Here is a 57,671-nt window from a genome sequence, read left to right as displayed (position 1 = left end):
TTTTCTTTTAGCATTTCAGTTGGGAGCTGTGTTTTCACCCTACTAAAAGCAGCTTGTTTTTTCCTAAGTATCTTGTTTTTCCTTCTATTTCTCCCCAACAATAGATAGAGGATTATCCCTCCAACGGGTATTGTAAAGATGGCCAAAAGCCAAGCCAAGGTCTTTGAAGGCCTAGCGCCATTGACCAAAATACCGATAACCATGGTAAGTGCCACCATTATGTATAAAATCACCAAAACAACTGTGAGTGTCATTTTTGAATCGATTTTTCTCAGCCAACCCTCAATATAGGAAGTAAGGTGCTTTTTTATTATGATAAGGGTCATTATTTGACTTCAAAAAAATATGCTGTCCTTGAGATCTGTAGCAGGCTTGGCCCAAGGTTTTATCAGGAAGAATTTCAATAAAAAAAGCCCTCATATATTTGAGAGCTTTTTGTGCGGGCGGAGAGACTCGAACTCTCACACCTCGCGGCACTAGATCCTAAGTTCGCTTTATCTTTGTTCAAAGAAAGCCAAAACCATTGATAATTAATTAGTTACATTTTTATTGATTTCAATCAAAATCAAACAAAACCATCAAAAATCAATAAATGTTGTACCTATGTTGTACCCAAAAATTGTAAATTTTTAGTACTTTTATTACAAGATTCTTCACAGAATGTTGTACCTAATTTGGCTTTCGAAATTTGGACAACGATGGCCGCTACAACACAAATAGTATTACGAAAAAAGCCTAACAAAAAAGGGTTATATCCACTTGCCATAAGGATAACCAAAAATAGAAAATCTACCTATAAGCATTTAGGATATTATATTGATATAGAGGAATGGGATGAGAAAAATAAACACGTTTCAAAATCTCATCCGGATTATGAAATATTAAATGAGCTAATTCATATCAAACTCCAAGAGGCAAGCAAAGGGTTAATGTCTCTTCAAAGAAAGAATAAGGATTCTACAGCCTATTTTATAAAAAAAGAAATATATAAACCTTCCAGGAAGTTAAGTTTTCTTGAACTTGCCCAAGAGCATTTGGATGAGTTAGAGGTGGCGCAAAAATACAATAGATATTCGTCTGATAGAGCTTATATGAACTACGTTATAAAATTCGCTAAATCAAAAGGGTTGACATTTGTAGAAATTGATGAACGCTTTTTAAATAGGCTAAAAGTCTATTTGATCAAGGAGCATGCTCTAAGTCTTACCTCCGTTATGAATATCTTCATTTTTATAAGGCTGCTTTATAATAGAGCTATTAAAGCTAGAATTGTAAAAAAGAAGTTTTATCCATTTGGAGGAGATAGAATTAAAATTAAATATCCTGAAACAGAAAAGATAGGCCTAAATGCTAAAGAGATTTTACGAATTGAAACATTAACAGATTTACCTCCAAATGAGCTACATGCAAGAAATGTTTGGCTCTTTAGTTTTAATTTGGCCGGAATAAGAGTATCCGATGCTCTTAAAACCAAATGGAGTGATATAAAAGATGGAAGGTTATACTATAGGATGAGCAAAAATTCCAAACTATTATCCTTAAAAATACCTGATAAAGTAAAGGAAATCCTCAAATTTTATCTTGTTGAGAAAAACCATAACAATGATTTCATATTCCCAGAACTTAAAAGGGCAAATATAAAAGACTCTAAAGATGTTTACAGTAAGTTAAGAGCAGCGAATAGAAGACTTAATAAAGCTTTAAAAGCTATTGCTGAAAAAGCTGAAATAGACAAAAAGTTAACTATGCATATTGCCAGACATAGTTTCGGAAACATAGCTGGGGATGCCATTCATCCATTAATGCTTCAGAAATTGTACCGCCATAGTGATTTGAAGACCACAATAAATTATCAGGCCAACTTCATTTATAGGGAAGCTGACGAAGCTTTGGACAATGTGATACGAAAGGTTGGTTAGATCAATATCTTTTCGATTCCCATCTAGAATGTCAAAACATTGAGAAAACCTCAAAACCGAGGCAAAGAACTTGTTAAAATTGACCAAAGAACATGATCTCTGGGCTGTTTGCATAGTTTGGCCATTGAAAGTCAAATCAGTGAAAGGCCCCTCGGTGGATTTATATCCAGTCGCGGGGCTTTTTGTTTTTATGGAAAACGTCCTAAATCTTACCTCAGACTTTTGCGCATGGATCCTGTTTCAATTTTATAGCGTTTCGGGTGATACGCGCAAAGTAAAATTGAAATAGGGCGCAACCTACTTTTTGCTCGGCCAAAGGTATACGGAACAGCGACTTTGAAGGAGCTGTTCTGTATAGCGAGAGGGTAGCACGCCAAGGCGATGCTACATTGTCCAATTTCTGGCCAAAATGCCTGTAGAATCAATGCCTTTTATCAATTAATTCTCTTGATGTAATTTCTGTTTTTTTACTGTAAAAACTCTGGGAACCTCTAAAAATACTAGAGAAGTTTACAGTAAAGACCTGAAAATCTTGAGTAAAGCAATGCTTCCTCCTACTCAGCCCTAATTGGAAAGACTTGCTCCTAATTTCTATTGGTCTTTTTTGAGAAATTGGATCAATTTCTCTTGAACGTCCTATAAACAGTATAAAAAGTTGACCCATTTTCGCTTTGAAATGGAACTTTTGCCTCGCTCAGTAAATTAGTTAGTGGTAAGATTTGGGCTTGCAGCGTGAAACTTCGTTTCACTCGCTTTTTCATTTCTCTGCTCTAAGTGATTTCCTAATGTGTAGTTTTCTTTTGCAACCTACGGGAGCAAAACAAGATGTCTTTCTGGTCACAAAGACACATCTTGAATCAACTATCGACATACGTTTAAAATGTTTGCCCATCTAATTCGATTCCAAATCAAACAGGTATCCGGAAAACGGTTTAAGATCAGATTGAAATCGATTTTGTACTTTGTAAAATGATCCTGTCGAATTGTTGAGGTCGTAACAGTTTCCAAGAACGCGATAAACATGCCTACTTATGAAAACAGTATTATTCCTTCCCATGACCCATGAGGGCAAAGAGCAGATTGCCATCAGTTTTGACAAAGATGAAGGCCTTACGGCATATCTGAAAAAATTCCCTGGCATTGGACAATGCGGTTCCAATGGGACATTTTATATCGAACGGACTTCAGCCAACAAAAAAATGCTGTTTGACTATCTACGAAAAGCAAATTGTTTTATTGATTATAGTGGGCTCAACCCCAAAGTTAAAAACACCAAGACAAACAAAGGAAAGATCAAACTACCAGGCCTTACGGTTGAAAATCAACAGGAATTCGAGAAATTTAGAAGATGGCTACAGGAAAAAAGACTTAGCCATAACACAATCAATACCTATATAGAAGTAACAAGGTTTTTTGTAAGATACTCAATATTGAAGGGCGCAAAGGATTATACAAAGCGGCTGATCGAATCGTTCAATTATGATTTTATCGTTAAGGAAGGAAAGTCCATCTCATACCAGAACCAGTGCATAAACGGTATTAAAAAATACCTTGCCTATAAAAACATGGACGTTGGGAAATTGAACTTGACAAGACCCAGGAAAGAGAAAAAACTACCTGTTGTGCTTAGTAAGGATGAGGTAAAGGCCATCATGGAAGTGACCCATAACCTTAAGCACAAATGCCTTTTGTGCCTTATCTACTCAGGAGGTCTAAGGGTGGGTGAGGCGATCAACCTGAAAATAAACGATATTGATAGTTACAGAATGCTTATACACGTAAAGGGCGCCAAGGGAAAAAAAGACAGGTACACGTTACTTTCTACAAGTTTTTTGTACCTGCTCAGGAAATATTATAAAGAGTTCAGGCCCAAGGTCTATCTATTCGAAGGCCAGGGAAACGACCAATATAGCAGCAGCAGTGCACAAAGTGTGCTGAGGAGGTCCGTTAGGATTGCAGGAGTCAAAAAAAAGGTGACGCTTCACACGCTCCGACATAGTTTTGCCACCCATTTATTGGAAAACGGAACCGACATCCGCTATATCCAAGAACTTCTGGGCCATAATAGCCCCAAGACAACAATGATCTATACCCATGTCACAGAAAACAGCCTTAAAAATATCAACAATCCATTTGATGGCCTATAAATCTCTATCTTGTACACTACTAAAAACCATTAAATCCAATGAGAACTAAGCTGAACGAAAATTCCCAGAACTTACGCATAGCCAGCCAAATTAGATGTATATGCCCAAGAAAGTTCAGCATATAAACAAGTTGGAGCACATTCAGCTAAAGCCGACTTTTGTTGCTACGTGCCATGCACTCCCGCCCCAAAAGAAATGTCCTCCAACGACCCGCTAAACCAAATTACAGCCCTTAGCTGCCCATCGAGGGAAAACCAAGCACGGGGCAAACAATCCAAACCCCGTGGTGCACCAACAGGGGCTAAAAGTAATTTGGCCCCGATATTTTTGTTCCCAATACCGCAAAATCGACAAGATACGGCCGACAGGCGGCCTTCTTGGCAGACCGTCGAATGCGAGACCCGGCAACCCAGTCAGGACAGCTTCGCACACGACAGTCGAACGATTTTACTATATTTCCACAAAAATCCCGGAACTACGTTTAGCGGGTCGTTGTAGCGCATTTGAAAAAAGACAGCAGATATTAAAATGAATAGACCGACAAATATCATATTGAGTTCATTGACATTAATCCTTAATGGATTTTTGGCTCTTATGAATTTCTCGGAGTGGTATATCGTGAAAATTCAAGGACGAACAGCAGAATACCCTTTTGGCGGAGAAGGCCCAACACCTTATTATTACAAAACAGCTGAACTTTACTCAACAGTAAACTTGATTTGGGGAATAATATTTCTGACCGTTTTGCTTTTTACCACTTGGACAGTAATAAAAGGACAGAAAAAATTGACAGCCATATCTTTCGGCTCAACTCTTATTCTGCTTCTCGGACTTTTCATTCACGGACAAATCGGAACCTAAAAATCAATGTTTAAAATAGAAGACGAAATACACGCAGAACCACAAGACGGAAAATTTGAGACTTTTGAACAAGCTTTGGAAATCTTGAAAGAAAGAGCAAAAATTCCTTACGCAGAAAAGCCAAATAAATGTCCCTGCACCAATTGGAAAAATTGCGAAAGACAATATCAAATAATTGAATATGACGATAGAAATATTCCTTGGAAAGAAATTAGCAGAAAAGAAGTTCTGGCGATTTCAGCTAAGGGAATAAAATGGAATGAAAAAATAAAAACGCGCTACAACATTGTATAAGAATGCATAGCTTCCTATCGTCTGCTACGACATCTTATACTCACCGTTGGAGCACATTCAGCTAAAGCTGACTTTTGTTGCTACGTGCCATGCACTCCCGCCCCAAAAGAAATGTCCTCCAACGACCCGCTAAACCAAATTACAGCCCTTAGCTGCCCATCGAGGGAAAACCAAGCACGGGGCAAACAATCCAAACCCCGTGGTGCACCAACAGGGGCTAAAAGTAATTTGGCCCCGATATTTTTGTTCCCAATAACGCAAAAACCGACAAGATACGGCCGACAGGCGGCCTCCTTGACAGCCCGTCAAGTGCGATACACCCCACACCAAGGACACCTTCGCACATGACAGTCGAACGTTTTTGCTATATTTCCACAAAAATCCCGGAACTACGTTTAGCGGGTCGTTGTGTACAATAGATAAAAATGAAATTCAGTAAACCAGCATATCCAACAGTTTATTTTAGTGAAGAGATTTGGGTTAAGTGTCCAAAGTGCTCGGAACCTGCTTTGGTTAAGACCGAATTACCGAAATATACAATACCATTTCCAACAGGTCATAAATCTGTATGTAACTGCAAATCTTGTGGATTTCAAGAAGCGGACGAGAAAAGTTGGTCAGGCTATGTTCAGGGGTTTATTAACAGAGCATGCGGAAATTGCGGAAGTGCAATATCTCACTCAACACAGCCGACACAAGAACCATATGAAACTTCAGAAATTACATGTGACGCTTGTAAAGCTACGCGAGAATATGAGATTCAATGGTATCGCTATAGAAATGACAAACCAACTGACCCTTATTTTGGATTCGACCTTTGGCTTCAAACAACCATAAAAGACAATATACTTTGGCTGTATAATATCGACCACCTAGATTATTTAAATAAATATGTTGAAGCCAAACTTAGAGAAGATGATGGCAGGCATAAATATTCGATGATAACAAATTTACCTCAGTGGGTTAAGTCAAGTAAAAATCGTGATGTAATAGTTAAGAAATTAAAGAAACTGAAAAGCGAATTCGAAAAGAAAACTGTACACAACACTGTATATAGCAAATAGGGCGTTCAGTGGTTTAAGAAAGTTCAGTACTATTTACCAACACCGCCAAATCGTTGATTTGGCTTTTAAAATGAATAAATTAAAAACAAAATACAACGATTTGGCTCAGAGCAAACCTGAAAGTTTATCGCTTTCTATTGCCCTACTTGCCATATACTAAACGTTGGAGCACATTCAGCTAAAGCCGACTTTTGTTGCTACGTGCCATGCACTCCCGCCCCAAAAGAAATGTCCTCCAACGACCCGCTAAACCAAATTACAGCCCTTAGCTGCCCATCGAGGGAAAACCAAGCACGGGGCAAACAATCCAAACCCCGTGGTGCACCAACAGGGGCTAAAAGTAATTTGGCCCCGATATTTTTGTTCCCAATACCGCAAAATCGACAAGATACGGCCGACAGGCGGCCTTCTTGGCAGACCGTCGAATGCGAGACCCGGCAACCCAGTCAGGACAGCTTCGCACACGACAGTCGAACGATTTTACTATATTTCCACAAAAATCCCGGAACTACGTTTAGCGGGTCGTTGGAGGACATTAAAGAACCGAGATAATTAATGGGAATATTTAACAGAAAAAAGAAATGGGGAAATTTTAGTGGAAACATAAATATCCATTCTGACCTCAAAAAATCTGATATCCCGAAAATCATAGCGGAAAAGAATATTCACTCATTACAACTATTTCAATTTCCAAATCCGCAAAAGCAAACATGGGAAACACTTAATGAATTCTTCAGTAAGTATCCAGATATTGGATTAAGAGTTCTTTGGTATAAATGTCAAGATTTATCCTTTTATAAGCTTATTCCGAATATTAGAAAATTTACAATCGCCACTTACAATATAAAAGACTATTCTATACTGAAAACGAATCCAAAGCTTAAACACTTTGGAATAGAGGAAACTAAATCCAAAGCTGTTGATATATCATTCATAAAAGAGTTTACGGATTTAGAATCATTGTATGTTGACGGAATGAAAAAAGGATTGGAGAACGTTAAACATTTATCGAATCTACAAACATTATCGTTTCGTGGTGTGAAATTGGATAACCTTGACTTTTTGACAAAATTGACAAAACTTCAAGAATTAAACCTGCTTTATGGCAGTTACAAAGACCTAAATGCAGTTTCAAAACTAAATGGTTTAAAAGAATTAGAAATAAGCCGAGTAAGACAAATTCCTAACTACCAATTTTTGAGAAACCTTGTGAATCTTGAGAAACTTTGCTTTGAGGGTATGTCCGAAATGTCCATTTTACCGGATTTAAGTGGACTAAAATCATTAAAAAGAATCCAAGTTGATAACAACAGTAGGCTTAACGGTATTTCTTCAATTTCGCAAATTCCCAATCTTGAAGAATTTTTATTGTTTTTCCCCGAAAACTTTAAGGCTTCAGTAAGAAAAAAATTAACTGAACAAGCATATCAAATTGTAATGGAATCCAAAACGATTAAGTCTACAAGTATATGGCTTCGAGTTAATAACGAGCAGAGAGAAAATTTAAGAAAAAAAGGTGTCGAATTTTGGAACTATAGCAAAGAAGCTGAAGATTTGGTATCAAAGAAATAACGTGGTACAACAACGTGTATAGCTCATTGCGGCTGAATTCCTATTCGGAATTCAACGCTTATTCGCTATCTTTGGGTTATGGCGGAAAATCATAGCTGATTTTCCGCAACGAGCCATACACAAGACCGTTATGTGCAAGCTGAGGAATGAACTACGCAAAGAACAAAATAGAACTTAACGAAAATGGATATTCCGTTTTATCTGATTTGTATTCTGAACAGGAAATAAACAAAATTTTAGACTGCATCGAAAATGCTGAACAGGATGGAAATTCGTTTATGAAAACGAAAGACTTGTTTGCAATTAGACAGCTTATCAAAAATGTTCCAGAATTAAGCGATTTGTTGTTCAACAAAAAGCTGACTGAGCTACTCTCTGAGCTTTCCGAATCCGATTATTTCCTGACAAAAGCAATCTATTTTGATAAACCGAGTGGATCAAATTGGTTTGTTGCTTATCACCAAGATTTAAGCATTTCAGTTGACAATAAAGCAGATTTGGAAAACTACTCGAATTGGACTTTTAAAAAAGGGCAATACGGAGTTCAACCACCAATTGAAATTTTACAAGACACAATAACAGTGCGAATTCATTTGGATAAAACAAACAAAAATAACGGAGCTTTAAAAGTAATACCAAAATCTCACTCGAATGGAATAATTCGATACGATTCTAAAGATTGGAATACGGAAAACGAATTTATTTGTGAAGTAGAAAAAGGTGGAGCAATGTTAATGAAACCTCTGACTTTACACGCTTCGAGCAGAACAACAAATGGCAAGAAAAGAAGAGTAATACACTTAGAATTTAATAAACATTCTCTGACTGAACCGTTAAATTGGTTAGAATATTACGGAATTAAGGCCAGCACATAACAACGTGTATAATTAATTGCTAGAGTTTCTACTTGCCAATCGGAAAATTCTCCGAATTTCCCTCAGACTCGTCCCCTTTTGCTATCTTAGTTGCTAAACGCAACTAACCATACACAAACACGTTGGAGCACATTCAGCTAAAGCTGACTTTTGTTGCTACGTGCCATGCACTCCCGCCCCAAAAGAAATGTCCTCCAACGACCCGCTAAACCAAATTACAGCCCTTAGCTGCCCATCGAGGGAAAACCAAGCACGGGGCAAACAATCCAAACCCCGTGGTGCACCAACAGGGGCTAAAAGTAATTTGGCCCCGATATTTTTGTTCCCAATAACGCAAAATCGACAAGATACGGCCGACAAACGGCCTCCTTGACAGCCCGTCAAGTGCGATACACCCCACACCAAGGACACCTTCGCACATGACAGTCGAACGTTTTTGCTATATTTCCACAAAAATCCCGGAACTACGTTTAGCGGGTCGTTGTGCAACATTTGACCAAAAAATGAGAAATCGAATTTTAACAATATTATTTTTAACTATAAATCTGACTTTATTCGGACAAGAATCTAAAGACTGTTACGAAATAAAGTATCTCGACTTTTTTGGGTTAGACAAAATGGAAATTATAAAATGGCCTGAATCTGAGCTTGATGGACTATCGAAAATGGATTTTGCTAAAGACAGAGGTCAATCTGAAATTAAAACCAATTTCATTATTCCAATGATTGTCTATCAATTAAAAGAATATCATCCAAATTGTAATAAAAATATTGATACAAGTTATTTTAATAAAATTTCAAAAATCTATTTGAAAATTAGAGAAATTGACTCGACCGAATTTCTACAAAAATCAATCACTGAAAAAATTGACTTCTTACGTACTGACTTCTATTCTCAAGTCGAAAATGTGGAATATCTGCCTAAAATGACAACAACTTTTGATGACGGACCTTTTTACGGAGTTGACTATACAGAAAAATCGGAATTAAAACCAATCAAAACGCAGGAAACTGAATTTGGAACTTTAGTTGTTTCAAAAGCTAATGGCAAAACAATACTTGCAAGTAAAGATAAAAACGGAAACACAATCTGGCAGAAGTCAATTACTGGATTGTCGGACAGAAATTTAACCGAATTACATTTTACCGAAAACCCAATGGAATACAATTCTATTGCGACTGTTGCTCATATGTATTCGGAAGGAGAAAGATTTACACTATATTTAAAAAGCGATGGGAGTTTTATGTATTATTTTCATTCGTGGTAAATAAAATAATAAAAAACGTTGCACAACAATGTATAACCGCAATTACGGCGGATTCGACTACGTCCGAATCCACTCGGAATTGCGAGCGTCTGTGCTTAATCGAAAAATAGTAATTTAAAACCCGTAACTGACGGTTATACGAAACCGTTGGAGCACATTCAGCTAAAGCTGACTTTTGTTGCTACGTGCCATGCACTCCCGCCCCAAAAGAAATGTCCTCCAACGACCCGCTAAACCAAATTACAGCCCTTAGCTGCCCATCGAGGGAAAACCAAGCACGGGGCAAACAATCCAAACCCCGTGGTGCACCAACAGGGGCTAAAAGTAATTTGGCCCCGATATTTTTGTTCCCAATAACGCAAAAACCGACAAGATACGGCCGACAGGCGGCCTCCTTGACAGCCCGTCAAGTGCGATACACCCCACACCAAGGACACCTTCGCACATGACAGTCGAACGTTTTTGCTATATTTCCACAAAAATCCCGGAACTACGTTTAGCGGGTCGTTGTGCACTATTTAAAAAATGAGCGAACTAACTGAAAAAATATATTATGCCGACAAGAATATTCTCAAAAGAATTGAATCGGAATTTGAGTTAATTGACCGAAAAAGTTGGTTCATTTTGTATCAAAACAAATCCGACAATTCATTTTGGAGACTCGATGAATGGGATAAATACCAAGAACAGTTCTTTGTAAAACTTGAATCGACTGAAAATTGGACTGAATTTGAAGACCGAGAATTAAGAATAGAATTACTGAAAAAGCATCGTGGAATCAGTGATAAAAAATGTACTTGGGTTGGTTGCGATAAAAATGCCTTAAAGGAAATGGCAATTTGCGAGTTTCACGCATATGCAGAAATGGGATTAAGAAAATGACATTTGAGAATTTTAGAAACGATATAGAAACGAAACTCAATTCGATTGCGGAATTTCAATTACAGGAATATCATTTTGAACCTTACAGTTTTGGAAATGGAGTCCTTGCATATCGAATTAAAGGACAAAATCACAAGTTCATTTTCGATGGACGAGAAAACGAACTTTCTTGGCTTTCAAGTAAACCCCATCAAAAATATTTTGGAGCGGACTTTAAAACGTTAATGAAAATTGATGGACTTGAATTAACCTCGGATGAATTAAAAAATGGAATAAAAAACAGTGCACAACAATGGCTATAAAGCATAGGCCTAACCAATCAAACCGTTCCTACGCTTCATAGCCCGAACGTTGGAGCACATTCAGCTAAAGCCGACTTTTGTTGCTACGTGCCATGCACTCCCGCCCCAAAAGAAATGTCCTCCAACGACCCGCTAAACCAAATTACAGCCCTTAGCTGCCCATCGAGGGAAAACCAAGCACGGGGCAAACAATCCAAACCCCGTGGTGCACCAACAGTGGCTAAAAGTAATTTGGCCCCGAAATTTTTGTTCCCAATACCGCAAAATCGACAAGATACGGCCGACAGGCGGCCTTCTTGGCAGACTGTCGAATGCGAGACCCGGCAACCCAGTCAGGACAGCTTCGCACACGACAGTCGAACGATTTTACTATATTTCCACAAAAATCCCGGAACTACGTTTAGCGGGTCGTTGTACACAATTTGAGAAAAATCCTGAGAAAAACAAAAAATGGAATTATATAAAAGGATTATTGAAATAGTTGACGCGAATCTGATTAACTGTCTGGTTCCAATAATTCTGATTTTAATACTTGTAGAACTATTTTTTAAAAACCGATTTGAAACAAAAAAAGTGCTGAATTTAGTTCGCTGGACAATTATTTTCTATACAATAATCACTTGGACTTTCTATCTAATAGGAATAGCAACGACTGATAATCCAGATGAATATGCTTTTATTAATCGAGCAACTAGACCTTATGCTTGGGCATATTGGATAATGTTTTTATCTGCTTTAATTTTACCTCTGACTTTGTTCATTAAAAAACTAGCATCAAAATTTTGGTATGTGCTTTTAGTCGTATTTGGAATGAAAAGTGGAATGTATTTTGAGCGTTTTGTAATAATTGTGACTAGTTTTCATCGAGATTATTTACCTGGAAATGGAAATGCTGAATTAATAGATTTATTCGCATTCGGAATTGGAATGATATTTCTTCAAGGATTAATAATTACAATTTTGACTTTAGGAATATTTGAAATAATAAAACGAAAAAAAACTGTGTACAACAATGGCTATAATTAATACGGGTTTTGGTGCTTAACCCAAAGGTGTAGTGCTTTTTAACTAAGTCCGCCAAATCTTTTGATTTGGCTTTATGAAGAAAAAAATAAAACAAAATAAAAAGTTTTGGCTAAGTGCTTAATCGGAAATTAATTACTTTTAATTCCCGTACTAATCATAGCCGAGACGTTGGAGCACATTCAGCTAAAGCTGACTTTTGTTGCTACGTGCCATGCACTCCCGCCCCAAAAGAAATGTCCTCCAACGACCCGCTAAACCAAATTACAGCCCTTAGCTGCCCATCGAGGGAAAACCAAGCACGGGGCAAACAATCCAAACCCCGTGGTGCACCAACAGGGGCTAAAAGTAATTTGGCCCCGATATTTTTGTGCTTAATACCGAAAATGAATCGTCTTAAACCATTCTTATTACTTTTAATTATCATTTCAAGTTGTCAATCAAGAAATGAATTTGCTGACATTAGCAATCAAATTGACTTTGCTTATAAACAACTTAAATATTCCGATAAGGTTTCAGAAGAAAATTTAGAAGGAATTAAATATTATTCAAAAGACAGTTTATTAATTGAAACAGTTGGATTCGAATATCGAACAAAATTAATTTATGATGACAATAATAATCTAATTGAAACTAATGGTTTTAGAAGTCAGAGAAAACTTCTTTTTTATGACAAAAACAACAACTTTATTGGAACATATTACACTTCTGACTCAATAGTTGATAGAGATACAATCAAATTCAAACAAACAAGATTTTACAATTCAAAAAATCAACTCACAAGAGAACATATTCATAGTGGAAACAATCTTGTTAATGGAGAATACTTTGAAATTTGGAAAAAATATGAATATTTAGAAAATCAAATTATCAAAGAAATAGAAACCTATAACACTGATACTATTTGGATTGGAAAATACACTTATGATAAAAACAATAACCTTTTGGAAATATCAAGAAGGCTTGCAGATAAATATGAAATAGAGATTTTTTCATTTAACGAATTAAATAAAATAAAAACACGTACAATAGTAAGTAATGAGCATAAAATAGATAAACACACTTCATATAGCGTGAATAATAATCGGACTGAATACCTCTATTATGAAAATGGGCTTATTAAAGAAGAAACTCGCTTTAATCATTTAGGAGAAGAAGTTTGGAAAAACATCTATGAATATGAACCGAAAAAGTACTAAGCACAACAACGTGTATAGTCCATTGCTGCGCAAGTGTATAAGTGGACGAGTTGAACTCATTTTTGTATATTTAGTTTTCGGAAAAGTTACAAGTCAAGCCTTGCTCCTTTTCCAGCGCGTTTGCCTACCTTTCAGGCTGTCTCGGCAAGCCTAACGAGTCGCTAGGCTCAAACGCAACAAACCATACACGAACACGTTGGAGCACATTCAGCTAAAGCCGACTTTTGTTGCTACGTGCCATGCACTCCCGCCCCAAAAGAAATGTCCTCCAACGACCCGCTAAACCAAATTACAGCCCTTAGCTGCCCATCGAGGGAAAACCAAGCACGGGGCAAACAATCCAAACCCCGTGGTGCACCAACAGTGGCTAAAAGTAATTTGGCCCCGAAATTTTTGTTCCCAATACCGCAAAATCGACAAGATACGGCCGACAGGCGGCCTTCTTGGCAGACCGTCGAATGCGAGACCCGGCAACCCAGTCAGGACAGCTTCGCACACGACAGTCGAACGATTTTACTATATTTCCACAAAAATCCCGGAACTACGTTTAGCGGGTCGTTGTATGCAATTTGACAAAATGAAAAAATCGATTTTATTTCTGACTATTCTGTTTATTGGAAACTTTGTTTTTTCCCAAACGATTTTTGACACAGAAAAGAGAGATTCTACGAATATTTACTATCACTCATTGAAAAAAATGGCGGAATTAGTTGGTAGTTCTGTTGCAGATAATGGAATATTGTATGTAGAAAAAAACCTGTTTACTGATAGATTACCCGACACAGTTCTGAACTATAAAATTGAATTTCTCGGTCCGACTGAACAAGTTGAGACAATCAAAAAGAAAAGTGGAAAAATGTATTTGATTCGGATTGTTCCCCTAAGAATAGGAAAAGGAACTTTTTTTGTCAATGTTATACCCTTCAATGCCTATTATCATAAAAAGAACTTGGAATTAGCGAACTCAGGTGGACTTAAAGCTCATTATAAATTCGATAAGGAATTGAATGGTCTCGTTTTCGAAAAAGCTGATTTTGGCGGAATATAAAAACTGCATACAACAAAGCCTAAAATTCATTGCTTGCGGATTTCCTAAACGGAAATCACGCGCAAAAAGCTATCTTTAGGTTCGGCTGGATTGTCCTTCGGACGAATCACAGCAACGAACCTTAGCCCAACCGTTGGAGCACATTCAGCTAAAGCTGACTTTTGTTGCTACGTGCCATGCACTCCCGCCCCAAAAGAAATGTCCTCCAACGACCCGCTAAACCAAATTGCAGCCCTTAGCTGCCCATCGAGGGAAAACCAAGCACGGGGCAAACAATCCAAACCCCGTGGTGCACCAACAGTGGCTAAAAGTAATTTGGCCACGAAATTTTTGTTCCCAATAACGCAAAAACCGACAAGATACGGCCGACAAACGGCCTCCTTGACAGCCCGTCAAGTGCGATACACCCCACACCAAGGACACCTTCGCACATGACAGTCGAACGTTTTTGCTATATTTCCACAAAAATCCCGGAACTACGTTTAGCGGGTCCTTGTGCAACATATCCAAAAAACGAAAAATTAATGACGAATCGAATTTTAACAGCTCTAACTTTAAGAATAGCTGGAATATTTTTATTCATTAAAATATTTGACCATTTTGGTTCATATTTCCTTTCGGTTTATAGTACTGCAGCAATGTCTCATTTTGCCGAATTATTGAAAGAACCTATTGACAAGTTCTATTTCACTGGAACATTTCTGACTTTAGCGAATATTGTTGTTTCTCTATTTCTGTTCTTGAAAGCGGAATGGATTTCTAAGAAACTAATCAAAACAGATAAAGAAATAATTGCGGAATTAAGCCCTAAATCGTTAAGTAAAGTCATTTTAATGGCAGTTGGAATTGTTTGGTTAGCTACTTCAATTTATCTCGCACCTGACTTTATAGAATATTGTGTTGGACTAGCCTCAAAACTGAATGGAAATGAAAACGCTGATATTCCTGATATCAGTGCTCCTAAATATATTTTAAGGACTATAATAGCGTTGATTTTAATCTTTCGAATTGGAAAAATAACGGATTGGATTATAAAAAAAATATAAATACGTTGCACAACAATGGCTATAATTAATACGGGTTTTGGGGCTTTAAGCTAAGGTCTGTGTATATTTAGAGTGTCCGCCAAATCTTTTGGATTTGGCTTTTAAATAGAAAGAATAAAAACAAACAAAAAGATTCGGCTAATTGCTTAAACGGAAACAAAAGCCCACTTTTATTCCCGCACTAATCATAGCCGAGACCGTTGGAGCACATTCAGCTAAAGCTGACTTTTGTTGCTACGTGCCATGCACTCCCGCCCCAAAAGAAATGTCCTCCAACGACCCGCTAAACCAAATTACAGCCCTTAGCTGCCCATCGAGGGAAAACCAAGCACGGGGCAAACAATCCAAACCCCGTGGTGCACCAACAGGGGCTAAAAGTAATTTGGCCCCGATATTTTTGTTCCCAATAACGCAAAAACCGACAAGATACGGCCGACAGGCGGCCTCCTTGACAGCCCGTCAAGTGCGATACACCCCACACCAAGGACACCTTCGCACATGACAGTCGAACGTTTTTGCTATATTTCCACAAAAATCCCGGAACTACGTTTAGCGGGTGGTTAGGTTTAATTTCCATTACAATGAGAATTATAATACTCTTTTTAATAGTTTCAGTAGCTTCTTGTTCAAGCAAATGGGAAGTTGCTTCTTCGATTGGTCCAGAGCCAAGGTACATTTCTCAATTAATTTCTATTGATAATAATTTGATACTATTTGGAGGCAAAAATGATACTAAAGATTTCAATGATCTTTGGAGTTGGAATGGCAGTAAATGGAATCTAATTGGAAATGGCGCTACAAAAAGATGGGATCATAGTTATGTTTATATGAAAAATTTTAACCAAATATTTTTATTTGGAGGTAGAGCATTTGAGGAAACTGAAGGCAAAGAAGAAAGAATTGAATTAAACGACAATTGGGTATATATAAACAACACATGGAAACAATTAAAAATTGAAAGCCCAGAGAAGAGAAGCGCCCATACACTGGTATTCAATGAAAAAATTGGAAGCGTAATTTTATTTGGCGGGAGAAATAATGAAATGGTTTTTAATGATACTTGGTCCTTCAATGGAAAGGAATGGAAAAAACTGAATTCTTTAGGTCCTAAAGGTCGATTTGGTCATACGCTAAAATATGATAAAATATCAGAAAATATTTATCTTTTTGGAGGACATGATGGTAAAAACTTATTAAATGATTTGTGGGTATTTGATGGTGTTCAATGGATTGAAATAAATTCTGGAGTTAAGCCTAGTCCGAGAATGGCACATGCTATGGAGTTTGACAATAATGGTAATGCCATTTTGTTTGGTGGATGGGACAATAAGAATTCCGTTTCTAATGAGTTATGGTTATTAAAAAAGAAAATCTGGACACAAATTAATACTGAAACTAAACCTCAAGCAAGGTTAGCGCATGCAATTGGTTTTGATCAATCAAATAATGAATTCATTATGTTCGGAGGAAGTTCTGGATTTAATGGAAAATTCTTAAGTGAAACTTGGAAATTCATTCTTAAAAACTAAACCTAACAACATGTATAATTAATTACTTCTGAATTTCCTAAACAGAAATTCCACGGAATTAATTAACTTGGTCCTTCATCGGAAAATCGACAAGATACGGCCGACAGGCGGCCTTCTTGGCAGACTGTCGAATGCGAGACCCGGCAACCCAGTCAGGACACCTTCGCACATGACAGTCGAACGTTTTTGCTATATTTCCACAAAAATCCCGGAACTACGTTTAGCGGGTCGTTAGCACCAATACGAAAAAAGAATGGGGATATTTGACTTTATTTTTAGTAAGACTATAAAAATTGATGACCAATTATTCGGAGAAATGATATTTTCTGAATTCAAGAAAAACCCTGAAAAGAACTATTTTGAATGCAGAAGACATTTTAAACCGACAGATAATATTATAGAAATCGGAATTGCGGGTAATCAAACTGGACCGACTCAATTACAAAAGGACTTTTTTTCGATTAATCGAATTGGATTACGAAAAGATTACTTCTTCAGTAAAACCTCTGATTGAAAGTGAATTCCAAAATTGGAAAGAAGATTTTAATATTACTGATTTTCGTAAAGAATTTAAAGCTGTGTATTTGTATTTGCCACGTTGTGAAAAAGAGCCCAAAATTTGGGAAATTGCATTTGAAACAGAGCACGATTTAAATCACACAATAACAGTTACAATGAATGATTTAAAAGCAACTGAAATATTAATTGATGGTTAATTTATCTAAAATATCACTTGCTCTGACTTTGCTAATTCACATTTCTATAATTGCAATTTTTAAATTATTAGATGACTTTAGTTTAATAATTACAGTTTATATTATAAGCTTGGTTTGTGGACTTTTACTAAAGTTCTATTCTAAGAATAGTTTAAAAAAAATAGGCTGGGGTTTGTTCTATGGCTCCATTACATCACTTATACTAGTTGGTGGTTTTATGATTTGGTTGGAATCAAATTATCCAAAGTAAAAAGTAACGGTGCTAACAATGGCTATAAGTAATTTGGCCCCGAAATTTTCATTCCCAATAACGCAAAAACCGACAAGATACGGCCGACAAACGGCCTCCTTGACAGCCCGTCAAGTGCGATACACCCCACACCAAGGACACCTTCGCACATGACAGTCGAACGTTTTTGCTATATTTCCACAAAAATCCCGGAACTACGTTTAGCGGGTCGTTAGGCACAATTATGAAAAGCTATGAGTGACAAAGAACAAGAGGAGAAAATTAGCTCTGAAGATATAGACGCCTTAAGATTTGCTCTAAATAATCAAATCGGATGGCAAAAATATGCCGAGGGAAAACTGTTATTGCTAACTACTATTTCTGCAGGGTCTCTTGCTTTATTGTTCGAATTCATTGTCAACTTAAACGATATTGATGATTGGATTTTTAAAATCGTTTTAATCATTTTTGGACTGACTTCCTTTATTTCATTTGCAGTTGGAATAGTTACTATGTAGCCTTCCCTAAAAATAGGACAGTTTAAAATTTAGAGTGGCAAATTATTAAATAACATCAAATAATGGTAATCCATGTCGCTAGCCGAAAAAGTCCTGATGTTGTACCTATGTTGTACCCAGGAATTTTATAGGATGGCTTTTAAACAAAAAAAGCCCTCAAAAATTTGAGAGCTTTTAGTGCGGATGAAGGGAGTCGAACCCCCACGCCTCGCGGCACCAGATCCTAAGTCTGGCGTGTCTACCAATTCCACCACATCCGCATTTAAATATTTTTATGAACTTTTTCTTGCCTAGATCCTAAGTCTAGCGTGTCTACCAATTCCACCACGCCCGCAAAAGGAGTGCAAATATAAATCAATTTTCCGATTCACAAATACACGCTTTCTTAAAAACTTGTTTTTTGTATTTTTAGCATCCATTTAAACTAATCCATGGAACAAATAAAAGATTATATTACTACTCACAAAGACCGATTTATTTCTGAGTTGGTCGAACTTCTAAAAATACCTTCAATCAGTGCTGATACTGCTTTTTCCCAAGATGTTTTGGAAACTGCACGTCTTGTTAAAAAATCGCTTATAGAAGCTGGTTGTGAAAACACCGAAATTTGCGACACCAAAGGATACCCTGTGGTTTACGGTGAAAAAATAATCGACCCAAAACTACCCACCATTTTGGTATATGGCCATTACGATGTGCAGCCACCCGATCCTATGAATCTTTGGGATTCGCCTCCTTTTGAGCCTGTGATCAAAAAAACTGAACTTCATCCCAATGGCGCCTTTTTCGCCCGTGGATCTTGTGATGATAAAGGCCAGATGTTTATGCATGTGAAAGCGGTGGAATTTATGATCAAAAACAACCAATTGCCCTGCAATGTCAAATTCATGATCGAAGGTGAAGAAGAGGTGGGCAGTGATAGCTTGGCAGATTTTCTGGAAGATCACAAAGAAAAGTTGTCCAACGATATTATTTTGATTTCAGATACTGGCATGATGGCCAACGATGTACCATCGATAACTACTGGTTTAAGAGGGTTAAGCTATGTTGAAGTCGAGGTAACCGGTCCGAACCGTGACCTACATTCAGGAATCTACGGAGGTGCAGTACCCAATCCAATCAATGTTTTAAACAAAATGATTGCCTCCTTGCACGATGAAAATAATCATATCACCATTCCTGGTTTTTATGATAAGGTTGAAGAAGTATCCACTGAAGAAAGGGCCGAAATGGCCAAAGCCCCCTTCAGCATCGAAGCTTATAAAAATGCCCTGGACATTGCTGATGTTTATGGAGAGAAAGGTTTTACTACTTCCGAGAGATATTCCATTCGTCCAACGTTGGATGTGAACGGAATCTGGGGTGGATATACCGGCGAAGGAGCTAAAACGGTAATTGCTAGCAAGGCCTATGCAAAAATATCCATGCGTTTGGTGCCCGATCAAGATCCAGATGAAATCACTGAACTCTTTATGAAACACTTTGAATCCATAGCGCCTAAAAGCGTAAAGGTCAAAGTCACTCCACATCATGGTGGACTCCCATACGTAACTAAAACAGACAGTATTGGCTACAAAGCTGCCGCTAGGGCATATGAAACCACCTTCGGAAAAACTCCTATTCCTGAGCGAACAGGAGGAAGTATTCCCATTGTTGCTCTTTTTGAGCAAGTGTTGAAAAGTAAAACTATTTTAATGGGTTTTGGATTGGATAGTGATGCCATTCATTCGCCAAATGAACACTTTGGTGTATGGAACTACTTAAAAGGCATTGAAACCATCCCTTATTTTTATAAGTATTTTACTGAAATGACCAAATAGATTAAAAAGCCCTGAAATCGGAGCTTTTTTGTAACAAAACCACCAAAATTGCGTTCTAATAGTCTATCAATCAAATTAGAACACTATCATGTTACAACGTTTTTTTATCTTCTGCTCGGGAGCGGACACCCAAATTTTAGCTACTTGTTCCAACGGAGAACGCAATAAATATGCAGGCATTGGTGCCACTGTTTTCTTTACTGCCGTAATGGCATTTATAGCCAGCGGTTATGCACTTTACACCGTTTTTGATAACATTTATGCCTCCATTTTCTTTGGTTTAATCTGGGGGTTGTTGATTTTTAATCTGGACCGATATATCGTTTCCACCATTAAAAAGCGAGACAATTTTAAAAGCGAATTGCTCCAGGCTGCTCCGAGAATCATTTTGGCAATTATCATTGCGGTTGTAATTTCCAAACCGCTGGAAATGAAAATTTTCGAGAAGGAAATCAACCAGGTTTTGTTGGAAGAAAAAAATGCAATGACTCTGGCCAACAAAGAGCAATTGGCATTGCAGTACACTCCTAAAGTTGAAAGTCTGAATCAGGACATTGCCAATTTAAAAAATGAAATTGCCCAAAAAGAAACAGAGACCAACGCCCTTTATGACACGTATATTTCGGAAGCTGAAGGAACCGCTGGAACTGGACTGCTAGGCAAAGGTCCTGTTTATAAAGAAAAGCGTGAAAAACATGATGTTTACCTGGCTGAACTACAACAATTGAAAGAGACAAATTCAGCAAAGATTAGCGATATAGAAACTCAAATTGCAGGTTTAAATACGGAATATGAAAAAGTGGTTGCCGGTTCGCAACCCATTATAGATGGTTTTGATGGACTAATGGCGCGTATTAATGCTTTGGGTAAACTGCCATGGTTTCCGTCCTTTTTTATTTTTCTCTTGTTTTTGGCCATAGAAACTTCGCCAATAATTGCCAAACTTTTGGCTCCGAAAGGGGAATATGATTACAAGTTTGAGGAACAAGAAAGTGTAGTTGCCACTTGGGTGACCCAAAAAGTAGCTCAGCGCAAATTGCTATTCTCGACAGATGGTGAACTCAACCAAAAAATCTACGAGGATATCAAAAATGAGGAAGAGCTATACCGATACAAAAAGGAAAAAGCAGAAGAATTGCTCAAACTACAAGCAGATTCATTTCATAAGGTTCAGATAAAGGGACTTTAGTTAGCAATAACATAGTGTTCCTTTCCCTAAAAGGGAAAGGTGTCCGAAGGACGGAAAGGGTGGAAACCATACAATCCCTTCCATCTTCCAACCTTTGGCTGGAATCCACCTTCCTTGTCATCCTAAGCCTGTCCAACAAAGGAAAGGGAAGGAACGTTGCTATCGTAATCATATGTGAAATTTGTGTCAACCTTTTTAATATCCTTCGACAAGTTCAGGATGACAAATAAAGTTAAATATTAATCTTGGAATACGCCTTTAAGGCAACGGCAAGACTATCTTTCCAGTGCAGAATTTGAAGATTGAAGGTGTTTTTAATCTTGGATTTGTCCAACACACTAAATTTTGGACGCTCGGCCGGGGTAGGATATTCTTCGGAACGAATAGGTTTTAGGCTGACATCAATTTTATATTGGTCAAAAATTTCCTTGGCAAAATCGTACCAGCTACCTACACCTTCGTTACTATAGTTATACACCCCATAATCTATGCTATGTGCTTTGATAATATGTAAAACCACATTGGCCAAATCCAGTGCGTAAGTTGGTGTTCCCACCTGATCATATACTACCGAAAGTTCATCTCTTTCTACGCCAAGTTTTAGCATGGTTTTCATAAAGTTGTGTCCGTACTCGGAATACAACCATGATGTTCGCAGTATAAAATACTCTTCCAAATTATTAATAATAGCACGCTCTCCTTTGAATTTGGTATCGCCATAAAACCCGATTGGCCTGGCGATATCTTCTTCCAAATATGGCGTGTTTAAAAAGCCATCAAAAACAAAATCGGTGGAAATGTGAATCAGTACCGTACTGCTCTCATTACAGCTCATTGCCAAATTTCGTGCTCCGGTAACGTTGATTCGATAAGCCAAATCGTTCTCTGCTTCTGCTTTATCAACATTGGTAAAAGCCGCACAATTAATACAATAGGCATAATCGGAAGAAACAAGTTCTTTATTGACTGCATCAAAATCAGTAACATCCAATTCTGTTGAGGATTTGAAAACAAAATCCAAATCTTTTGCTTGTTCTTGCGAGGCAATGGATTTAAATGTGCTTCCCAATTGTCCGGATGCTCCGGTAACCAATATTTTCATGCTTCGAATATAATGTTAATGCGGAACCGCTTCTTTAAAAATGGGTAAAAACTTGTCTTTTTCTGAAATGATCAAATCCTCTTCGCCCAAAATCCAATCGATATTAAAGGTAGGGTCATTGTAAATGATTCCACCTTCGGAGGAAGCGTTATAGAAATTATCGCATTTATAAGAAAACTTTGCCTTTTTGCTTAAAGTTACAAAACCATGGGCGCATCCTCTGGGAACAAACATTTGCTTTTTATTATCGGAGGAAAGTAAGGTCGAAACTACATTTCCAAAAGTTTTAGAGTTTGGCCTTATATCTACAGCAACATCCAAGACCTCACCATCCAAAACACGAACCAATTTAGCCTGGGCATTGTCTCCTTTTTGAAAATGCAACCCTCTCAACACGCCTTTTGTGGACATGGACTCATTATCTTGCACAAAATATGGCTTTGCGCCGGTCATTAATTCAAATTTTTCTTGATTATAACTCTCAAAGAAATACCCTCTATTATCTTCAAAGATTTTGGGTTCTATGATAAAGCAGCCATCAATTTCAGTCTTGTGTACTTCCATGGTCTATGTTAAAACTTCCAATAATCGCTTACTATAACCACTTTTTAAAAAGGGTTCTGTCAGCTTTTTAAATTGGTTTTTGGTAATGAATCCCATTTTATATGCTGAAGACTCAATAGCTCCTATTTTAAGTCCTTGTCTTTCTTCAATAACCTGAACAAATTGTGAGGCCTGCATCAAAGATTGAAAGGTTCCTGTATCTAACCAGGCCGTACCTCTATCCATAATGCTTACCTTCAACTTACCTCTTCTTAAATATTCTTGGTTGATGTCGGTTATCTCCAATTCTCCCCTTACACTCGGCTGAATGTTTTTTGCGATTTCAACGACATCATTGTCATAAAAGTAAATTCCGGGAACCGCATAATTGGATTTTGGATTTTCGGGTTTTTCTTCGATAGAAATCACCTTTCCATCTTCATCAAATTCAACAACGCCATATCGCTCAGGGTCGGTTACGTGGTAGGCATAAATAATACCCCCATCTGGATTGTTATTGGATTGCAATAATTCTTCCAAACCGGTTCCATAAAAGATATTGTCGCCCAAAATCAAGGCCACTTTATCATCGCCAATAAATTTTTCGCCAATGATAAAGGCTTCTGCCAAACCATTGGGCTCATCTTGTACAGCATATTCAAACCTGCAGCCATATTTTCTACCATCGCCCAGCAGACGTTGGAACATAGGTAAATCATGCGGTGTTGAAATGATTAATATTTCCCAAATTCCCGATTCAATCAAGGTTGATAGTGGGTAATAAATCATGGGTTTATCGTATACAGGCATCAGTTGCTTGCTCACCGCTAATGTAATGGGATGCAAACGTGTTCCTGATCCTCCTGCTAAAATTATTCCTTTCATTGCTTTGGGGTTTTAAACCAAACTTTTTGTCTTGTTATGGATGAACTTGTTTAAATACCAATCGATGGTCTTATCAATTCCGCTCTCAAAATTCTCATCGGCCTCCCATCCCAAATCATTTTCAATTTTTGAGGCATCAATAGCATATCTAAAATCATGCCCTGCCCTATCTTTCACATAGGTGATCAAATCTTTATATGATCCTTCAGATTTTGGATGTTTTTTATCCAGTATCTCGCATACGGTTTGGGCGATGTACAAATTATTTCTTTCGTTCCGTCCTCCAATGTTATACGTCTCTCCAGAAACTCCATTGTCATAAGCCAGCGCAATGCCTTTACAATGGTCTAAAACGTACAGCCAGTCCCGAATATTGGACCCATCTCCATAAATTGGGATTGACTCTCCAGCCAATGCTTTTCTGATGATGGTAGGAATCAACTTTTCATCATGTTGTTTTGGCCCATAATTGTTGGAACAATTGGTGGTCACCACATTCATACCATAGGTATGATGGTAGCTTCGGACGATAAAATCGGATGATGCTTTTGAAGCGCTATACGGACTATTTGGTGCGTAGGGCGTAGTCTCCATAAACAAGCCTTCTTTGCCCAAAGTTCCATAGACCTCATCCGTGGAAACATGATGGAATCTTGAATTTTTATAGGCTTCTTTATATAATCCAGGGCTTACCATCCAATATCTTTTGGCTACATCAATCAAATTGAAGGTGCCCAAAATATTGGTCTGCATAAATGCATCTGGATTGGTAATGGAATTATCTACATGCGACTCAGCCGCAAAATGGATAACCCCTTGAATATCATATTTTTCAAAAATCTTTTCAATAAGTTTTCTGTCGCAGATATCTCCTTTGATAAAGGTGTATCGCTCATGCTTCTCCACCTCTTTTAAATTCTCCAAATCACCAGCATAGGTAAGCGCGTCGATGTTGATTAAATGGACATCCGTATTCGCTTCTAAAAAATAGGGCACGAAGTTGGATCCAATGAATCCTGCTCCTCCTGTAACTAAAATATTTGTCATGCAGATTGTAATTTCGTATTACTTATTTTGTAAATATAATCCTACTTTTTGTGCGCGTTCAATTATTGTTGTGAATGGCTGGTTTTTGTTGGTGGAACACTTTAATATAAGTTTTAAAGCTACATAAACCTATTTATATAACCGTAATATTCGCTTTCTGACAGGTTATCCTGAAAAACCTAAAATCTTTTTCCTACTTTAGTAATAGACTCTTTTATACCTTAAATGGAAAACCAAGTTACGGAAAAACCTTATATCCTGGCTGTGGATGATGAACAGCTAAACCTTGAACTTTTACGATTTATCTTAGAACGGAATGACTTTCAATTTGAGGGCACCAGCGATGATGATTACTTTTTCGAGCTTTTAAAACAGAGAAAACCCGATCTTATTCTTTTGGATGTCATCATGCCCCGCATTGAAGGTTTTGAGCTGTGCGAACAAATCAAGGCAATTAATGCATACAAAGACATTCCTATCATTTTTCTTACAGGGAAGGTCAATGTAAAGGACAAGGTTAAGGGTTTTGAAGTTGGCGGGGTTGATTATGTGACCAAACCCTTTAACGAGCAAGAACTAATTGCACGTATCCAGACCCATGTTGAATTGATTCGTGCCAAAAACCAGATTGAGGAACAAGCCCAAAACCTAAAACAATCCAATGATCTTAAGGATCGCATGTTTTCCATAATTGGTCATGACCTTCGTTCCCCACTGAGTGCTGCCAAACTCAAGATGGACTTTATCATGAGAGGAATCATAGATCCAAAAGATGATAAATTCTTAGATGAAACTGTTTATGATTTGTTGAAAACTATGGATGAGGCCCTAAACCTACTCCAAAACCTTTTGGGCTGGGCAAAATCTGAAAGTGATCAAATCCAGATGATTCCAGAAAAATTGAACTTGAACGATTTGGTTGAACAGACCTTCCGACTTTTAAAACTGGGTAGTGATCATAAAAAAATTGAGATGCAGAATAATGTCCCAGAGGAGGTTTTTGCCTTTGCGGACAATAATATGATCAAAACCGTACTACGGAATATTCTTTCCAATGCCATAAAGTTTACACCTCTGGATGGCGTTATAAAAATCAACTCAAAACAAACTAAAGAGCATGTGGTCATTGAGATTGAAGACAATGGCAACGGAATACCGAAGGCAGATATCAAAAAAATATTGAATCCTAACGAACATTTTAGCAAATTGGGTACGGAAAAAGAACCCGGTACTGGATTGGGGTTAATTCTTTGTCAGAATTTTGTTCAAAAAAATGGAGGTAATCTAAAGATTAGAAGTAAAGTTGGAGAGGGAAGTACATTTTACTTTGACCTTCCCATCTATTCGGATCAGGATTAAGCCACAGCTTCAGTTCCCACATCTCTTTTTGCGCGTTCCCATTTTACAGATTGATTTCCCTTTATGTATCGGGAAAAACCAAGGTAAACCGATAGATTCATGATAAAGAAGTAATAGGGAATAAAAAGTATTTTCAAGCGAATCTGCCTATTTTCCAAAAACCATCCTGTCAACGCTGCAACATAAAACAAAACTTGCCCCCAAAACAAAATACTGAACAACCCGAAGTAGAACAAGCCCTCATTTTGTGCGAGGATATAATTCATTGGAATAATCAAAAGTAACAAGAGCGGTGTCAAGGTCCAACGCAATACGCGATGGGAAATATACTGAAATGACAATGTTCCATATTTGAAAAAATTCAGCAAAGCTCTCAATCGAACTACAGATTGAATGCCACCTGCAGAAATCCGTACTTTGCGTTTGAGCTCTTCCTTTACATTGGCGGATGCAGTTTCAATCGCATAGGCTTCAGGATTATATTGAATGGTATACCCAGACATGGCCACTCGTAATGAAATGATAAAATCATCCAACAAAGTATCCTTTTCTACCTCTTGCCATAATTCTGTTCGAATAGCAAAAAGTTCTCCCGCGGCCCCAACTACCGAATAGAGCTCCGCATCCCATTTTTTTAGTTGTGATTCGTATTTCCAGTACATCCCTTCACCAGCACCGGCAGCGCTATCCATTTCTTTGGAATAGATGCGTTTTTCCCCAGAAACACATCCCACTTTTGGATTTCTGAACAATCGGACAATCTCTTTAATGGAGTTCTTGCCCAAATCGGTATTGGCATCTGAAAAAATAACAATTGGGGTTTGTACAAATTCAACTCCACGATTCATGGCCACTATTTTGCCGGCCCTTTCATCTTTATGATAGACTTTTACACCATCGTATTTTTTGAGTAAATCGGGAGTGCCATCATCTGATCCATCAGTCACCCAAATCTGGGTTACTTTTTCTTGAGGATAATCCAAACTTTGAGAGTTTTTTACTTTTTGATCTAGAAAGTCCTTTTCGTTAAAGGCAGTGACAAAAAGTGTCACTTCCGGTTCATAATCTTCATTTCCATGGAAAGGTTTAGCCAACCCAAATATCCTTCTCAACTTTATGATCAAGAATAACAGTATTCCATATCCCAAATAGGAATAAAAAATAATGAACAACGAAATCCAAAAAACTACTTCTAGAAAATTCATACTGAATCTGTTTTAAACTGCTACCATTTTCTTGGGAACACGTTCCCATTCCCCTGTACTGTGATTGAACGTTTTCATAACTCTAGCTGGATTTCCAACTGCCACGGAATAATCTGGAATATCTTTGGTGACCACACTGCCACCGGCAATAATGCAATGCTTTCCAATGGTGATTCCGGCTAGTATGGTACTATTGGCTCCTATCCAGGTTTCTTCTCCAACAACAATTTCTGCTGTTGAGACTCCCTGTGCATGGATGGGTTGTGAAATATCTTCATAATTATGGTTGAGTCCGGAAAGCACAACATTTTGTGCCAAACGCACATCATCTTTTAAGGTTACCGGTCCAATTAGCGTGTTGCCAAGACCTACTCTGGCCCTTGCTCCAATTTTTACGGCTCCAACTCCGTTGTTCACTGTGGAAAAATCCTCAATGGTAGAATTTTCACCCAACTCAAAAGTATTCCAGGGTAAAACATCCATCCGGGTTCTTCTGCAGATGGTTGCTCCCTTTCCTTTTTTGTGATAAAAGGGATTCACAAACCATTTGACCCACAATCTTGGTCTTGCCTGATTTCTGGGCACCAACAGCCAATGCACAAATTTTTTAATGGCATCGTTATTCTTGATTTTATCCTTTAACCCCATAATCTTGAATTATTTATGCCGATTTTTTAATCGCATCATAAATCGCACGCACGTTGTTCTCCCAAGTATGGCTTTTCGCAAATGCGATACGTTTCTTTTGCAACTCTGGGGAATCCTCCTCCAAAGCTTTTTCTGCGAGTTCGATGTATTCTTCTTTATTTGTCCCGAGATACACATGTTCTTTGAACATTTCCATGGCCTTGGTCTTGGTTGCCAAAGTAGGTTTTCCCATGGCGAGGTACTCATCAATTTTTCGTGGATAATTTCCAATAGTCCAATCGTTGATTACTTGAGGGTTCATTGCTACGTCAAATCCCTTTACATAATTGGGAAGTTGGGACGAATCCTTACTTCCCAAAAAGAAAACATTATCCATCTGATGCAAATCGGATTGTCCAAAATCGTCATCCTCCGGACCAACTAAAACTATGCTCCAATCTTCTTTCATATTGGCCATGTGCTCCAAAAGCTCGATATCCAAACGCATGCTGGTCAAATAACCAACATAACCAATAATGGGTTTTGGAATGGAATCAAATTCTTTCGGAATTTGGATATTACCATTTTCGTCGTTAAAAAGGGAAACATCGCATCCTTGACCAACCATAAAACTGTTGGTATTATATTTTAATCCATATTCCGCATAAAGCGTAGAGTTGTTCACTACCACATCGGCTTGCTGAATAACATGGGGTTCGATACGTGCTCCGTGCTTTCTCCAATAAGGGACTTTGATCAAGTAGTCGCGCATGTAATAGGTGTAACTTTTGGGCTTTAAAAAATCCCTCAAATACAATCCCAAAAACATGGAACTGTCGTTAAAGAGCAATATATCTTCAAAGCCTAATTGATTCATTGCTTCCAAAATATCATTGGAGAAAACCTTAGAATTTCTTCTGTTGAAAATTTTAAATATGGGATGAATGGGAATCCAATTGATAGATTCTGTCATCGATTTTGGATAAAGATTCCAGAGATTTTCTTGTATTTGAACCAGCCCATCTTCCTCTCCATTTTTTATTCTGATTCGTTTTTGAACCTTTTCAGTGTTTTTTTCTCTTTTTAAGGTCGCCCTATCCAACGGTGGATTCACATAAAGCACTCTGTTATGTTTGGCAAATTCCATGGCAATGTTCTTGCAATTGCTTCCAATTTCAATGTCCCAAGCTTGTATGCCCACAACAACAATGTCTTGATCTTTTATCATATCAACTGTTTTTTAGTTCACGATGGACATCTTCATATAGTTCCAACACATTTTTTGCCATGGTTTCCCATGAAAAGTGCTTGGCTCTTTCAATTCCCTTTTCTGAAAGTACATTGGCCAACATTTTATCCTCAATTAAGTTTCTCATGGCCTCGGTTATTTCAATTGGTTTTGAAGGATCCACCATGAGCGCAGTGCCTTCACCTGCCACTTCTGGCATGGACGACGTATTTGAGGTAATCACCGGAACCCCGCAAGCCATCCCTTCCAGAATTGGAATACCAAAACTTTCGCGAAGTGAAGGATATAGAAATATAGTGCTCTGGCTTATAATGGCGGGCAAATCGGTATTGGGCACATATCCCGTTAAATGAATCAACTCTCTTATTTCTTGTCCCCCAACGGAATCTAAAAGTTTCAGAAGTTCTCCCTCATCATAGTCAAGCATTACAAGCTTGTATTTTTTAGGATAAATTTTGTTGAAATCTGTAAAGGCCTTTAACACACCTTTGGTGTTTTTCTTGGGATCGGTATTTCCTAAAAAGAAAAAGAAGTTGTCGGGCAAATTGTATTGCTCCCGAATGGTTTTTAACCGAGTTGTATCGGTAACCTTTTTAAAATGAGATCCCACACCGTTGTAAATGGCAGTCAGTCGGTTATCCTTGAATCCAAAATGATTGTTTATCCGTTCCTTTTCATAATTGGAAACCGTAATCACTTTTTTGCTTTTTCGAATGACCGGGGGCACAAAGTACCTTCGGTACATATTGCCCAATTTTTGATACCAAGTGCCTTCCTTTTTGAACAAGCTGATACTTTCCAGATAAATAATATCATGTAAAGTGGTGACAATGGGAACCTTTGAAAACAAAGGCCCTGTATTGCTTGTACAATGTAGCACATCACAGCCTTCTTTGTAGGCCGCTCGCGGTAGTGCAATCTGTTCCCATCCAGGGTATCCCCATTTGGAGTCTAACTCCACTATTTTAAAGTTGGGTACATCAGGAATGCAGGTATCGTCGAAATCTGGTTTTACAAAAACTACATATTCGTTTTTTTGGTCTATTCTTTGGAGGTTTTTGATCAACTCCAAAGCGACCATATCCATACCGTGCTTCTTTTTTCTGAAAAGACGTTGTCCTTCTATTCCAATTTTCATGTGTTCTTATTGACTGTTAATGGTCCCGTGTTGGGTATGAATAAACTTTTTATTTGCTCCTTTCAATTTGAACAGAGACAGAAACATTACCATAAATGCTTTGGGAAGTGTCAGTAAGGCATTGAATGTAGCCTTGCTGTAAAATTTCTTTGGAACAGCAAATGCAAAGGCAAGTATGACCAAACCAAAACTAGCATACCAGAATATTTCAGGTATTGCCATTAGGTTGGATGGCCAAATCAAATTCAGAATAAAGTATGTGAAAGTGATTAGCGAAACCAGTCCCAGCAAAAGCACTCTTGGCGGGGAAACCATTTGGTAGACTTTATCGAAAAAATCAACATTGCCTTTAGTAATCAGCTCTCTTAATCCAGGGACAAAATAGCGTCCGAAATAGACAAATTGCGCCGAAAGCCAACGTTTACGCTGATTGGCAAAAACTTCAGATTTTTGAACTTTTTCATCCAAAACCAATGCATCGTTAAGGTATTCAATCTTGGTCCTGTTCTTAAGTAGTTTTAATTCCAGTTCTTTATCAAAACCACCTACGGCATTCACATTTGCCATAGTGCTTTTGAAAAAATAATAGTCAAAGGCCATGCCGGATCCGATCAAGGCGGATGAAAGTCCAACAACCCTGTGCCCCTTTCGAAAAATGTGGTTGTTAATCTCCTCGCTGATTGCATCAAGAATGGCGAAAGAAGTATTTGTGTTTTTGGCAATACGATGTCCTTGCACCACTTTATATCCTTGATTAAAAGACTTATTGATTTTTTCAACAAAACCTTCTTCCATAATATTGTCCGCATCTAAAATCAAGGCTACGTCATAATCATCGCCGATGACTTTCATTGCTTGATTGAGCGCCTTGGACTTGGTACTTTTTTCAAAGGAAACCTCTACTACCCTTAAGGGTAATTTTTCAAGATTATACAAAGTCTCTTGCTGAAAAGAATCTGCTATTATAACTACCTCAAAAAGGTCGGCCGGATAGGTTTGTTGAAGTGCTTGTTTGGCCACATCAATAATGACATTGTCTTCTTTATATCCTGGTATAAGCACTGCAAACTTCCGCTGCTTGTGTAGAATTTCTTTCCTTTTTCGCGCAGAGAAAAGGCCAGCAAAGGAAAAAATGAAAACATAAATGGATGCAAATCCAAAATACCCTATTAAAAGGATCTCCAAACTATTGACCAAAATTTTGACTACATCCATATTATGTATTCGTATTTACTACCCTTCTACTAATTCTTTGATGGATTTTTCCTTAAGCAGGTTATCAAAGTACTCAATGGTCTTTCCAAGACCAGCCCTAAGATCCACGCTAGGCTCCCATCCCTCGAGCTTTTCCTGTGCCAGTGAAATGTCCGGCTTACGCTGCATAGGATCATCCGCAGGTAAAGGCAGATGAATAATCCTTGATTTTGATCCAGTTAGATCAATAATATTTTCTGCGAGCTCCAACATGGTAAACTCTCCTGGATTTCCAATATTGATCGGTCCGATAAAGTCATCTTCGGTATCCATCATCTTGATCATTCCATCAACCAAATCACTTACATATTGGAAACTTCGGGTTTGCATTCCATCGCCAAAAATGGTGATGTCTTTTCCTTGAAGTGCTTGCATTATGAAGTTGGAAACCACTCGACCATCATCTGGCTCCATTCTTGGGCCATAGGTGTTAAAGATTCGAATGATCTTCACCAAAACGTCGTTGGAATTGTGATAGTTCACAAATAGGGATTCTGCACAGCGTTTCCCTTCATCGTAACAGGATCTGACCCCGATGGGATTCACATGCCCCCAATAATCTTCAGGTTGCGGATGCAATTCTGGATCTCCGTACACCTCACTTGTAGATGCTTGTAGGATCTTTGCTTTGATACGCTTGGCCAGTCCCAACATATTTATAGCGCCCAAAACAGATGTTTTTATCGTCTTGATCGGATTATGCTGATAATGTACCGGTGAAGCCGGACATGCCAGGTTATAGATTTCATCTACTTCCAAGAAATAAGGCAAGGTTACATCATGCCGAATTATTTCAAAATAGGGGTTATCCATTAAATGGACTATCTTACTTTTTCTTCCGGTGAAGTAGTTGTCCATACTCACTACTTCATTGCCTTCTCTTAGGAGTCTTTCACATAAATGAGAGCCAACAAAACCTGCCCCTCCAGTTACCAATATTCGTTTCATTGCTCTATTAAATGTTTATGGTTTCTTTTTCTGTACTGTTCACTACACTTCTACCAATGCTGTAGTATGCAAATCCGAGTTCTCCCATTTCTTCTGGGTCGTAAATGTTTCGGCCATCAAAAATTAGTTTCTCGTTCATCAGTTTCTCAAGAATTCGAAAATTCGGCATTCTGAATTCAGACCATTCGGTGACCACGATCAAGGCATCAGCTTCAATAATGGCATCGTACTCGTCTTTGCCATATTCTATTTTATCACCTAACATGCGCTGGGTCTCTTCCATGGCAACAGGATCGTAGGCTCTTATATTTGCACCCAAAGCCTTCAATTGTTCTATGATCACAAGCGATGGTGCTTCACGCATATCGTCGGTTTTTGGTTTAAAGGACAATCCCCAGAGGCCAAATTGTTTGCCCTTTAGATTTTCACCGAAATGCGCCTTTATTTTTTCGACCAAAACAGATTTCTGTCTGTAATTGACGCTCTCAACGGCTTTCAATACTTCTAAAGAATGCCCATATTCATCCGCTGTACGAACCAAAGCTTGCACATCTTTTGGGAAGCAACTTCCACCATATCCTGTTCCAGGATAGATGAATTTATTTCCAATTCTTGAGTCTGAACCGATTCCTTTTCGAACCAAATCCACATTAGCGCCCACCAGTTCACACAGATTGGCGATGTCGTTCATAAAACTGATTTTGGTCGCTAGCATAGAATTGGCTGCATATTTGGTCATCTCTGAAGAGAAAATATCCATAAACAAAAGTGGGTGACCATTCATTAGGAATGGTTTGTACAGTTTACGCATGACCTTTTCGGCGCGCTTGCTCTCAATTCCCACTACAATACGGTCTGGTTTTAGAAAATCGTCTACCGCACTTCCTTCTTTAAGGAATTCCGGGTTTGATGCTACATCAAATGGAATACGAACGTTCCTATTTGCCAATTCTTCTTCCACAGCAGCTTTTACCTTATAAGATGTTCCAACGGGTACGGTACTTTTGGTGATGATTACTTTGTAATCTTCCATATGTTGACCAATTTCTCGAGCAACTCGCAATACATATTTTAAGTCTGCACTTCCATCTTCATCTGGCGGGGTTCCAACGGCAATAAAAACTGCGTCGCTGTCCTTGATCCCTTTTTTGAGGTTTGTGGTGAAGGAGATTCTGCCTTTGTCAATGTTGCGCTCTAAAATCAAGTCGAGCCCCGGTTCGTATATGGGAACTTCTCCGTTTCGGAGTTTTTCTATTTTTTTCTCGTCAATATCTACACAAACGACATTGATTCCGGTCTCTGCGAAACAAGTTCCTGTGACCAAACCCACATATCCCGTTCCAATTACTGTTATATTCATAATTTGATATTTCTTTTAAGGTTGATTTTGTTATTTACTTTTTATCACTATTATTTTACATACCAATCTAGGTTTTGTGTACCTCCAGAATTTGCCCAATTCACAAAATCGGGATATTCCTCACTTATGGATACCGTTTCACGGGGAGGCACAAAGCCTTCATAAATATTCAAGGCCCATGGAAGGTTCATATTAGTTTTATAGTACCTATCGTTGGATGGATTGCTGAAATCGTCTGCGCTACCCAAAAACATGGCCTTACTTGTAGGTGGTAAATCCGGCAAGTGTATTTCTTTGCCCCTAATTCCATCAGCTATTAGAAATGCATTAAATGGAACTTCTCCAAGGGCATCAACCGAAACGGGATTAGCGAAGGTAATTTCCATGTTTATTGTCTCTCCTTGTCTACCAATTACGTTACCAATTACAAAAACAACAGTTTCATTTGTAGCCGTTCCAGTTTCTGTTCCATTTGCATCAACACTGATATAATCAGCGTTCAAAACCTGCCCTGTAATGCTTGAAATGCTTGAAGGTGCCATCGGAAATGTAAAAGCAAATCCATTTTCAAGATGTCCACCAATAGATTCAATGGTAAAAGTTGCTTGTATTTTGGTAACCATATTATCAGCATTGGCCATAAGGTTGAAATTGTAATCCATAGCCAAGTCGTTAAAATCATAATCCCCAATGTGTGGCCATAAGTCTTCAAAGACCATTTTTCCGGAAGAATTGATTGAAGGAGCAAAATTGTTAAAGGCGAGATTAAAATCGAATGGGAAATCGTCTAGCGTATTATCAACCCCATCTACATCTGCATCGTTGGCTACATCAAGCGTTGCAAAATCCAAAACTTGGACAGCACCAACAGGGTTTGAGGTAATATAAAAAAGTGAATCGTTAAAATCTCCATCGTCCCCATTTCTAGGACCATCTTCAATACCCAAAACAGCAAGATTACGGCTTGGGTCGTTCAACAATACCATTTGTGATTTGTTGTTGTTATCGGTATTGAAAGTTTCTTCGGAATAATAGGTATGTTGTCCCTTTCCCACCTTGTTTCCTTTCCATCCATTGGAAACCACAAACCAAGAAACCACCGTATTTGCCGGAAATCTTCCTAGATGAACCTTATCTCCTGGAAACAATCCGCCTCCGTCACCATTCATCGAGGCATTTGGAAAAATAACTGTATGTGCCGTAATATCGTCTGGTGAAGCTGGTGCTAGTCCTACAGGAAATGTATAAAATCCCAATGTGTTCTTCCAAACAGCGCTTTCGGCTACAAAAGTTACCCAAACATCGGCTTCTTCCGTAATAACCAAATTAGTTTCTTTATTGTCCAAATACTCTGGATGAAGGTCTTTTACATTTTGATTTTCGGGGAGTGATGCGTTTATATCATCCAACAATTCTTGAGTAATCACATCAGGTGTTTCCATAATATCCGGAACACCATTGGAGCTATGACCGCTTAAAAATTCGAAATCGATATCACCAGGCGGTTTGTTGTTTTTTGCCTTTAAAGCAATGCTTCTTAACTTGCTTGAAACCGGGTTGTTACGATCATATAAAGTATTGTAGTCAAAGCTTATACTATTGTTTATAATGGGAAGTCTGATCAATGGGGTCAAACCTAAATAATTTGTTGAAATGAGTACAGAATCAGTTTCTACACCTAGCTGAAATTGTTTCTCAAAATGGCCATTATCATCAAAATTTGCTTTGGCGAAGGCAAGGCTATCCTGATTCCCCTTTTTTCCGTACAAAGTAAAAACTGCGTTATCCAGAAATTCGGGGACGTCCAAAGAAACTGTAACACTTCTACTTGTTGAAAAGTCAAAATCTGAAGGTATATCAAATGCAGATAATGGACCTTCTACTTCAGCAGGTGGGTCCAAATCATTTTCATTCACACATCCATATAAAATGGACAGTAACAGGGATAAGATTGTAATTTTTACACTTTTGGGCATAAAAGTAGGTTTAATAAATATTTGTAAATATTATCCTACATTTTAAGAGAGAAAAGTATTTGTTGTAAAGTATTGAATTCGTGTTGTCAACGCACAACAAAGGGGGTTTTTAAACAGCTTTTTATCCATTTCTTGTTAAAACCCAAACATTTACGTCAATGTTCTTAATCCAATAAAAACGTACAGTGTTTTAACCTATTCCTTATGCTCAATGTATAAAAGCTGCTCTTCTTTGTTTAAAGACAGTGCAACGTTGTTTCCATAAAAATCTACCACCTCTTGCAAGTTAACCATGATGAAATCCTCTGCTGAAAATACATATTCACCAGGTTGCGTTGAGGTTCTAACCGTGAACGATTTTTTATGGCAATTTTCCGAAACCCTGGATTTATTGGTTTTCATATTGGTTTCCCACCTAATATTGAAAGCCTCTTTTAAGCTAGAATTTGTCAATCGTACCATGTTCACGTGAATCTGTTCTCCAATCTTGCCTGTACTTTGATTTTTAAATGATTTTTCAAAACATGGCGAACTGCCAGAGGTCACATAACCATCGGAACTCTTCGCTGGGACATCATGTACTTGAAAATTACCACAAAGCAAATCGACTATATCCTTGAGTTTATCTGGAGCAACATAAAGTTCACCATTATCTTCGAAAACTTGTATAAATGGAAAAACCGTAGGATTTTCTTCTCTCTGAATATTAATATTCATGAGATAAGAGCCTCTTTTTGAATAGACATATATTTTACTGTCTTTTTCTAAAATCAGGTTCACAAAACTGTTGTTGGTCTCACTGGCCGACATCAAATACATTAAAAATGTACAAAACAGCACTCCTCCAATAAAAATAAATGAAGAAAACGATTTCTTTTTCCCAGTCATATTGCATGCATTTAGCATGCTAAATGTAAAAAACAGACAATCTTATAGGGTTTGGAATTGACGAAAGGCAAATTTGCCTTGACGTATTAAAGAAAACACTAAGGGATGGGCCTATCCTATTTCCGTCCTATGGGTCAGATTCCATGAAATCGCTTTCCAAAATGCCTTAAAGTGTGGAAATTCATTTTTAATCAGAAATTGTAAGCTGTTTTTGGGGATGGAAACAAAGCATTGAAATAATAAACTTATACCAAGCTGCAACGGTTTAAAATTCCGTCTTGCGAACAATATTCTATTTCTGGAAATATAGTAGGTCTTCAACGGACTGAATTTGCCTGTCGAGACCGATTCTTTGTGCAGAATGTAAGATGCTGGCTGATAGAATATTTTGTATCCCGCTCTCTTGATCATTTCGGCCCAATCATGCTCTTCGTAATATAAAAAGTAGATTTCTGTCATCATGCCTACTTTGTCCACCACAGTTCTGGGCACCATCATGGCAGCACCGTGAATGGATTCTGTTTCTCCTTCCGTGTCAAAACGGCCATCATCCTTTTGATGGTATCCAATACTGTTATTGCGAATGGTCCAGTGATTCATAGGCGTATAACCGGCATATTGTATCAACTCCGGGTTCCAATGGAACTTTATCTTGGGACTCACCATCCCAATGGTTTCATCTTCTTGTAAGGTTTGAACCAATGGTTCAATAAACCTTTCCGGAACAATGGTATCATTATTAATAAACAGTAAAAATGCTCCATTGGATTGTTTCACACCCAGATTATTCCCTCCTGCAAATCCAAGATTCTCCTTGCTTTTTATCAAGCAAACCTCAGGAAATTGTTCCTTGATGGTATCAGGGTTATCATTTGGGGAAGCATTATCCACCACTATCACTTCAACATTGGGATAGGTCAATCCCTTTAGGGATTGCAGCATTTCCAGAGTGACTTGCGATTCGTTATAATTTATGGTGATAATGGACACCAATGGAAATTCTTTTGTCATAAGTTCTAAATTTAGGCCGCTATAGCCAGCTCTTCTTGTTCAAGTATTTCTTTTTCTTGCTGAATTTTTTTGTCCCACTTTGGTGAAAGGAAAATGAAAACCATGCCCACATACATTAAGATTCCTGTGGGAAACTGCCCAAATACCCCATTTCCATATGAGGCCAACATTATTCCTGCCATACCGCAGACCAAAGCTGTTACCTGTCCTTTTAGCCAATCGTCACGTATTTTAAACATACAATTGTAAGCTCCTGTAATCAAAACAAAGAAGAGAATGAACAAATGCAGCCACAGTCCAACAATTCCCATATCGGCCCAAATGGCAACAAACCAACTATCCGTTGCGGTATTTGCCAAAAAGGTATGTGGTGTAAATCGTTGCCCCCAGTTTCCGGTGGACCCTATACCTCCCCCAAAAGGTCTTGAAGCGAGATACCCTGATAGTTTACGTTGGTTGTCCAACCGTACCTGTAAAGAAGCATCATTCGGGTCAAATGCGGTACGCATTCTTCGAATCTGGTCGTTGTTATTTCCTATGGTTGTGTATTTGAAAAAGACAAATATTGCAATCCCGGCCATGGCGCCCAATACAATGCTGGGAATGTGTTTTCTCACAATAATGAACATCACCCCGCCCATTGCAGGAACAGCGATAGCTCCTCTAGTTCCTGAAATAAGCATTCCATAAAGTCCCATAATAGCCACAAGCCCAAAAAAGGCCCTAAGCTTAAAATTATTTTTTACGAACAGCGTCAAAATCCCAAAAACTACTCCAGTATGTCCCTGTGATGCACCAAATTGACCTGCATCTGAATAAAAGGAGAAGATTCGCAATTTTCCAAAAAGAATATGAGTAACTGCCCCGCCTCCATCCAACCAAGCTTGTTCAAAAGAGTCAACACCAAGGGTCATCTGCAGGATTCCCTTCAAAGTTCCCAATAGACTGATTACTCCCCAAATCATAAATACGGTCATCATGTCTTTTGGTCGATTGAATAGGATAAAGCACAAAGGAATAATCAACCATTGGTACAGTGCTATTCCCCTCATGGCATAAAACCAAGCTTCGATGCTGACTGCTTCGGGATTTACCGCTTGCATCATGGCATATCCAAACCAAATACTGACCAAAATGGTCAATTGCGAACGGGCATTGTTCCATGGAATACGGATTCGAAACTCTTTGAAAAAAAGCGCCATATACATCATAAACAACAATCCGTCTATCATCAATCCCCAAGTACCAGGCAAGTATCTTGAGATTCCCGTTACAAAAAAGCTGAAAGCTATTATAGTTATGATTCCAATTCTTGGACTAAGAAATAAATTGATCACATATAGCATTCCCAAAGGGAAAGCAATAATTCCAACTCCTGCAATAATACCTTTGGAGGCAATGAGCAAAGCAGATGCAATTGCCAATGAAAACAGGGTTAGAATCGGTAAGGGTTTCTTCAGTAAATCTTGGCCATATGTTCGTTCAAACGGATTCATGGTACCAAATAAGTATTTAGGCTTTTAAAAAAAAGTATCCCTTCGGGAAAAATGCGTTTGGATTGAATTTGAATCTCTTTACGCAAATAATAAAAGCCGAGAAAGATTCCTATCAAGGTAAAAATCACCGTTCCCACCGCAACCAAAGCCAATGATTCGAACACGAAAACCGCAACAAAATCAACCACAATATTTGCCAAAGTCATAATTATGACCTTATTCAAGTTTAATCTGGGCCTGTTGATGCTATCTAAAAGCACTCCGGTAAACCTATCAATCGGAAGCAAAAGTGTGTAAAGGGTAAAAATTCTAAAAATCAATGTCAGCTGAGGCAATACTTCGAGATATTCATTTCCTCCCAAAATGAGCACAAGCTCTTCGGCCAAAATGAAACATGCGATAGAGATTGGTACAAACAATAGGGTAATTGCGCCGGAATAGGCATAAAACGTTTTCCGAACTCCCTGCATATCGCCATCAATACACTTTTTGGACATTCTTGGATAGGCCGTCATGGTAAAACTGCGCAATGGAATTCCCAAAAGGTCCGTAAGTTTTAAGGGGATGGCATACATTGCTATTCCTGCCGAACCCAAAATTGGACTCAATCCGATAATGAAGGTATCCGCACTTTTTAATAAACTGGACCCTATAAGGGTTCCCATGGAGTATTTTCCAAAGTTGATAAGCTCTTTTGTGGTCTCCTTTTCAGCATGTTTTAGATATAGACATCCATCCCATTTCTTGACAACACACCAAATACTTGACATCATATTTACGGCTAAATGCACCCAGAGAATTTCAAGGATTCCCAGATGCAACCACCATTGGTTCAATATCAAAAAAACCACAAACAACCCAATATTGGAAAGACGTACAAACATCATTCCGGTAAAATCTTGTTTGGCTTGAAACAAGGCCATGGAATTGTTCCAACTTAAATTGGCCAATGCTAAAATGGGGTACCAGGTTAAAAAGAGGAGGTAACCATAATTTATTTCGGCCCCAATCTGTGATACAACTGCATATAATGCCCAGCAAAAAGCTGTAATGATTCCCAAAAGCTTAAGATTGATCTTAAAGCTGGAACCCATCAATTTCTTATAATCTTCTTTTTTTGCTCCAGATAATAGCCTTACGGATGAAGTTTGGGTCAACCCAAATCGTAAAAGATCTACAAAGGTGGCCAGGGTAACATATAAGACCCAGTCACCGAACAATTCCCTGCTCAGTTGTCTGGTCAACAACATAAAGCTCATTAATCCCAAAGCAGCGATCAACACATTGGTCATTAGAGAGCTCATGTTTTTTTCCCGTGCTATGTTCCCCAATCTTTTCAACATTACGCTATTGATTTTTTAGTAAAGAATCGGAGTTGCACCAAATTTTTCATCCATTTTCTAAATCGTGATCGTTTTTTGGGCAGGTCTCCAACAACGGTTTCCATTTCAAGCACTTTTACCCCATTTAGGATAATTGTGGGTTCAGGTCCTGTTGTTGCTTCGGTGAACACTTTCAATGCATTGGCATCGGCCCTGCTCCATGATCGGTTTGCGCGAGCTACCAAAAAGGAAAAATCAATGGTTGCAGCCAATTTTACCGGAAATGGATTCTTGATGATGCTGGGTAACTCAAGTATCACAAAATCGAAAAAGTTGAAGTCTAAAATTCGTCGAGAACTATCAAACTCTTCTATGGTAGAAATTTTATATAGTTTATCGGTAACCTCATAAACGATCTGCGCATAATTGTCATCTATTGGTTGTACTTCGCATTGAATGTCAAATTCATTCATTGCTTGCTGATATCGTTCATCGATAACCTCAATTTCATATTGATCATTGACCACATAAGAAATAGCAGTATCGCGTCGATGTGCCATTTCAACCTCATATGGATCATAGGTAATGTGTAGGATTTTGTATCCGAGCTCGCACAGTTTGGTCACCAAATGTTCACATATAAAGGATTTGCCTTCATTTTCCTGTGTAGAAAAAACCATATTGATCACAGGGCCTTCGGGTTTTTTCTTGAATTGGTTCAGAATCATGTTTTTTGATATGGCATTTACTGCCTTATTGGTCAAGTATTCAAAATCAATTTTCTTGTTTTTCTTTGAAATAACAGGGAAAATTGAGGAGACTGCAAGTCCAATTTTTTCCTCGGCCCGTTGTGCTGTGTTCAAATTGCCATCCAAGAACTCAAGGACCAACACTGTTATTGCTACCAAAATAAATCCGAATACGGCTCCCACTATTACCAATATCATCCGTTTGCTTGGATTTGGTTTTATTGGAAAAAATGGGGTTTCAGTAATCTTTAGATTGGATTGCAATTCAACGTTTTGCTGTCTTAGTTTGGCCAATCCCAAACTGTGCAAAAGGCTTAAATATTCTTGTTCTTCAATGTTGATTTTTCGCTCTAATTTTTTCATTGTCGCACCTAAAGGTGCATACCAGGTGTATAGTTCGTCAAACTCAATACGTTTTTGATCTAATATTTTGAGTTCGGCCTTGGCTCCTTCGTAGGTAATGGTATTTTCCAACCAATCGCCAAGAATGCTTGATGTTGCCACTCCGTTTTTATCATGATCCACAACAAAGACTGTATCAACCGCTTGCTTAAGTTGAGCCTTGACTGCCTTCAATTTTTTTGTTGCTTCCACGATTTTTATAGCATTTGTAGCCTGCACGGTAGAGTCTCGTGAGAGATCGAGGCTTTTCATGGAAATGGTGTAGTTGAGTTGGGCCAATTCGTCCCGTAACTCTAGAATTCGTTTGCTTTGAAGTCGTTTTTTCTCGTGTGTGCCCAGTTTTTTCTCCAATTGAGGAAGCACTGCTTTTGCAGCATGATAGCGTTGCTGAACCTCTTGGTATCGTAATTCAAAATTCTCTCTACGCGAAGCCAATTGTTTCGTCTGCTCGTAGTAGTTCATTATTTTGTTGCCCTTATTGAAATCCAACAGCTCTTTTTCGGCTGCGTTAAGCTGATTGGTAGTTCTATCCAGTTGATTTTCAAAATAGCTGACAACGGCATCTGATTGGTTGGCCTTGATATCTGCATTGGCCTTTATAAAGGTTTCGGTTAAAATCAACAATGTGTTCTGGCATATTCCTGGGTCTTCGGATTGATAGGAGATATCCACAAAATCACTAATGGAAATACGCCTTACCCCAATCTTTTCCAATATTTTACCAACACTGTAATCTGGATGTTCAAGATTCAATAGTTCATTGATGAAGTTGTCGTGACCTTCTTCTTGATAGGTCAAGAAATTTTCATAGGTTTTTTGCAAATCGCCTTTAACCACAAGAGCTTTCACATCATCGGGGACAATTTCCATCAATTCCCCGTATTTTTTCTTTGAAATTATCCTTACATCGGCACTATCCAAAAGCATATGTTGAGCAAACAGCTTAAGTGCAACGGTTTCAATGGTCGTTCTCGATTTTATAAGGTTCAAAAGGTTGTCATAGGCGATATTAGTCTTGCTGTAGTCAAATTTTGTATTGTCCAGTTCAATCGTAGACCCAGTAGCGAATGCAGTATAGATTCTAGCTTTGGAATCATAGACTTTAGGCTGGTTCTTGGTTAGAATAAATACCAGACTTCCCAGCAAAATGGGAACTGATATCAGCAACCATATATGCCGAAGTAGGATTCTAACAAAAAACAGCAGATTAAATTTCATTCTTTATATGTTCAGTTTTATTCCCACTAATTCTTCCAACAGAAGAATAGCAAGGCTTAATTCTGATTTTTGTGCTTCGTGGGCAACTATTGCCTCGTTGAGCATTTGACTAAGACGTGTATATTCGGGCACAGAAATAATCCCATTTTTATATTCGGTTTCCGCTCTTAATGCTTGAATTTTATAGGTGTCGACTATAGATCCGTACACAAAGAGCAATCGATGCGCTTTAACCAATTCGTTGTAACGTACTATTACTACCTCACGAAGTTTGGCTTTGTCCACCTCTTTTTCATACACTGACCTTTCTGCTTCGGCCTTTGCGGATCTTATGGTGTTTTTCCGATTGAGGATTGCCGAAATGGGTATTTTTAAGGAAGGCCCGAAGGTATATCTGTCCTGTTCAGTGGAAAATAAGGTTTGACTAGCCTGTGGAGCTCCTGATAGCTGGGATGCGGTAAGGTTGTCATATACTCCGTAACTGTACACAGCCTCCAAATAAAAATAATCAAGCCATCTGGTCTGTGCCAAACGTTGTCTGGCCTTCCAGTATTTTTGGTCAGCATCGCGATATTTGAGATCGGGAGATTTTTCGTGTGCCAGGGTAATTAGGCTATCCAGCGATGGTAGCACCTTGGTAATATCATTTTTTTCAAGGTTTTTGGCTATGAACTCGTCTATTTCTTGGCCTAAGGCCACATTGCACAGCAGCAACAAAAGCGCTATTGCAATATATTTCATTCTCATTTTATACATTTTCTTTTTGGAAAACTGCCTTAAAGGTTCGAAGTACAATCCACATATCAATCAAGAAGGCATACTTACTATTTGCATACTTCACGTACTTGATATCCAATTGCTTTCGTTCTTCAGGTGACATTTTTGATGATCTTCCCCTGGCTTCAACTTGCCAGAGACCTGTAATTCCTGATGGGCCATTGAATCTTTCGGTCCACTCATCCGTTGTCAGCATTTCAGCCTCATACAAAGGCAAGGGGCGATTGCCGACAATGGACATGTCTCCTTTTAAGACATTGATCAGTTGCGGTAATTCATCAATGCTCAGTTTCCTAATTATCTTTCCAACTTTGGTTATTCTAGGATCGTTATCAAATTTGACAAAGGCACTTTCTGCACTTTGTTTTCTTTTTTGATTGTGCATGGTTTCATCCACTTCGCTATCATCACCAATAAGTGTGGTTCCTTTTTCAGGGTTTTGTTCTGAAGTATTGGTTTTTGCTTGTTCAACATCATTATGCACATATTGATTTAAATGTTGAAATTCCTTTAAACGTTTATCGGCATCTGGATACATAGATCTTAATTTTAAAAAATTGAAAATCTTGTACCCGGTACCTACCCGTTTTGAGATGTAATACACTTTTCCTTTGGACTCTAACCGAATGGCCAAGATCACAAGTAATAAAAATGGTGAGGCCAACAAAAGAACCGTAGCGGCTACGGCAATGTCAAAGCTTCTTTTCCAAAACCCTATTTTGTATTCTTTAATTCCTTCTTGACCTGAAGATATTTTTTGTTCCCTGAGGTTTGATTTAAGTTCCTTCAAAAAATTAATTCTTTCCAGAACCTGTTCAAAACTTATCGGGTGAATAAAAATATCATCGAACCCCCTTTCAAGGGCCTCTAACTTGTCTTCCTTGCTTACCTTGTCGCTCAATAGGACAAAAGGTATTTTCTTGGCTGGATCAAACACTTCCTCAACGTATTCTTCGAACTCATTTAGTGTTTTCAGAGGAATGTTTCGCTCACAAAGAATTGCATCCACGGTCAGGTTTGCGTTTATCCATTTTTTGGCCTTGAAATCGCAATTTTGATGTAGCCAACGTATGGCACCGACACCTGTTTGCGAAGCATTGACCTCAACACCTTCGGAAAAGCGATGGAACTCATCTGCGAACCTTTTGTTGGATCCCAAATAGAGTATCCTTGTTTTATTCTTTGTAAGTATTTCCATGCTATTGTCTAATTAACAGCTTGTCCACCCTGATCATTAATTCTTCGGGATTGAATGGCTTCACTATATAATCATCCGCACCCAAACGTAAGCACTCCACACGATCAGAACTACTGTCCCTACAGCTTAGCACAATAATTGGGATATCGGAAAAGACACCTGATTCCTTGATTCTTCGAATCAACTCAAATCCGTCCATCTCGGGCATTTCGAGGTCAGTGATTACCAAATCGGGTAAATTACCGGCCTGTAGCCATGAAATAGCGGCCAAACCATTTTCCATTGTTGTTACCGAATGGGATTGTCCCAAAAATTGGGCAACGAGTTCACTCAGTGATTGTTTGTCATCTACTACCAGTATTTTCATGATATCTTAATTTTGTAGTATTTATTATGGTTTAAAAGTAGGATTTGTATTACTTTATATAAATTGAATGTTGTAAAAGCGGGCCTTTATGTGGTGAGAGGTTTTAATTGTGATATTGGGTTAGGGCAGCAATGAAATATGGCACAAGTCCATCAAAGTTCTTACCCGTTCATTTTTCTAGAAAATAGTGTGTAATCTATTGGTCAAATTCCAATCCCGTCAAAGAATTTTGGGATTCAAAAAGTGTTTTGCTCACGTATTGTTTAAGTTCAAAAGTGAACTTTTCTCTTCCTTTTTTATTGAGATGTGAGGCATCTCCAAAGTAGGTGTCATCATAATATACCAATGCGGGATTTATAAATTCGACCTCGGGATGTTTTCTTTTTAATGCCCTATCCATTTGTTTTACTCCTTCGCGATATTCATCACTCAGCGCTCGATACGAAGTCCTGTTCATGGGTAAGGAGACATACATAACAGTTACACTGTTTTTCTCGGCTAGTGCAAACATCTTTTCCAACGATGAAATCAACACTTTTTTTGGTGAAAAATCTATCCGTTTCGCCTCGACATTTAAATCGTTGGAAAAATCAGCTCGACCAAAGTCAAAACATCCTCTTCTATTTTTTATTTCTTGGTACACATTGTAGTTGGTATAACCTCGTAATAAGAAAGATTTACTCAGTTCAGTTCTTAGCTCCGTGGGAAATTTAAAATAGGTTTTGTACGCCCGCCGTATCAAGGTGTTTTTTTCTGATTCCTCAAAGTTTTTATCACCTTCATATGTCCAAAAAATCTCATTTTCGGTATTCAATTCGCTAAAAATTTCATCAATCTCATCAAGGTTATAGAAATTATATTTTACCTGTCTATCCCAAAACATTTCTGATTGTTCAAAGTGTATTGGGGCATAGGACACAACAATGGTATCCACTTTTTTTCCCGCTTCAAGCATGCGTTTTAAGGAGTAATACCCTTCCATTGGTGTGCCACCTCCCAAGGCCAAATTGTAGTAATTGGATCCAAGAGCATCTGGATTGATTCCGGCAATAACCCTACTATCTCCAATTATAAGGTTACTGAAGGTATTATTTGATTCCATGACCTCCATTTTACTTTTCCACATGGGATATTCCGCATTGAAATAATGGAATGGCAGAAATAGACATATGAGGTACATAAGTACAAACCAAATTGCGGCAAAAGCCAATACTTGTTTGATCAAATTACGTATCATGGTGTATTTTTTTAGAATTGGAAATAGATAAATTCTTGTTCGTTTCCTGAAAAAATGAAAATGAAACTCCATATGATCAAGTAGAAAGACCAACGGTAAACTCTCTTGTTCATTCTCACCCTCAACCCTTCAATGGCATATTCATTTTCACGACCCATCCATTCAATAATCAAAAAGAAAATCAACAGCGTAAAAATCAGAACCACCTTAAAGCCCAGGTATCTATCAAATTCAGGTATTGTAAAAAGGGTACTTGAAAATATATCGGAGATATAGGTAAGTGCATGGCCCAAGTTTTCGGCCCTAAAGAAAATCCAGGCCAGAACCGTTAATGTAAAGGTTGTTGACATGGCCCACACCTCCTTGATTGAGGGCAGTAATTTTCCTTTTGCAACAACTTCTAGATTATTTCTATTCTTATTCGTCAACAATAAAGGTAAAAAATAGATGGCGTTTAATGCTCCCCAAACAATGAAGGTCCAGTTGGCCCCATGCCAAAATCCGCTGACAATGAAAATGATGAATGTATTCCTGATTTTCATAGAAGTTCCTCCCCTGCTCCCTCCTAATGGGATATATAAATAATCTCGAAACCAGGTGGAAAGTGAAATATGCCACCGTCGCCAAAACTCGGCAATATCCCTGGAAAAATAGGGGTATGCAAAATTGCGTTTTAGATTGAAACCAAAAAGTCTTGAAGTACCGATTGCTATATCTGAATATCCAGAGAAATCGCCATAAATTTGGAACGTGAAGAACAAAGCGCCCAACACCAACATACTTCCGGAGTAGTTCTCAGATCCATTAAAAATCATATTGGCAAACTCGGCGCAATTGTCAGCAATCACCACTTTTTTGAAAAGACCCCAAAGTATCTGACGCATGCCATCCGCAGCCTTGCTATAGCTAAACTTTCGTTTGACCGGAAATTGAGGTAAAAGGTTTGTGGCCCTCTCGATAGGTCCCGCCACCAGTTGCGGAAAAAAGCTTACAAATGCCGCGAAGGCAACAAAATCTTGCTCCGGTTCCAACTTTCTTTTATACACATCGATGGTATAGCTAAGGGTTTGGAACGTATAAAAACTGATTCCCACAGGTAAAATGATATTCAAAGAGTTGGCATTCAATTCACTTCCGAAAAAAGTGAATGCCGATACAAAATTGTCCAGGAAGAAATTATAATATTTGAAGAAGCCCAAAAAACCAAGATTCACAAATATACTGGTCCATAAAAGTACCTTTCTTGCATTTTGTTTTTCTTGTTTGACCAAAGCTGTACCAATCAAATAATCAGCCATGGTGCTGAAAATTATCAACGAAAGAAACCTCCAGTCCCACCATCCATAGAACAAATAACTGGAAGCTAAAATCAATAGGTTTTGGTGTTTTAAGTTCTTGTTAAAAACATACCAATAAAGAATAAATACCACTGGTAGGAAAATGGCAAATTCAAGGGAATTAAAAATCATTTCTGCTTATTTACATCTGTATTATTGAAATACAAAACGTAATTTCAATTTTTTATGTAAGTTTTTTCCTATTTATGTTGTGTATGACCCATTAATGTATATGAAATTCCCAACGACATAAATCAATACCGTATTTCCTTCTTACCGTTATGAAATATGGCAGTATCCAATAATTTGTTATTCGTCCATACTACTAGTTAATAAAATTAAAATGTGTAGGATTTTTATTACATTGTAGTTATCTTTAACATTCCCCTCCAGCTTCCCCCAAAACCTATCCGTGCTTTTTTGGCATTTGAATAGATACATGGCATAGAACAACCAAAACTATATATTATGAAAAATGGATTTTTACTCTTGGCTTCATTGCTATGGGCCACCCTCACTTTTGCGCAGAACTGTAACTGCGATGTTACGCTTACCGGACTTTCAGCGACTTCTCTTAACCTTATTTGGGCATCACAGGTTACTTATTCTCCCGGGGACACCATCTGTATTCAAGCCGGGAATTATGCTGGTATTCGGTTTTATGATTTTGAAGGCACAGCCGCTCAACCGCTGATTATTAAAAACTGCGGCGGGAAAGTAGTATTAACGGAAAGCGTCTATACTGGAATCTCTTTTAAAAAAAGTAAGTACATCCGATTGACAGGAACAGGTGATTCTTCCCATACCTATGGCATTGAAATAGCGGGAACAGGTGGCGGAGCGGTTGGTATTTACGTAGAGAATTTCAGCACGGATATCGAAATAGACCACATTGAAATTTCTTCTGCGGGTTTTGCAGGTATCATGGCAAAAACAGATCCCTATTGTAATGATCCAGATACATGGCGAGTGAATGGATTTGTATTGGAAAATCTGGATATTCATCACAACTACATTCACGATACTGGTGGCGAGGGCATCTATGTTGGCTTTACCGGTGGATATAAAATCAACTCTAACCGAAGTTGTAACGGCACTAAAATTTTTGGGCATTGGTTGAAGAATGTCGATATCCACAATAACATCATTGAGGATGTAGACTGGGATGGAATTCAATTAAACTTGGTTAGCGAGAATGGAAAAATTCGAGACAATTACATAAGTAATTATGGCCGTGACAATGTGTATTATCAAGATTTTGCTATGAGCATCGGGGGTGGAATCTATGAGGTTTACAACAACACCATGATCAACGGCTCTAGCGGAAATGGCCAAGGCATTCAATTTATAAGCGCGGAAAGCGGAACCAAAATCTACAACAACGTGATTGTGCGTCCGGATTTTCATGGCATATTTATGCACAACAGGCATGAATTTGATGATATAAATGAAGGCTATTATATTTTGAACAACACCATAATAGAACCGGGAGATTCCGGTATGTTGTACAATACGAAAATTACCGAGACCAACGATCCAGCCAAACTCTATGCTTCGCAAGATGAAGTTCCCTCCTATTTTGTGAATAATCTGATCGTAGATCCGGGCAATGATTATGAGGGGAGCAATACATGGAAACAAAATCAGGAAAGTTATTTTGATTTTAATGACCGATCTGCTCGGGATAGTTTGCTATCAAATATTTACAATAACATTATGACACGGCAAATGGATACTTTGGGCTTAACGGATATTTTAAATGACGATTACAGCCCCAGTTCAGAAACTTCAGATGTTGTGGATGCCGGCTCCAATGTCTCATCTTGGGGTGTAACTTTTGATTTGGAGAACGAATCCAGACCTTCAGGGTCTGCATTTGATATTGGTGCGTACGAATATCAGGTCTCTGGAGGTACTCCGTTAAGAGCAAGGATTCCTGATGAACCGGAATTGATCGATGATCTTCCAAAAAATTATAGATCTACGGTTTTTTATCCCAATCCCACAAGGTCAGCCTTTTACCTCAACAATAAGGAGATGAAGAACCCAACAATTCAAATTATCAACCTTGATGGCAAGTTAATGTACGAGGGCAAATACACGATGGGAACACCTTTTAATGTGGAAAGTTATCGTTCTGGGCTTTATTTTATAAAGATAATAGCTGAAGAAAAGTCGGAAACCCATCGACTTATAATTAGGTAGTAAGAACTCGGGCATCACCAAAAAGTGATGCCCAAGCTATGCTTTTATATTCTATCTGGACTAAGAATATAATTGGTTTTTGTAGCATTCAAAATCTCTGTCACACATGAATTTTGTCGACCAATCAAAGAAACCACTTTGTTTTGTCGGGCTGATTTTTGGTAGAGTTTTTCAAAAAAATGCGCGGATGCTGAGTCCAACTCTGTAACCCTTTCCAGGCTAACCACAATGTTATCGTGTTGTTCCATAATGTGATTAAAATAGGAGTTCAGCGCTCCAACATGTTGTGTGGTTACCTTACCAAAGATTTCAAAAATTCCTCTGTGTTCTTTTATTTCCAATGACATATGTTAAAAGATTTAATTGGTTATCTACTATCATTTAACATTTTCACAAAGTGCTCGTATCTATAACGTAAAATAATAGTTAAATTGTAGTATTTTTCCTTCTTTTTTATAATAGATTTAGCCGTTGCATTAATTCAGGTCTATTTGACCGACTTATTGGAATGACACTCCGTTGAATCAACACACTATTATCCTGAATATCAATAATTTGAGTGAAGTTTATTATAAACGATCTATGAATTTGCAAAAATCGGGATTGTGGTAATTTTTCCTTGATTTTTTTCAGGGTGGAATGTACACGATACTGTTTATGCTGTGTTTTAATTTCTATATAATCACCCTGCGCCTCAATCAACAATATATCGTGAAATTTTAATTTGATGAGTCTACGATCAATATTGATGTACAGATCTTCATCTTCCGCTTGCATCAATTGGTTTTCTGTCTGCTCAGTGGCCAATTGCCTGAAAGCATTGTTCAACTTTATAATACACTTTTGAAAGCGTTCGTAGGTAATTGGCTTTACCAAATAATCTACAATAAATTCATATCCATAGGCTTCAATAGCAAATTCTTTATCAGAGGTGGTCAAGACAATTTTTGGGGGATCATTCGCCATTTCAATGAAGTCCACTCCAGTAAGTTTGGGCATATGGATGTCCAAAAAGATTAAATCCACAGTTTCGTGCTTTAAAAATTTTAGCGCCTCCAGCGCATTGGGAAATTCAGCTACCACCTCCATTTCAGGAATAGCCTTGCATAGTTCTGAAACTATCGCCCTTGCACTCGCTTCGTCATCTACTATTATACATCTCACCTTAAGCTATTTTTAAAATGAACTCTTCTACTGATTTCAATATTTGCTTAAACTCTTCTTTGAGCTTTGTATCTCCGTACTTAAGATCTTCTTCGTACTTAATGGCCAATTTGTACCCCCCCGTCAATCCAAGAATACCTAATTTGTGTTTTATTTTATGGACAATTTTTGCGGACTCTTCCAAATTGTCGCTTTCCAGATTTTCTAGATAGTCATTCTTTTCCTTTGGAAATTCTGTTTGGATGATGGTCAAGAATTTCTTTTCAAAATCCTCGTTTCCACCAGAAATCTCTTTTATATAATCCAAGTTGGGTTGCTCAGCCATTGGGGTCATTTTTAATTGTAAAAAAGAAGGTGGTACCCATGCCCTCTTCCGAGGATAACCAGATGTCACCTTTATAAAAATTTATAATTTTCTTTACCAGGGCCAGTCCAATTCCCGTTGCCCCGGAGTTGTTCTCAAGTTTTTTGAACATTCCAAAAATTCCAGTCTGTAAATGCTTGGGTATTCCTTTTCCATTATCGGTAACACTAAAAAGCCATCCATCGTACTCTTCCTTAACATCAATCATAATAGATCCGTCCTCTTTATCCTCGGCGGCAGCAATGGCATTGGTGATCAAGTTTTTAAACAACTGCTCTATTCTGTATTTACCCGTTAACAATTTTGGCAAATGCCTGCTTTTTTTGATGGTTACGTTTTCAGGCACATAAATGGTTCGTTCTATTTCAGCAATGAGCTCATTTAAATCAACGGTAGATGCATTTTCTTGGATGGAATCTATGGTTGAATGCCTTAAGATTCCATCAATCAAGCTGTCCATCTTCGCCAAGTTTTGAAAAATCAATTGCACATTTTCCTTGCTCTGTTCTTTAAAAACTTTCTGCCCATCTTCAAATACCCAACTCACCAATGAGTGTACATTTCTAATTGGGGATTTAAGATCATGGGAAACCATGTGTGCATAATTGTTCAAGGATTCGTTCTGTTGCTCCAAATTCTTGAGCAGCATGTCCTTTTCGGCCGTTATTTCAACAAGTTTATGCGCCTGTTTCTCAATATCCTCGACCAATTTCTGTGGATTAACATCCAGCTTTCCATTGATTCTGTCCGAGGTTTTGTCCTGCATGGAAGCGACTGCCCGACTTAAGGATTCAAGTACCTTACGCTGGTTCTCCGCTTCTTTGTTCAATCGTAAATTGGCATTGTACAATTCCTCTGAACTTAAAGACGTGGCCCGTTGAATCATTTTCAGTTTTTCATCAAAATCTGAATATGATTTACTCACGGAATCAAAGAACACCTCCAATTCTGGATGTTCGGCCAATTCCGTAGGCAAAAATTTCTTTATTTGTCTTTTAAGTAGAGAATGCATTTATTCACTCATTAATGTTAGGGTCATGGTTTGGTTATGCAATTGGCATTCGTTTTTTCCTGCAAACGGTGCCATTTCGCCATAAGAGTAAAACCCTGTGATTTTAGCCTGGTCGCCAATAATATCGGCCACCTCTTCTATTTCATCTTCAGTTCGCTGATCCAACACCAATTTTCTTCCTACACAACTCACCAATATGGCCAGCTCAGGTTTGCTTTTCCTATCTCGCATAGCTAACTCGGCTGCATTGGAAGCTCCCTCCGCAATATCATCCATCGTGGACATCATTAATTGTACTTTGGAGTTTAGGGGTACATCACCGGCCAGTATCATGGAGTTGGCATCTTCGTCAATGTTTAAAATAGTTCTTACCAATGGTTCTGATTGATCATTTTGTTGCACCGTCAATGGATATAAAAGTGCCGCTTGCGGAAGTTCAGCTGCTTTTTCACCTAGGTATTTTTTGTAGAGATCAAGGGCCGGTTTACCATCAATTTCATATAAAACGTTGCCTTCAGATTTGGTGATGGTTCTTTCCGGTCCAAATGGGGTCCAGCCACCAAAATTGGCATAGGAAACTTCTAAATCTTCGCCATAGAATCCAACAGCAACCACTTCACCTTGTTTTGGATTTTCGTTATAGGATGTCAATGTTTTTTCGAATCGGGCTCCATCTCCGCACAGACCGCCAGTAATTGAAGCTTGGAATCCTTCTACAGATTCAAGGCCATCTATCAATCCACTTCCATTTACAAAACTGCCATCGGAGACAATGAACATATGGTTTAGTTTTTTGGCGTTGAATTGATTTGAAATAGCCAATCCCATTTTTTCGATATCAACAAAGTCCGAAACATTTTCGCTTACAATTTCAAACTTGGTTCGCTCAAATTCTATAGCGGTTAAAGTGATACTTTCTTCGAACACATTGGTTTCAATTATTTCTCCTGAGGTGGAACCAAAAACCAAGTGTCCATCTGGATACAACTTTCTTATCTCTTTATATAATTCTTCGGACTCTAATAAAAACCTATCTCCAAAAACCAAAACCAATGGTTCTTTTAGGGGTTGATCCTGTATAAAATCCCATTCGCCTCCTTTGAAGCGTTTTGCTTGATTTACTTTCATTTTTTCTTGATTTTAGATTCTTTTTGCAACGTAAAATAGAAGGTTGTGCCTTCTCCAATTTCGCTTTCCAGCCAGACTTTCCCGCGGTACCGGTCAATAATCTTTTTAACTATGGAAAGTCCTATTCCAGTGGAGCGTTCATTGTTTCCAATGGACTGGAATATTTGAAAAATCTTTTCATGGTATTCCTTCGGAATGCCAACACCGTTATCTTTTATACTGAACTCCCAATGGGTTTGGTCTTCTTTATAGTCTATTTCAACAAGTCCATCTTTTTTGTCGATGTTCACCACTGCATTGCTCAAAAAGTTTTGGAATAGTTGGTGGATTTTGGTTTTATCTGCCTTAATGGAAGGCAAATTCTTTTTGGTTTTTATTTTTACGTTTTCAGGGATATAAATGATTTCCTCGATTTCACGAATTACTTCATTAACATCTACATTGGTATTGTCAAGGGTATCGCTGTTTACCGTAGAGTATTTTAGAATTCCGCTGATCAATTTATCCATCCCCTCGATTTTCTCTTGCATCATTTTTAGGTTGTACCTGCCATTTTCATCCAAGGCATCCTTGTAGTCATCATACATCCATGTGGCCAGTGCACTAACACTTCTTAAAGGGGATTTGAGGTCATGGGAAACTATATGGGCATACTCTTGCAAGCCTTTATTACTTGCCTCAAGTTCTTTTAATAGATTCTCTTTTTGAAGTTCAAGATTCTTTTGGTCCGTAATGTCCAGATGGATTCCAATGGACCCAATGACCTTTCCTGCATCATCATATCGGGGAGCGCCACTGATCAACCAAAACCGTTTTTCACCGCCTGCAACTTTTACTTCTACTTCATAGGAATCTGAAACACCCTCTTGTCTTTTTTTGTTATGCAACTCCAGTTTTTCTCGATCTTCTTCAATAATGGTTATGGCATCTTTCGCGTTCTTTCCAATTAGGTCATCCGCGGATTTGCCGATCATCTCACTAAAACTTTGGTTGACCATAAGAATGTTTTCATCACCGTCAACCTCAACAAGGCCTAGATGCATATTTGCTATTATGCTACTGTATTTTTCCTTTTGTATTTCGAGATTCTTTCTATAGTTCTTTCTTAGGGTAACATCGTTGTAACTCCATAAATGCCCCTGGTATTCGCCATTGTTAAACAGAGGTATATAATCCCTCTCAAATGTTCGTCCATCCAATAGTTCCATTTCATCGGCGGTGACTACTTCTTTTTTATCGATTACCTTATCAATTCTCTTCATTGCCTCTTCAGGCTCCTGGAACATATGTTTGTATTTATGAATGGATTTTTTGCTATTAACGCCCTTAAGTACATCTGGCGAAACAGGGATGCCGAATAGATCACAGAATTTTTGGTTGGCCAAAACAATTTTTCTGTCTTGATCTTCAAGTAAAATACCTGTTTGCAAATTTTTGATGAGGGTGGCCATTCGTTCTTCAGAGGCCCTTAGTTTTTCTTCTGAAATCTTTTCATGAGTAATATCCTCGATCATGGCCACACTGTACTCTATATCTCCACTGGAATCCATCAACGAACTCATGGAGGTTTTTCCATACAAGGTATCGCCGCCTTTTTTATAAAACTTTCGAACTATAGAGAATTTCTTTGTGTCATCTTCCAAACTTTTCTGTAACAAGTCCTCATATAGATTGCTATCCTCCAATGACGATATATCATTGATTGATAGTTTTTTGAGTTCTAATTCGGAATATCCCAAAAGGTCTACAAAGGATTTGTTTGCCTTTATTATTTTGTCTTTTACAATCAATAAAATTCCCAAAGAGGAATTTTCTACAATAATGTCCTGCTGCTTTTTCTGATTTTCCAAGAGTTTTCGAATCTCAACTTCTTGGGTGATGTCACGTATTACACCTTGCGCAGCAATAGGGCTTCCACTTTCATTGTAAATGAGGCTGGCATTAATGTTTACATATTTCTCTCCCTTAATTTTTGTAATTATTTTGGCGGTATAATTATTAAGTATTCCAACCTGCATCAAGGTCTTAAAGGATTCTGCAGTGTATTCTAAATAATCTGGGTGGACCAAGTTGGATAAGTTTACTTCCTCCTTGGTATGATCATATCCCAAAAACTCCTTGGCAGAAGCATTCATATTGATCACATTGGTCATCATATCCATAACCACATAGGGATCAATTATATTGATGAAAGCACTATCAATTCGGTTTCCCTTATTATTGAGCAAGGATTCTAAACGACCGTTGGCTTCTTTAAGGTGAAGTGAGGCATCGTACAACTCCTTCGCCTTACTTTCAAGAAGGCCTTCGGCAGTTTTACGTGCTTTTTTTTCGCGTTCCAGTGCACGCTTTAATATGGAAACTTGGTTATTATCCATTTTGGACGATCGCAAACCTGACTTCTGTACCGTTTTCATTCAATAGTTTATATTCCACCTTTACCAATTTTTCGAAATGCTCAAATGTTTTTACAATTAGCCCATGAGCCAAGGCATACAATCCTCTCGATGATGTATAGATCATTTCCAATGAGTTGTCTGTTTTGGAAAGGATTTTAAATTGGGGGAGTTCAGCGTCGGGGTATAGTTTTTTTACGTGTACGTGTATATGATCTTCTATACAATTTAAAAGCCCAATCGGGCTTTTATAGCTATCAACCACATCGGGGTGTGCGGCCACAAGTCCTTCGAACAAATAATACCCAAATGAGTACAATAGATTTTGTTGGGATATGCCTGTAGTGTTGCTCAATTCCGATAGTAAGCTGACCATTTCATTAAAATCATACGTGCCTACAGAGGTATATGCCCCACCGGATGGAAGATCACAGTTTTCGATTATGACATCGACAACCTCCAAACCGTAGGTAGCCTCTACCATTTCCAAAAACTCGGTAAAAACAATTCCTTTCATAATAAGAGTATTATGATTTAAAAGTAGGAATTGTACTACCTTATATTAAAAATTATGTTGTGAAATACGGATTTTTGTTAGCCTTTGATCAATTCGCTGATTTCCCAGTAATCAAAAACCTTTTTAAGTTTGGATTCGTAATCCTCATATTTTAAAGGTTTTATAATGTAGCCAGCGATTCCAATTTCGAAGCATTTTAATAAATCTACCCGATTTTCAGATGTGGTCAGAATAATTGTTGGAAGATATTTAAGTCTGTCATCTGCCTTTATAATGGAAAGAAATTCAATACCGCTCATCCGGGGCATATTTAAGTCCAAAAGAATGATATCGGGCAATACGCCATCCTCTAAGATTCCCAAGGCTTCTTCTCCGTTTTTCGCCTCGACAATCTTGTGCTTGGACTCAAACTTTGAAATTGCACGTTGCAACTTCATCGTTTCAATCATATCGTCTTCTATGAATAGCACATTCATGGCACAATTAATTTAGGATACAAAATTTCAAAATTATCCTCAGAAAAGGACTACAAAATAGTTAAATCAAAAAGAACTGTCGACGAATGGTAAAAATGTTTCGGTGAAATCTAAAGGATTTTTCTTATTGGGATGGCAAGGCGTCCAATTCTTCTTTCAATTTTTTGGTCAAACCAGATACCACCAAGTCATATGAATGGTTTACCAATTGCC

62 protein-coding genes and 1 tRNA gene (2 of these 63 cut by a window edge) are annotated in these 57,671 nt (G+C 38.1%); 30 read left to right on the top strand and 33 right to left on the bottom strand.

The features are described from left to right. Positions 1–254, bottom strand: partial view of a cardiolipin synthase gene (cls, locus tag IAG46_RS13880; RefSeq protein ID WP_190810989.1) — the 5' portion only. 1,159 nt of this gene lie to the left of the window's left edge; the window shows 254 of its 1,413 coding nt (coding positions 1–254); the start codon lies at positions 252–254; the stop codon falls past the left edge of the window. Between the two features lie 444 nt (positions 255–698). On the opposite strand from cls, the gene IAG46_RS13875 reads away from it, so the two are divergent. The 26 genes from IAG46_RS13875 (at position 699) to IAG46_RS13755 (ending at position 18,492) form a co-directional block, all read left to right on the top strand. Continuing rightward, positions 699–1,919 carry a site-specific integrase gene (locus IAG46_RS13875; RefSeq protein ID WP_190810988.1) on the top strand — a complete coding sequence of 407 codons (1,221 nt, stop codon included), beginning with the start codon at positions 699–701 and terminating at the stop codon, positions 1,917–1,919. Between the two features lie 1,031 nt (positions 1,920–2,950). Continuing rightward, positions 2,951–4,066, top strand: a complete 1,116-nt coding sequence (locus IAG46_RS13870) for a tyrosine-type recombinase/integrase (RefSeq protein ID WP_190810987.1) — start codon at positions 2,951–2,953, stop codon at positions 4,064–4,066. Between the two features lie 195 nt (positions 4,067–4,261). Further along, entirely contained in the window at positions 4,262–4,564 is a 303-nt protein-coding gene (locus IAG46_RS13865) for a hypothetical protein (RefSeq protein ID WP_190810986.1), read from the top strand. A 63-nt stretch (positions 4,565–4,627) separates the two neighbouring features. Continuing rightward, positions 4,628–4,927 (top strand): hypothetical protein, encoded by a 300-nt coding sequence (locus tag IAG46_RS13860; RefSeq protein WP_223826715.1) that lies wholly within the window; start codon positions 4,628–4,630, stop codon positions 4,925–4,927. A 6-nt stretch (positions 4,928–4,933) separates the two neighbouring features. Beyond that, a complete protein-coding gene (locus IAG46_RS13855; protein WP_190810984.1) occupies positions 4,934–5,221 on the top strand; it encodes a hypothetical protein in 288 nt (95 codons plus the stop codon). Positions 5,222–5,332: 111 nt separating this feature from the next. Further along, positions 5,333–5,569 (top strand): hypothetical protein, encoded by a 237-nt coding sequence (locus tag IAG46_RS13850; protein WP_190810977.1) that lies wholly within the window; start codon positions 5,333–5,335, stop codon positions 5,567–5,569. Between the two features lie 77 nt (positions 5,570–5,646). Beyond that, positions 5,647–6,285: a hypothetical protein gene (locus tag IAG46_RS13845; protein ID WP_190810983.1), complete on the top strand. Its 639-nt coding sequence runs from the start codon at positions 5,647–5,649 to the stop codon at positions 6,283–6,285. 228 nt (positions 6,286–6,513) lie between these two features. After that, entirely contained in the window at positions 6,514–6,837 is a 324-nt protein-coding gene (locus IAG46_RS13840) for a hypothetical protein (protein WP_190810982.1), read from the top strand. 3 nt (positions 6,838–6,840) lie between these two features. Then, positions 6,841–7,857 carry a hypothetical protein gene (locus IAG46_RS13835; protein WP_190810981.1) on the top strand — a complete coding sequence of 339 codons (1,017 nt, stop codon included), beginning with the start codon at positions 6,841–6,843 and terminating at the stop codon, positions 7,855–7,857. 146 nt (positions 7,858–8,003) lie between these two features. Beyond that, complete coding sequence (locus IAG46_RS13830; protein WP_190810980.1) at positions 8,004–8,732, top strand: phytanoyl-CoA dioxygenase family protein; 729 nt, start codon at positions 8,004–8,006, stop codon at positions 8,730–8,732. A gap of 187 nt (positions 8,733–8,919) precedes the next feature. Next, positions 8,920–9,105 (top strand): hypothetical protein, encoded by a 186-nt coding sequence (locus tag IAG46_RS13825; RefSeq protein WP_190810979.1) that lies wholly within the window; start codon positions 8,920–8,922, stop codon positions 9,103–9,105. Between the two features lie 46 nt (positions 9,106–9,151). Continuing rightward, the gene (locus tag IAG46_RS13820; RefSeq protein WP_190810978.1) at positions 9,152–10,000 is read left to right on the top strand and encodes a hypothetical protein; all 849 of its coding nucleotides are present in this window, start codon (positions 9,152–9,154) and stop codon (positions 9,998–10,000) included. 212 nt (positions 10,001–10,212) lie between these two features. Then, positions 10,213–10,449: a hypothetical protein gene (locus IAG46_RS13815; protein WP_190810977.1), complete on the top strand. Its 237-nt coding sequence runs from the start codon at positions 10,213–10,215 to the stop codon at positions 10,447–10,449. Positions 10,450–10,525: 76 nt separating this feature from the next. Then, positions 10,526–10,882 (top strand): hypothetical protein, encoded by a 357-nt coding sequence (locus IAG46_RS13810; RefSeq protein ID WP_190810976.1) that lies wholly within the window; start codon positions 10,526–10,528, stop codon positions 10,880–10,882. Then, positions 10,879–11,184 (top strand): hypothetical protein, encoded by a 306-nt coding sequence (locus IAG46_RS13805; protein WP_190810975.1) that lies wholly within the window; start codon positions 10,879–10,881, stop codon positions 11,182–11,184. The genes IAG46_RS13810 and IAG46_RS13805 overlap by 4 nt, the downstream gene beginning before the upstream one ends. A gap of 114 nt (positions 11,185–11,298) precedes the next feature. Further along, positions 11,299–11,610, top strand: coding sequence for a hypothetical protein (locus tag IAG46_RS17695; RefSeq protein ID WP_223826714.1), 312 nt, complete (start codon positions 11,299–11,301; stop codon positions 11,608–11,610). A 24-nt stretch (positions 11,611–11,634) separates the two neighbouring features. Next, complete coding sequence (locus tag IAG46_RS13800; RefSeq protein WP_190810974.1) at positions 11,635–12,210, top strand: hypothetical protein; 576 nt, start codon at positions 11,635–11,637, stop codon at positions 12,208–12,210. A gap of 233 nt (positions 12,211–12,443) precedes the next feature. Then, a complete protein-coding gene (locus tag IAG46_RS13795; protein WP_190810973.1) occupies positions 12,444–13,406 on the top strand; it encodes a hypothetical protein in 963 nt (320 codons plus the stop codon). A gap of 261 nt (positions 13,407–13,667) precedes the next feature. Next, on the top strand, positions 13,668–13,979 hold the full coding sequence (locus tag IAG46_RS13790; RefSeq protein WP_190810972.1) for a hypothetical protein: 312 nt from the start codon (positions 13,668–13,670) through the stop codon (positions 13,977–13,979). 124 nt (positions 13,980–14,103) lie between these two features. After that, positions 14,104–14,454, top strand: a complete 351-nt coding sequence (locus IAG46_RS13785) for a hypothetical protein (RefSeq protein WP_190810971.1) — start codon at positions 14,104–14,106, stop codon at positions 14,452–14,454. 198 nt (positions 14,455–14,652) lie between these two features. Continuing rightward, the gene (locus tag IAG46_RS13780; RefSeq protein ID WP_190810970.1) at positions 14,653–14,889 is read left to right on the top strand and encodes a hypothetical protein; all 237 of its coding nucleotides are present in this window, start codon (positions 14,653–14,655) and stop codon (positions 14,887–14,889) included. Further along, a complete protein-coding gene (locus IAG46_RS13775) occupies positions 14,886–15,500 on the top strand; it encodes a hypothetical protein (protein ID WP_223826713.1) in 615 nt (204 codons plus the stop codon). Before IAG46_RS13780 ends, IAG46_RS13775 begins: the two co-directional genes overlap by 4 nt. Positions 15,501–15,642: 142 nt before the next feature. Then, a complete protein-coding gene (locus tag IAG46_RS13770) occupies positions 15,643–16,002 on the top strand; it encodes a hypothetical protein (RefSeq protein WP_190810969.1) in 360 nt (119 codons plus the stop codon). 79 nt (positions 16,003–16,081) lie between these two features. After that, complete coding sequence (locus tag IAG46_RS13765) at positions 16,082–17,029, top strand: kelch repeat-containing protein (RefSeq protein WP_190810968.1); 948 nt, start codon at positions 16,082–16,084, stop codon at positions 17,027–17,029. Positions 17,030–17,499: 470 nt separating this feature from the next. Next, a complete protein-coding gene (locus IAG46_RS13760) occupies positions 17,500–17,745 on the top strand; it encodes a hypothetical protein (RefSeq protein ID WP_190810967.1) in 246 nt (81 codons plus the stop codon). 483 nt (positions 17,746–18,228) lie between these two features. Next, a complete protein-coding gene (locus tag IAG46_RS13755) occupies positions 18,229–18,492 on the top strand; it encodes a hypothetical protein (protein ID WP_190810966.1) in 264 nt (87 codons plus the stop codon). 178 nt (positions 18,493–18,670) lie between these two features. Here IAG46_RS13755 and IAG46_RS13750 read toward each other — a convergent pair. Then, positions 18,671–18,752 (bottom strand) — tRNA-Leu (locus IAG46_RS13750). A 171-nt stretch (positions 18,753–18,923) separates the two neighbouring features. Here IAG46_RS13750 and IAG46_RS13745 point away from each other — a divergent pair. Together IAG46_RS13745 and IAG46_RS13740 are read left to right on the top strand one after the other, a co-directional pair. Further along, positions 18,924–20,312: a dipeptidase gene (locus IAG46_RS13745; RefSeq protein ID WP_190810965.1), complete on the top strand. Its 1,389-nt coding sequence runs from the start codon at positions 18,924–18,926 to the stop codon at positions 20,310–20,312. 88 nt (positions 20,313–20,400) lie between these two features. Beyond that, positions 20,401–21,501 carry a DUF4407 domain-containing protein gene (locus tag IAG46_RS13740; protein WP_190810964.1) on the top strand — a complete coding sequence of 367 codons (1,101 nt, stop codon included), beginning with the start codon at positions 20,401–20,403 and terminating at the stop codon, positions 21,499–21,501. A 232-nt stretch (positions 21,502–21,733) separates the two neighbouring features. On the opposite strand, the gene rfbD is transcribed toward IAG46_RS13740, so the two are convergent. The 4 genes from rfbD to rfbB are packed head-to-tail and all read right to left on the bottom strand — an operon-like array spanning position 21,734 to position 25,078. Beyond that, the gene (rfbD, locus tag IAG46_RS13735; protein ID WP_190810963.1) at positions 21,734–22,603 is read right to left on the bottom strand and encodes a dTDP-4-dehydrorhamnose reductase; all 870 of its coding nucleotides are present in this window, start codon (positions 22,601–22,603) and stop codon (positions 21,734–21,736) included. Positions 22,604–22,618: 15 nt separating this feature from the next. Next, positions 22,619–23,167 (bottom strand): dTDP-4-dehydrorhamnose 3,5-epimerase, encoded by a 549-nt coding sequence (rfbC, locus tag IAG46_RS13730; RefSeq protein WP_190810962.1) that lies wholly within the window; start codon positions 23,165–23,167, stop codon positions 22,619–22,621. A gap of 3 nt (positions 23,168–23,170) precedes the next feature. Beyond that, positions 23,171–24,031: a glucose-1-phosphate thymidylyltransferase RfbA gene (gene rfbA, locus IAG46_RS13725; protein ID WP_190810961.1), complete on the bottom strand. Its 861-nt coding sequence runs from the start codon at positions 24,029–24,031 to the stop codon at positions 23,171–23,173. A 12-nt stretch (positions 24,032–24,043) separates the two neighbouring features. Beyond that, positions 24,044–25,078, bottom strand: coding sequence for a dTDP-glucose 4,6-dehydratase (gene rfbB / locus IAG46_RS13720; RefSeq protein ID WP_190810960.1), 1,035 nt, complete (start codon positions 25,076–25,078; stop codon positions 24,044–24,046). 225 nt (positions 25,079–25,303) lie between these two features. Between rfbB and IAG46_RS13715 the strand changes: the two genes are divergently transcribed. Continuing rightward, the gene (locus IAG46_RS13715; protein WP_190810959.1) at positions 25,304–26,437 is read left to right on the top strand and encodes a hybrid sensor histidine kinase/response regulator; all 1,134 of its coding nucleotides are present in this window, start codon (positions 25,304–25,306) and stop codon (positions 26,435–26,437) included. On the opposite strand, the gene IAG46_RS13710 is transcribed toward IAG46_RS13715, so the two are convergent. From IAG46_RS13710 to IAG46_RS13625, 18 genes are all read right to left on the bottom strand, one after another. Further along, on the bottom strand, positions 26,434–27,642 hold the full coding sequence (locus tag IAG46_RS13710) for a glycosyltransferase family 2 protein (RefSeq protein ID WP_190810958.1): 1,209 nt from the start codon (positions 27,640–27,642) through the stop codon (positions 26,434–26,436). The two genes, IAG46_RS13715 and IAG46_RS13710, sit on opposite strands and share 4 nt — an antisense overlap. A gap of 12 nt (positions 27,643–27,654) precedes the next feature. Next, on the bottom strand, positions 27,655–28,290 hold the full coding sequence (locus IAG46_RS13705; protein WP_190810957.1) for a DapH/DapD/GlmU-related protein: 636 nt from the start codon (positions 28,288–28,290) through the stop codon (positions 27,655–27,657). Between the two features lie 13 nt (positions 28,291–28,303). After that, positions 28,304–29,497 (bottom strand): glycosyltransferase, encoded by a 1,194-nt coding sequence (locus IAG46_RS13700; protein WP_190810956.1) that lies wholly within the window; start codon positions 29,495–29,497, stop codon positions 28,304–28,306. 1 nt (position 29,498) lies between these two features. Next, entirely contained in the window at positions 29,499–30,656 is a 1,158-nt protein-coding gene (locus tag IAG46_RS13695) for a glycosyltransferase family 1 protein (protein ID WP_223826712.1), read from the bottom strand. Between the two features lie 6 nt (positions 30,657–30,662). Beyond that, the gene (locus IAG46_RS13690) at positions 30,663–31,871 is read right to left on the bottom strand and encodes a glycosyltransferase family 2 protein (protein ID WP_190810955.1); all 1,209 of its coding nucleotides are present in this window, start codon (positions 31,869–31,871) and stop codon (positions 30,663–30,665) included. An 18-nt stretch (positions 31,872–31,889) separates the two neighbouring features. Further along, on the bottom strand, positions 31,890–32,858 hold the full coding sequence (locus IAG46_RS13685) for a UDP-glucuronic acid decarboxylase family protein (protein ID WP_190810954.1): 969 nt from the start codon (positions 32,856–32,858) through the stop codon (positions 31,890–31,892). A 7-nt stretch (positions 32,859–32,865) separates the two neighbouring features. Next, positions 32,866–34,218, bottom strand: a complete 1,353-nt coding sequence (locus IAG46_RS13680; RefSeq protein ID WP_190810953.1) for a UDP-glucose/GDP-mannose dehydrogenase family protein — start codon at positions 34,216–34,218, stop codon at positions 32,866–32,868. Between the two features lie 50 nt (positions 34,219–34,268). Further along, entirely contained in the window at positions 34,269–36,194 is a 1,926-nt protein-coding gene (locus IAG46_RS13675) for an LruC domain-containing protein (protein ID WP_190810952.1), read from the bottom strand. Positions 36,195–36,389: 195 nt separating this feature from the next. Then, complete coding sequence (locus IAG46_RS13670) at positions 36,390–37,082, bottom strand: hypothetical protein (RefSeq protein ID WP_190810951.1); 693 nt, start codon at positions 37,080–37,082, stop codon at positions 36,390–36,392. Positions 37,083–37,193: 111 nt separating this feature from the next. Beyond that, complete coding sequence (locus tag IAG46_RS13665) at positions 37,194–38,093, bottom strand: glycosyltransferase family 2 protein (RefSeq protein ID WP_190810950.1); 900 nt, start codon at positions 38,091–38,093, stop codon at positions 37,194–37,196. Positions 38,094–38,104: 11 nt separating this feature from the next. Further along, positions 38,105–39,589, bottom strand: a complete 1,485-nt coding sequence (locus IAG46_RS13660; protein ID WP_190810949.1) for an O-antigen ligase — start codon at positions 39,587–39,589, stop codon at positions 38,105–38,107. Then, positions 39,586–40,932, bottom strand: a complete 1,347-nt coding sequence (locus IAG46_RS13655; RefSeq protein ID WP_190810948.1) for an oligosaccharide flippase family protein — start codon at positions 40,930–40,932, stop codon at positions 39,586–39,588. Before IAG46_RS13655 ends, IAG46_RS13660 begins: the two co-directional genes overlap by 4 nt. Next, positions 40,932–43,280, bottom strand: a complete 2,349-nt coding sequence (locus tag IAG46_RS13650; protein ID WP_190810947.1) for a hypothetical protein — start codon at positions 43,278–43,280, stop codon at positions 40,932–40,934. The genes IAG46_RS13655 and IAG46_RS13650 overlap by 1 nt, the downstream gene beginning before the upstream one ends. Before the next feature lie 3 nt (positions 43,281–43,283). Next, positions 43,284–44,021: a TolC family protein gene (locus IAG46_RS13645; RefSeq protein WP_223826711.1), complete on the bottom strand. Its 738-nt coding sequence runs from the start codon at positions 44,019–44,021 to the stop codon at positions 43,284–43,286. A 7-nt stretch (positions 44,022–44,028) separates the two neighbouring features. After that, positions 44,029–45,255, bottom strand: coding sequence for a sugar transferase (locus tag IAG46_RS13640; protein ID WP_190810945.1), 1,227 nt, complete (start codon positions 45,253–45,255; stop codon positions 44,029–44,031). 1 nt (position 45,256) lies between these two features. Next, the gene (locus IAG46_RS13635; protein ID WP_097046729.1) at positions 45,257–45,622 is read right to left on the bottom strand and encodes a response regulator transcription factor; all 366 of its coding nucleotides are present in this window, start codon (positions 45,620–45,622) and stop codon (positions 45,257–45,259) included. A gap of 196 nt (positions 45,623–45,818) precedes the next feature. Further along, positions 45,819–46,859 carry a hypothetical protein gene (locus IAG46_RS13630; RefSeq protein WP_190810944.1) on the bottom strand — a complete coding sequence of 347 codons (1,041 nt, stop codon included), beginning with the start codon at positions 46,857–46,859 and terminating at the stop codon, positions 45,819–45,821. Positions 46,860–46,870: 11 nt separating this feature from the next. Beyond that, positions 46,871–48,328 carry an MBOAT family protein gene (locus tag IAG46_RS13625; protein WP_190810943.1) on the bottom strand — a complete coding sequence of 486 codons (1,458 nt, stop codon included), beginning with the start codon at positions 48,326–48,328 and terminating at the stop codon, positions 46,871–46,873. A 336-nt stretch (positions 48,329–48,664) separates the two neighbouring features. Between IAG46_RS13625 and IAG46_RS13620 the strand changes: the two genes are divergently transcribed. Further along, complete coding sequence (locus IAG46_RS13620) at positions 48,665–50,401, top strand: T9SS type A sorting domain-containing protein (protein ID WP_190810942.1); 1,737 nt, start codon at positions 48,665–48,667, stop codon at positions 50,399–50,401. A gap of 44 nt (positions 50,402–50,445) precedes the next feature. On the opposite strand, the gene IAG46_RS13615 is transcribed toward IAG46_RS13620, so the two are convergent. From IAG46_RS13615 to IAG46_RS13575, 9 genes are all read right to left on the bottom strand, one after another. Continuing rightward, on the bottom strand, positions 50,446–50,748 hold the full coding sequence (locus IAG46_RS13615; RefSeq protein ID WP_190810941.1) for an STAS domain-containing protein: 303 nt from the start codon (positions 50,746–50,748) through the stop codon (positions 50,446–50,448). Between the two features lie 106 nt (positions 50,749–50,854). Continuing rightward, positions 50,855–51,565 carry a LytTR family DNA-binding domain-containing protein gene (locus IAG46_RS13610; protein WP_190810940.1) on the bottom strand — a complete coding sequence of 237 codons (711 nt, stop codon included), beginning with the start codon at positions 51,563–51,565 and terminating at the stop codon, positions 50,855–50,857. Position 51,566: 1 nt separating this feature from the next. Next, a complete protein-coding gene (locus IAG46_RS13605) occupies positions 51,567–51,890 on the bottom strand; it encodes an Hpt domain-containing protein (protein ID WP_190810939.1) in 324 nt (107 codons plus the stop codon). Beyond that, positions 51,883–52,941: an ATP-binding protein gene (locus tag IAG46_RS13600; RefSeq protein WP_190810938.1), complete on the bottom strand. Its 1,059-nt coding sequence runs from the start codon at positions 52,939–52,941 to the stop codon at positions 51,883–51,885. Before IAG46_RS13600 ends, IAG46_RS13605 begins: the two co-directional genes overlap by 8 nt. Next, a complete protein-coding gene (locus IAG46_RS13595; protein WP_190810937.1) occupies positions 52,942–54,069 on the bottom strand; it encodes an FIST signal transduction protein in 1,128 nt (375 codons plus the stop codon). Next, on the bottom strand, positions 54,066–56,486 hold the full coding sequence (locus tag IAG46_RS13590) for a PAS domain-containing sensor histidine kinase (protein ID WP_223826710.1): 2,421 nt from the start codon (positions 56,484–56,486) through the stop codon (positions 54,066–54,068). The genes IAG46_RS13595 and IAG46_RS13590 overlap by 4 nt, the downstream gene beginning before the upstream one ends. Then, on the bottom strand, positions 56,440–56,982 hold the full coding sequence (locus tag IAG46_RS13585) for a heme NO-binding domain-containing protein (RefSeq protein ID WP_190810936.1): 543 nt from the start codon (positions 56,980–56,982) through the stop codon (positions 56,440–56,442). The genes IAG46_RS13590 and IAG46_RS13585 overlap by 47 nt, the downstream gene beginning before the upstream one ends. A gap of 77 nt (positions 56,983–57,059) precedes the next feature. Next, positions 57,060–57,458, bottom strand: a complete 399-nt coding sequence (locus IAG46_RS13580) for a response regulator (protein ID WP_190810935.1) — start codon at positions 57,456–57,458, stop codon at positions 57,060–57,062. 124 nt (positions 57,459–57,582) lie between these two features. After that, on the bottom strand, positions 57,583–57,671 hold the end of the coding sequence (locus IAG46_RS13575; protein WP_190810934.1) for an MmcQ/YjbR family DNA-binding protein. Its footprint extends 277 nt past the window's final position; the window shows 89 of its 366 coding nt (coding positions 278–366); the start codon falls outside the window, past its right edge; it ends in the stop codon at positions 57,583–57,585.

The sequence above is a fragment of the Flagellimonas sp. S3867 genome, from assembly GCF_014698935.1.
In the GTDB taxonomy this organism is placed as follows: Bacteria; Bacteroidota; Bacteroidia; order Flavobacteriales; family Flavobacteriaceae; genus Flagellimonas.
The sequence above is the reverse complement of the archived record's forward strand: the minus strand, read 5'-3'. Positions and strand labels throughout refer to the sequence as shown.

Coding starts and splice junctions, on each gene's coding strand:
- IAG46_RS13765 (WP_190810968.1), top strand. CDS start 16,082: ATGAGAATTATAATACTCTTTTTAATAGTTTCAGTAGCTTCTTGTTCA.
- IAG46_RS13850 (WP_190810977.1), top strand. CDS start 5,333: ATGTCCTCCAACGACCCGCTAAACCAAATTACAGCCCTTAGCTGCCCA.
- IAG46_RS13595 (WP_190810937.1), bottom strand. CDS start 54,069: ATGAAAGTAAATCAAGCAAAACGCTTCAAAGGAGGCGAATGGGATTTT.
- IAG46_RS13615 (WP_190810941.1), bottom strand. CDS start 50,748: ATGTCATTGGAAATAAAAGAACACAGAGGAATTTTTGAAATCTTTGGT.
- IAG46_RS13585 (WP_190810936.1), bottom strand. CDS start 56,982: ATGAAAGGAATTGTTTTTACCGAGTTTTTGGAAATGGTAGAGGCTACC.
- IAG46_RS13620 (WP_190810942.1), top strand. CDS start 48,665: ATGAAAAATGGATTTTTACTCTTGGCTTCATTGCTATGGGCCACCCTC.
- rfbC (WP_190810962.1), bottom strand. CDS start 23,167: ATGGAAGTACACAAGACTGAAATTGATGGCTGCTTTATCATAGAACCC.
- IAG46_RS13700 (WP_190810956.1), bottom strand. CDS start 29,497: ATGATAAAAGATCAAGACATTGTTGTTGTGGGCATACAAGCTTGGGAC.
- rfbD (WP_190810963.1), bottom strand. CDS start 22,603: ATGAAAATATTGGTTACCGGAGCATCCGGACAATTGGGAAGCACATTT.
- IAG46_RS13820 (WP_190810978.1), top strand. CDS start 9,152: ATGACAGTCGAACGTTTTTGCTATATTTCCACAAAAATCCCGGAACTA.
- IAG46_RS13745 (WP_190810965.1), top strand. CDS start 18,924: ATGGAACAAATAAAAGATTATATTACTACTCACAAAGACCGATTTATT.
- IAG46_RS13685 (WP_190810954.1), bottom strand. CDS start 32,858: ATGAAACGAATATTGGTAACTGGAGGGGCAGGTTTTGTTGGCTCTCAT.
- IAG46_RS13830 (WP_190810980.1), top strand. CDS start 8,004: ATGAACTACGCAAAGAACAAAATAGAACTTAACGAAAATGGATATTCC.
- IAG46_RS13670 (WP_190810951.1), bottom strand. CDS start 37,082: ATGACTGGGAAAAAGAAATCGTTTTCTTCATTTATTTTTATTGGAGGA.
- IAG46_RS13695 (WP_223826712.1), bottom strand. CDS start 30,656: ATGAAAATTGGAATAGAAGGACAACGTCTTTTCAGAAAAAAGAAGCAC.
- rfbA (WP_190810961.1), bottom strand. CDS start 24,031: ATGAAAGGAATAATTTTAGCAGGAGGATCAGGAACACGTTTGCATCCC.
- IAG46_RS13835 (WP_190810981.1), top strand. CDS start 6,841: ATGGGAATATTTAACAGAAAAAAGAAATGGGGAAATTTTAGTGGAAAC.
- IAG46_RS13675 (WP_190810952.1), bottom strand. CDS start 36,194: ATGCCCAAAAGTGTAAAAATTACAATCTTATCCCTGTTACTGTCCATT.
- IAG46_RS13690 (WP_190810955.1), bottom strand. CDS start 31,871: ATGGATGTAGTCAAAATTTTGGTCAATAGTTTGGAGATCCTTTTAATA.
- IAG46_RS13785 (WP_190810971.1), top strand. CDS start 14,104: ATGGCGGAATTAGTTGGTAGTTCTGTTGCAGATAATGGAATATTGTAT.
- IAG46_RS13600 (WP_190810938.1), bottom strand. CDS start 52,941: ATGCATTCTCTACTTAAAAGACAAATAAAGAAATTTTTGCCTACGGAA.
- IAG46_RS13650 (WP_190810947.1), bottom strand. CDS start 43,280: ATGAAATTTAATCTGCTGTTTTTTGTTAGAATCCTACTTCGGCATATA.
- IAG46_RS13715 (WP_190810959.1), top strand. CDS start 25,304: ATGGAAAACCAAGTTACGGAAAAACCTTATATCCTGGCTGTGGATGAT.
- rfbB (WP_190810960.1), bottom strand. CDS start 25,078: ATGACAAATATTTTAGTTACAGGAGGAGCAGGATTCATTGGATCCAAC.
- IAG46_RS13790 (WP_190810972.1), top strand. CDS start 13,668: ATGTCCTCCAACGACCCGCTAAACCAAATTACAGCCCTTAGCTGCCCA.
- IAG46_RS13775 (WP_223826713.1), top strand. CDS start 14,886: ATGACAGTCGAACGTTTTTGCTATATTTCCACAAAAATCCCGGAACTA.
- IAG46_RS13640 (WP_190810945.1), bottom strand. CDS start 45,255: ATGGAAATACTTACAAAGAATAAAACAAGGATACTCTATTTGGGATCC.
- IAG46_RS13740 (WP_190810964.1), top strand. CDS start 20,401: ATGTTACAACGTTTTTTTATCTTCTGCTCGGGAGCGGACACCCAAATT.
- IAG46_RS13590 (WP_223826710.1), bottom strand. CDS start 56,486: ATGAAAACGGTACAGAAGTCAGGTTTGCGATCGTCCAAAATGGATAAT.
- IAG46_RS13870 (WP_190810987.1), top strand. CDS start 2,951: ATGAAAACAGTATTATTCCTTCCCATGACCCATGAGGGCAAAGAGCAG.
- IAG46_RS13840 (WP_190810982.1), top strand. CDS start 6,514: ATGTCCTCCAACGACCCGCTAAACCAAATTACAGCCCTTAGCTGCCCA.
- IAG46_RS13635 (WP_097046729.1), bottom strand. CDS start 45,622: ATGAAAATACTGGTAGTAGATGACAAACAATCACTGAGTGAACTCGTT.
- IAG46_RS13810 (WP_190810976.1), top strand. CDS start 10,526: ATGAGCGAACTAACTGAAAAAATATATTATGCCGACAAGAATATTCTC.
- IAG46_RS13645 (WP_223826711.1), bottom strand. CDS start 44,021: ATGAAATATATTGCAATAGCGCTTTTGTTGCTGCTGTGCAATGTGGCC.
- IAG46_RS13815 (WP_190810977.1), top strand. CDS start 10,213: ATGTCCTCCAACGACCCGCTAAACCAAATTACAGCCCTTAGCTGCCCA.
- IAG46_RS13630 (WP_190810944.1), bottom strand. CDS start 46,859: ATGATACGTAATTTGATCAAACAAGTATTGGCTTTTGCCGCAATTTGG.
- IAG46_RS13655 (WP_190810948.1), bottom strand. CDS start 40,932: ATGTTGAAAAGATTGGGGAACATAGCACGGGAAAAAAACATGAGCTCT.
- IAG46_RS13680 (WP_190810953.1), bottom strand. CDS start 34,218: ATGAATATAACAGTAATTGGAACGGGATATGTGGGTTTGGTCACAGGA.
- IAG46_RS13665 (WP_190810950.1), bottom strand. CDS start 38,093: ATGACAAAAGAATTTCCATTGGTGTCCATTATCACCATAAATTATAAC.
- IAG46_RS13625 (WP_190810943.1), bottom strand. CDS start 48,328: ATGATTTTTAATTCCCTTGAATTTGCCATTTTCCTACCAGTGGTATTT.
- IAG46_RS13710 (WP_190810958.1), bottom strand. CDS start 27,642: ATGAATTTTCTAGAAGTAGTTTTTTGGATTTCGTTGTTCATTATTTTT.
- IAG46_RS13800 (WP_190810974.1), top strand. CDS start 11,635: ATGGAATTATATAAAAGGATTATTGAAATAGTTGACGCGAATCTGATT.
- IAG46_RS13605 (WP_190810939.1), bottom strand. CDS start 51,890: ATGGCTGAGCAACCCAACTTGGATTATATAAAAGAGATTTCTGGTGGA.
- IAG46_RS13845 (WP_190810983.1), top strand. CDS start 5,647: ATGAAATTCAGTAAACCAGCATATCCAACAGTTTATTTTAGTGAAGAG.
- IAG46_RS13660 (WP_190810949.1), bottom strand. CDS start 39,589: ATGAATCCGTTTGAACGAACATATGGCCAAGATTTACTGAAGAAACCC.
- IAG46_RS13705 (WP_190810957.1), bottom strand. CDS start 28,290: ATGGGGTTAAAGGATAAAATCAAGAATAACGATGCCATTAAAAAATTT.
- IAG46_RS13780 (WP_190810970.1), top strand. CDS start 14,653: ATGTCCTCCAACGACCCGCTAAACCAAATTGCAGCCCTTAGCTGCCCA.
- IAG46_RS13825 (WP_190810979.1), top strand. CDS start 8,920: ATGTCCTCCAACGACCCGCTAAACCAAATTACAGCCCTTAGCTGCCCA.
- IAG46_RS17695 (WP_223826714.1), top strand. CDS start 11,299: ATGTCCTCCAACGACCCGCTAAACCAAATTACAGCCCTTAGCTGCCCA.
- IAG46_RS13805 (WP_190810975.1), top strand. CDS start 10,879: ATGACATTTGAGAATTTTAGAAACGATATAGAAACGAAACTCAATTCG.
- IAG46_RS13580 (WP_190810935.1), bottom strand. CDS start 57,458: ATGAATGTGCTATTCATAGAAGACGATATGATTGAAACGATGAAGTTG.
- IAG46_RS13755 (WP_190810966.1), top strand. CDS start 18,229: ATGAGTGACAAAGAACAAGAGGAGAAAATTAGCTCTGAAGATATAGAC.
- IAG46_RS13855 (WP_190810984.1), top strand. CDS start 4,934: ATGTTTAAAATAGAAGACGAAATACACGCAGAACCACAAGACGGAAAA.
- IAG46_RS13795 (WP_190810973.1), top strand. CDS start 12,444: ATGTCCTCCAACGACCCGCTAAACCAAATTACAGCCCTTAGCTGCCCA.
- IAG46_RS13875 (WP_190810988.1), top strand. CDS start 699: ATGGCCGCTACAACACAAATAGTATTACGAAAAAAGCCTAACAAAAAA.
- IAG46_RS13865 (WP_190810986.1), top strand. CDS start 4,262: ATGTCCTCCAACGACCCGCTAAACCAAATTACAGCCCTTAGCTGCCCA.